Raw genomic sequence first — 56,595 nt, 5'->3', positions numbered from 1 at the left:
TTCTGGCTGGGGTTGTTGCTGGCGTTTCCGGTTCTGGTACTCGAAATGGGATCTCATCTGTTTCCCGACTTGAGGAATACATTACCGCCACAGTACAACACATGGCTGCAGTTGCTTCTGGCCTCCCCTGTCGTGTTGTGGTGTGGCTGGCCATTCTTCGCCCGGGCCGGAATGTCGTTACGTAACCGCTCCCTGAATATGTTTACCCTTGTTGCAATGGGGACCGGCGTAGCCTGGGTTTACAGCGTCATTGCAACCGTCTTCCCCTCCTGGTTTCCTGCATCGTTCAGAAACATGGATGGCCTGGTGGCCGTTTATTTTGAAGCCGCAGCAGTTATTACGGTGCTTGTTCTGCTGGGACAGGTTCTTGAGCTGCGGGCACGGGAACAAACCTCAGGCGCCATTACTGCGCTTCTGAACCTTGCCCCCAAAACCGCCAGACGGCTGGATCATGACGGTCATGAAACGGATATTAATGCGGAAGATGTCCTGCCTGGCGATAAGCTCCGCATCAGACCTGGAGAGAGTATTCCGGTCGACGGTATCGTGATCGAAGGCAAAACAACCGTTGATGAATCGATGGTGACCGGGGAGTCTATGCCGGTTACCAAAACGAAGGATGACCCTGTCATTGGGGGGACGATTAATCAGACAGGTAGTCTTATCATCCGTGCAGAGAAAGTCGGTGATGAAACGATGCTCTCACGAATTGTTCAGATGGTCGCTGATGCACAGCGTTCGCGTGCCCCCATCCAGAGAATGGCTGACAGCGTTTCAGGCTGGTTTGTTCCTCTGGTGATACTTATCGCGGTTGTTGCTTTCGTGATCTGGTCTGTCTGGGGGCCCGAGCCCAGGATGGCGCACGGTCTGATTGCGGCTGTGTCGGTCCTGATTATTGCCTGCCCCTGCGCACTGGGGCTGGCCACACCGATGTCGATAATGGTGGGGGTAGGCAAAGGAGCCCAGGCCGGGGTGTTAATCAGGAATGCCGAAGCCCTTGAGCGTCTTGAAAAAGTGGACACGCTGGTTGTCGACAAAACAGGCACGCTCACGGAAGGTTCGCCTACGGTGACAGGGATTATCAGTCTCAATCCGGGTGGGGAAGCATCTCTTTTACGTGTAGCGGCCGCAGTGGAAAAAGGCTCGCAGCATCCGCTGGGTATGGCTGTAGTCCGGGCAGCCCAGCACAGGGGGATCATGATACCCGCAGTCAGTGATTTCAATGCTCCGTCGGGGAAAGGTGTTTCAGGCGATGTTGAAGGTCAACGGGTTGTTATTGGTAATGAACTGGCTATGCAGGAAAACAGTATCGTTATTGATAATCAAAAGGCCGTTGCGGATAAGTTGCGGATGGAAGGCGCTACCGTTATCTATGTGGCCACAGATGGGTACCTTGCAGGCCTGATAGCTATCTCGGATCCCGTGAAAGCAACCACGCCGGATGCACTTAAAGCGTTGCGTCAGGCGGGGATCCGCATCGTTATGCTCACCGGGGATAACCAGCTTACCGCTGAAGCAGTCGCACGGAAACTGGGAATAGATGAGGTTGAAGCCGGGATTCTGCCGGATGGCAAAAAAGCAGTGATAACCCGACTGAAAGCGTCTGGCCATGTGGTTGCGATGGCCGGAGACGGTGTGAATGATGCCCCGGCGCTGGCAGCGGCTGACGTGGGAATAGCCATGGGAACGGGTACAGATGTGGCAATTGAAAGTGCCGGAGTCACCCTTCTCAAAGGCGACCTGATGATACTGAACAGGGCCCGTCATCTGTCAGAGATCACCATGAAAAATATCCGACAGAATCTGTTTTTTGCATTTATCTACAACGCACTTGGTGTGCCGGTGGCTGCAGGCCTGCTTTATCCTGTGTATGGAATACTGCTGTCGCCAGTTATTGCGGCGGCGGCCATGGCTCTTTCTTCCGTCAGCGTCATTGTGAATGCGTTGCGTCTGAAAAGTGTCAGGCTCGGGAAATAACACTGAGTGAAGGGTCTGTTATGAACAGAAGGAGTCCAGTATGAAAAGTACCACCTATGCGCTTGTTGCTGTCGCCGCGATCGCGGCATTTGCCCTCCTGCGAGAACACTGGTCACATGTGGCAGGTTACTGGCCATATCTGTTATTGCTGGTCTGCCCGCTAATGCATCTTTTCCACGGCCACGGAGGGCATGGGGATCACCAACATCACGGAAGTGAAAACAATAAAAAAAATTAATCCGGCAAACGGGGCCGCGTCGCGGTCCCGTTATCAGTCCAGGTATCGTTCGTAGTCTCTGGCATGCGCAAAGGCATGCTGTTCGAGTTTGTTATCAGCGGGTGCCGATGCCCGGAACGCCAGTGAATTAACAGGATTGTTATTGATGACCAGCTCATAATGTAAATGAGGACCGGATGAACGTCCGCTGTTACCGGATAACGCAATAGCACCTCCCCGGGTAACTCTGGCCCCTTTAGTAACGAGTATTTTATTGAGGTGGAGATAGCGAGTTTTAACACCGGCTTTTCCCGTTACTTCAACAAAATATCCCATGGTACTGTTGTATTCGGCCCGGGTAATTTTTCCGTCGATGACGCTGACTATTTTCGTGTTCATGGGCATGGAATAATCAATGCCATTATGGGGACTCACTTTTCCCGATACCGGGTTAAGTCTTGCAGGATTGAAAGGTGAACTGAGTCTTGCTGTGGCTGGTAACGGATAATCGAGACTGCCTTTCCCGGAAGTATCGGAAAGATTATAGAACTTTTTGTCTGATATACGATACGCCGTGTAATTAAATGAGCCGGACGTAAATTTATAAGCCACTACACGTGATTTTCCCGCTTTCTTTTGCAGTACGAGTTTTAATGATTCATTTTTTTTCAAATGCCGAAGATTAAAGCGGGAAGGCAAAGAGCGCTGAAGGATAGCGATCTCGTTCGATTCCAGCCCCGAGCGGGTGGCTGAAAGGTAAGCATTTTCTTTTACGACATCGGTAGAATACATTTACTGGAATTCGCCGTTAGCATGAACACTGCGGCGTATGCTAGGGGTTTTCAGGAGGCGTGTCATCTGCCAGTTAATCGGGAGCACCGTTGATGGTCGTCATTTTTGTAACATATCTTGTTTCCCGTTTGCTCCTGAAGATCTGGGAACTGTATGACCAGCCTGACGGTGATGATTAACGGGACTGAAACAGGTTACGGCAGAGCAATATGGGGCTCATGTCCTGCTACGTAACCCGTCAGTAAAGCCCTGCTAAGCACTAACCCGCCTGCAGTTACCTGGAGGAATACAGGCCGCGAAGCTTTCTTGCCTGTGTCTGATGAGCTTCCGCACCGGCATTATTGACCTGCTCATGCACGAGGGCGGCTTTCTCTCCGGCATTCAGTTCGTTAAAAGAAGAAGAGGAGGTCTTTGAATTTGCACCACTGTCGGACAGCATTTTTTTATGTTCCTCAATCATTTTCTGATGTGCATAGGACGCGCTGTTGTTCATAAATGAATGAGCAACAATGGCCCTTTCATGTTCATTCATTTCAGAGAATGAGGGCGTGTTGTTTTTATTAACCCTGTCCGGTAAGTTTTCATGCGTCGAGGAATTCACATGACTGACGGCTGAGGCATTATTAACAAATCGATGTGCTTCATGGGCAATATCACTGGACTGAGCAAAAGCTGCCCCACAAAATAAAGCTGTAAACGCAGTGGCCGTGATTAATATATTCATGTGTAATTACCTTCTGAGGTACATAAAAGATGTCCTTATGATCATATATAAAAATAATCAACCTGTGGGGAAGATAACGTAAATGTAATACAGCTATGTACATTACACGATTGTAATGAATTTGTTTCTTAAGGTGTGCTAGATTCATTTCATTGTAAGTGGATGAACCAGTAATTTAATTTAAATCGGTTCTCGAATTCTGTCAGTAACCATAATTTAAATAAGGGAATGCGCATGCTGTTGAAAACGTCTCGACGAACTTTCCTGAAGGGGTTAACCCTCTCTGGCGTAGCCGGAAGTCTTGGCGTATGGAGTTTCAATGCGCGTTCCAGTCTGAGCCTGCCAGTTGCCGCATCCCTGCAGGGTACTCAGTTTGACCTGACCATTGGTGAAACGGCCGTCAATATCACGGGCAGTGAGCGTCAGGCCAAAACAATCAATGGAGGCCTGCCGGGGCCCGTTCTTCGCTGGAAAGAAGGTGACACCATTACCCTGAAGGTCAAAAACCGTCTTAATGAACAGACGTCCATTCACTGGCACGGCATTATTCTTCCGGCCAATATGGATGGTGTTCCGGGGCTGAGTTTTATGGGCATAGAGCCTGATGATACCTACGTTTACACCTTTAAGGTTAAGCAGAACGGGACTTACTGGTACCACAGCCATTCCGGTCTGCAGGAACAGGAGGGGGTATACGGTGCCATTATCATCGATGCCAGGGAGCCAGAACCGTTTGCTTACGATCGTGAGCATGTGGTCATGTTGTCTGACTGGACCGATGAAAATCCTCACAGCCTGCTGAAAAAATTAAAAAAACAGTCGGATTACTACAATTTCAATAAACCAACCGTTGGCTCTTTTTTCCGCGACGTGAATACCAGGGGGCTGTCAGCCACCATTGCCGATCGGAAAATGTGGGCTGAAATGAAAATGAATCCGACTGATCTCGCGGATGTCAGTGGCTACACCTACACCTATCTCATGAACGGGCAGGCCCCGCTGAAAAACTGGACCGGACTGTTCCGTCCCGGTGAAAAGATACGCTTACGGTTTATCAACGGCTCGGCAATGACCTATTTCGATATCCGTATCCCCGGGCTGAAAATGACGGTCGTGGCTGCAGATGGCCAGTATGTAAACCCGGTTACCGTTGACGAATTCAGGATTGCCGTTGCCGAAACCTATGATGTCATTGTGGAGCCTCAGGGTGAGGCCTATACCATCTTCGCACAATCCATGGACAGGACCGGTTACGCTCGAGGGACACTGGCCACGAGAGAGGGGTTAAGTGCTGCCGTTCCCCCCCTCGATCCCCGTCCTCTGTTGACCATGGAAGATATGGGTATGGGGGGAATGGGACATGATATGGCAGGAATGGACCACAGCCAGATGGGAGGCATGGATAACAGCGGAGAGATGATGTCTATGGACGGTGCTGACCTTCCGGATAGCGGGACATCCTCCGCGCCCATGGATCACAGCAGCATGGCCGGTATGGATCATTCCCGGATGGCCGGAATGCCGGGTATGCAAAGTCATCCTGCGTCAGAAACGGATAACCCACTGGTTGATATGCAGGCGATGAGCGTCTCTCCGAAATTAAATGATCCGGGTATTGGTCTTCGAAATAACGGAAGAAAGGTTCTCACGTACGCGGATTTGAAAAGCCGCTTTGAGGATCCTGACGGACGTGAACCTGGCCGTACCATAGAACTGCATTTAACCGGCCACATGGAAAAGTTTGCCTGGTCATTTAACGGAATCAAGTTTTCAGATGCCGCACCGGTGCTGCTGAAATACGGTGAGCGGCTCAGGATCACGCTGATCAAGGGGTCTGACGCTCAGTGGAACGAAAACTCACGTTAAGGGATTTTGGTCATGAGATTATCAAAAAGGGGAGCCCGCAGAATTCGGAAAAAATCGTACGCTAAGGTTTTCCGGGCATCCGTAAGGGCCGAAACTTCCCGTCTTCCAGTCTGCGGCTCTGCCGCCAGACGTAATCGCCGGTTAGGTTGATGTGCTCCCAGCCCAGCGGCGACAGGAATTGCAGCAGCTCGCCGTCCACCGGCTTGCCGGCCTCGACCAACCCCTGGGTGGCGCGTTCCAGGTACACCGTGTTCCACAGCACGATAGCCGCCGTCACCAGGTTGAGGCCGCTGGCCCGGTAGCGCTGCTGCTCGAAGCTCCGATCCCTGATTTCCCCAAGGCGGTTGAAGAACACCGCCCTGGCCAGCGAGTTGCGCGCCTCACCTTTGTTCAGGCCGGCATGCACGCGGCGGCGCAGTTCAACACTTTGCAGCCAGTCCAGGATGAACAGCGTGCGCTCGATCCGGCCCAGCTCGCGCAGGGCCACGGCCAGTCCGTTCTGGCGCGGGTAGCTGCCGAGCTTGCGCAGCATCAGCGAGGCGGTGACGGTGCCCTGCTTGATCGAGCTGGCCAGGCGCAGGATGTCGTCCCAGTGGGCACGCACGTGCTTGATGTTCAGGGTGCCGCCGATCAGCGGGCGCAACGTCGGGTAGGCTTGCACGCCCTGCGGCACGTACAGCTTGGTTTCGCCGAGGTCGCGGATGCGCGGCGCGAAGCGGAAGCCTAGCAGGTGCATCAGGGCAAAGACGTGATCGGTGAAGCCGGCCGTGTCGGTGTAGTGCTCCTCGATCCGCAGGTCGGACTCGTGGTACAGCAGGCCGTCGAGCACATAGGTGGAATCGCGGACGCCGACATTCACCACGCGGGTGCTGAACGGCGCGTACTGGTCGGAGATATGGGTATAGAACAGCCGTCCCGGCTCGCTACCGTACTTCGGGTTGACGTGCCCGGTGCTCTCGCCCCGGCCACCCGCGCGGAAGCGCTGGCCATCGGAGGATGAGGTCGTGCCGTCGCCCCAGTGGGCGGCAAAGGCGTGGCGATACTGGTGGTTGACCAGCTCGGCCAAGGCCGCCGAATAGGTTTCGTCGCGGATGTGCCAGGCTTGCAGCCAGGACAGCTTGGCGTAGGTCAGGCCGGGGCTCGACTCGGCCATCTTGGTCAGCCCGAGGTTGATCGCATCACCGAGGATTGCGGACAGCAGCAACGTCCTGTCTTTGGCCTCGGCCCCGTCCTTCAAGTGGGTGAAGTGGCGGCTGAAGCCCGTCCAGTCGTCCACGTCCATCAGCAGTTCGGTGATCTTGATGCGCGGCAGTAACTGGCTGGTTTGGTCGATCAGCGCCTGCGCCCGATCCGGCACCGCCGCATCCAGCGGGGTGATTTTCAGCCCTGACTCGGTGAGGATGGCATCGGGCAGCTCGTTGTCCTTGGCCAGGCGGGTGACGGTGGCCAACTGCTCGTCCAGCAGCTGCAAACGCTCTTCCAGGTACTGGTCGCTGTTCGGGTTGATCGCCAGGGGCAGGGCCTGCTCGCGCTTGAGTGCGGCGAACTTCTCGGCCGGCAGCAGGTAGTCGTCGAAGTCGCGGAACTGCCGCGAGCCCTTGACCCAGATGTCGCCGGAGCGCAGGGCGTTCTTCAGCTCGGACAGGGCGCAGATTTCGTAGAATTTCCGGTCGAGGCCTTCCGGGGTGATCACCAGCGGCTTCCAGCGCGGCTTGATGAAGGCCGTGGGTGCATCGGCCGGCACCTTGCGCAGGTTGTCGGCGTTCATCTCACGCAGGGTCTGCACGGCTGCCAGCACGCCTTGCGCGGCCGGCCCGTGCTGTTCCCCAACTTTTCGCTCGGCGAAGAGTATGAACATGCGCCGCCGGCGACGAATCGCCAAATCTCACCGTATCTCCCGAGCGGACGATTTCGCACCGGTCTGCCCGTCGAAGGGCTTGCGATCGAACGGGGCGACCTTTTCTATGCATGTCCGCGAGCCAGCGTCTTTTATGGCACGGCGCTCGACGCCGACCTTCGGACGCGCGGCGTAAGCACGCTTGTCATGGCCGGGATAAGCACCACCGGCGTTGTTCTTTCAAGCGTCGCCTGGGCTAGTGATGCGGACTACGACGTGCGTTTGGTCCAGGACTGCTGCTACGACCCGGATCGGGATGCCCACGAAGCTCTGTTGCGTTCCGGGTTCGGCGGACGTGTACAGGTCGTGTAATTTTCGGGCCTCGCATGATCGCGGCCATAGCCGCAGGTGGATTGGTGCGAGGCAGGGCCAGTCCAAGTCAGGGTGCGGTCATCGCGGCGCCTGCAACTCTCAAAAACCCATCGCCGTAGCGGAGGTCTTGTAATCGCATGTCATTACGCACGCCCGATTTATTGTTCACAGCGATAGCACCTGCCATTTGGGGCAGCACCTACATTGTCACCACCCAATACCTGCCGAACTTCTCACCGATGACGGTCGCGATGCTGCGGGCGTTGCCGGCGGGTTTATTGCTCGTGATGATCGTCCGACAGATTCCAACGGGAATCTGGTGGATGCGCATCTTCATCCTCGGCGCACTTAATATTTCGCTATTCTGGAGCTTGTTGTTTATTTCGGTCTACCGCCTGCCGGGCGGGGTCGCGGCGACGGTAGGCGCTGTGCAGCCGCTGATGGTCGTGTTCATCTCTGCCGCTCTGCTAGGTAGCCCGATACGATTGATGGCGGTCCTGGGGGCTATTTGCGGAACTGCGGGCGTGGCGCTGTTGGTGTTGACACCAAACGCAGCGCTAGATCCTGTCGGCGTCGCAGCGGGCCTGGCGGGGGCGGTTTCCATGGCGTTCGGAACCGTGCTGACCCGCAAGTGGCAACCTCCCGTGCCTCTGCTCACCTTTACCGCCTGGCAACTGGCGGCCGGAGGACTTCTGCTCGTTCCAGTAGCTTTAGTGTTTGATCCGCCAATCCCGATGCCTACAGGAACCAATGTTCTCGGCCTGGCGTGGCTCGGCCTGATCGGAGCGGGTTTAACCTACTTCCTTTGGTTCCGGGGGATCTCGCGACTCGAACCTACAGTTGTTTCCTTACTGGGCTTTCTCAGCCCGGGGACCGCCGTGTTGCTAGGATGGTTGTTCTTGGATCAGACGCTGAGTGCGCTTCAAATCATCGGCGTCCTGCTCGTGATCGGGAGTATCTGGCTGGGCCAACGTTCCAACCGCACTCCTAGGGCGCGTATAGCTTGCCGGAAGTCGCCTTGACCCGCATGGCATAGGCCTATCGTTTCCACGATCAGCGATCGGCTCGTTGCCCTGCGCCGCTCCAAAGCCCGCGACGCAGCGCCGGCAGGCAGAGCAAGTAGAGGGCAGCGCCTGCAATCCATGCCCACCCGTTCCACGTTGTTATAGAAGCCGCATAGATCGCCGTGAAGAGGAGGGGTCCGACGATCGAGGTCAGGCTGGTGAGCGCCGCCAGTGAGCCTTGCAGCTGCCCCTGACGTTCCTCATCCACCTGCCTGGACAACATTGCTTGCAGCGCCGGCATTCCGATGCCACCCGAAGCAAGCAGGACCATGATCGGGAACGCCATCCATCCCCGTGTCGCGAAGGCAAGCAGGATGTAGCCTGTGCCGTCGGCAATCATTCCGAGCATGAGTGCCCGCCTTTCGCCGAGCCGGGCGGCTACAGGGCCGGTGATCATTGCCTGGGCGAGTGAATGCAGAATGCCAAATGCGGCAAGCGAAATGCCGATCGTGGTCGCGTCCCAGTGAAAGCGATCCTCGCCGAAAATGACCCAAAGCGCGGCCGGCACCTGTCCGACAAGTTGCATGATGAAGAAGACCGCCATCAGGGCGGCGACGACGGTCATGCCCCGGGCCCACCGGAACGAAGCGAGCGGGTTGAGAGCCTCCCGGCGTAACGGCCGGCGTTCGCCTTTGTGCGACTCCGGCAAAAGGAAACAGCCCGTCAGGAAATTGAGGCCGTTCAAGGCTGCCGCGGCGAAGAACGGAGCGTGGGGGGAGAAACCGCCCATCAGCCCACCGAGCACAGGTCCCGCGACCATCCCGAACCCGAAACAGGCGCTCATGAAGCCGAAGTGCCGCGCGCGCTCATCGCCATCAGTGATATCGGCAATATAAGCGCCGGCTACCGCCCCAGTCGCCCCGGTGATGCCGGCCACGATCCGCCCGATATAGAGAACCCAAAGGAAAGGCGTCGTCGCCATGATGGCGTAGTCGACAGCAGCGCCGGCCAGCGAGACGAGCAAGACCGGCCGCCGCCCGAAACGATCCGACAGCGCGCCCAGCACAGGTGCGCAGGCAAATTGCATCAACGCATACAGCGCCAGCAGAATGCCATAGTGGGCGGTGACGTCGTTCGAGTGAACCAGATCGCGCAGGAGGCCCGGCAGCACCGGCATAATCAGGCCGATGCCGACAGCGTCGAGCGCGACAGTGCTCAGAATTACGATCAGGGGTCTGTTGGGTTTCACGTCTGGCCTCCGGACCAGCCTCCGCTGGTCCGATTGAACGCGCGGATTCTTTATCACTGATAAGTTGGTGGACATATTATGTTTATCAGTGATAAAGTGTCAAGCATGACAAAGTTGCAGCCGAATACAGTGATCCGTGCCGCCCTGGACCTGTTGAACGAGGTCGGCGTAGACGGTCTGACGACACGCAAACTGGCGGAACGGTTGGGGGTTCAGCAGCCGGCGCTTTACTGGCACTTCAGGAACAAGCGGGCGCTGCTCGACGCACTGGCCGAAGCCATGCTGGCGGAGAATCATACGCATTCGGTGCCGAGAGCCGACGACGACTGGCGCTCATTTCTGATCGGGAATGCCCGCAGCTTCAGGCAGGCGCTGCTCGCCTACCGCGATGGCGCGCGCATCCATGCCGGCACGCGACCGGGCGCACCGCAGATGGAAACGGCCGACGCGCAGCTTCGCTTCCTCTGCGAGGCGGGTTTTTCGGCCGGGGACGCCGTCAATGCGCTGATGACAATCAGCTACTTCACTGTTGGGGCCGTGCTTGAGGAGCAGGCCGGCGACAGCGATGCCGGCGAGCGCAGCGGCACCGTTGAACAGGCTCCGCTCTCGCCGCTGTTGCGGGCCGCGATAGACGCCTTCGACGAAGCCGATCCGGACGCAGCGTTCGAGCAGGGACTCGCGGTGATTGTCGATGGATTGGCGAAAAGGAGGCTCGTTGTCAGGAACGTTGAAGGACCGAGAAAGGGTGACGATTGATCAGGACCGCTGCCGGAGCGCAACCCACTCACTACAGCAGAGCCATGTAGACAACATCCCCTCCCCCTTTCCACCGCGTCAGACGCCCGTAGCAGCCCGCTACGGGCTTTTTCATGCCCTGCCCTAGCGTCCAAGCCTCACGGCCGCGCTCGGCCTCTCTGGCGGCCTTCTGGCGCTCCTGCTGCGGCGTCCGCTCGTGGGCCGTGGCGCGGGTCCGCGCGCCGGCCTCGTGCGCCTGGCGCTCGCGGGCGAGGTCCAGGGCGGCCGTCTTCACGTTCTGCCTTGCGCAGATGAGATAGGGGAGCCCGCAGAATTCGGAAAAAATCGTACGCTAAGGTTTTCCGGGCATCCGTAAGGGCCGAAACTTCCCGTCTTCCAGTCTGCGGCTCTGCCGCCAGACGTAATCGCCGGTTAGGTTGATGTGCTCCCAGCCCAGCGGCGACAGGAATTGCAGCAGCTCGCCGTCCACCGGCTTGCCGGCCTCGACCAACCCCTGGGTGGCGCGTTCCAGGTACACCGTGTTCCACAGCACGATAGCCGCCGTCACCAGGTTGAGGCCGCTGGCCCGGTAGCGCTGCTGCTCGAAGCTCCGATCCCTGATTTCCCCAAGGCGGTTGAAGAACACCGCCCTGGCCAGCGAGTTGCGCGCCTCACCTTTGTTCAGGCCGGCATGCACGCGGCGGCGCAGTTCAACACTTTGCAGCCAGTCCAGGATGAACAGCGTGCGCTCGATCCGGCCCAGCTCGCGCAGGGCCACGGCCAGTCCGTTCTGGCGCGGGTAGCTGCCGAGCTTGCGCAGCATCAGCGAGGCGGTGACGGTGCCCTGCTTGATCGAGCTGGCCAGGCGCAGGATGTCGTCCCAGTGGGCACGCACGTGCTTGATGTTCAGGGTGCCGCCGATCAGCGGGCGCAACGTCGGGTAGGCTTGCACGCCCTGCGGCACGTACAGCTTGGTTTCGCCGAGGTCGCGGATGCGCGGCGCGAAGCGGAAGCCTAGCAGGTGCATCAGGGCAAAGACGTGATCGGTGAAGCCGGCCGTGTCGGTGTAGTGCTCCTCGATCCGCAGGTCGGACTCGTGGTACAGCAGGCCGTCGAGCACATAGGTGGAATCGCGGACGCCGACATTCACCACGCGGGTGCTGAACGGGGCACTGTTGCAAATAGTCGGTGGTGATAAACTTATCATCCCCTTTTGCTGATGGAGCTGCACATGAACCCATTCAAAGGCCGGCATTTTCAGCGTGACATCATTCTGTGGGCCGTACGCTGGTACTGCAAATACGGCATCAGTTACCGTGAGCTGCAGGAGATGCTGGCTGAACGCGGAGTGAATGTCGATCACTCCACGATTTACCGCTGGGTTCAGCGTTATGCGCCTGAAATGGAAAAACGGCTGCGCTGGTACTGGCGTAACCCTTCCGATCTTTGCCCGTGGCACATGGATGAAACCTACGTGAAGGTCAATGGCCGCTGGGCGTATCTGTACCGGGCCGTCGACAGCCGGGGCCGCACTGTCGATTTTTATCTCTCCTCCCGTCGTAACAGCAAAGCTGCATACCGGTTTCTGGGTAAAATCCTCAACAACGTGAAGAAGTGGCAGATCCCGCGATTCATCAACACGGATAAAGCGCCCGCCTATGGTCGCGCGCTTGCTCTGCTCAAACGCGAAGGCCGGTGCCCGTCTGACGTTGAACACCGACAGATTAAGTACCGGAACAACGTGATTGAATGCGATCATGGCAAACTGAAACGGATAATCGGCGCCACGCTGGGATTTAAATCCATGAAGACGGCTTACGCCACCATCAAAGGTATTGAGGTGATGCGTGCACTACGCAAAGGCCAGGCCTCAGCATTTTATTATGGTGATCCCCTGGGCGAAATGCGCCTGGTAAGCAGAGTTTTTGAAATGTAAGGCCTTTGAATAAGGAGAGCATGAAAAACCTCGGGGCAGCCATCGAATGATGCCATCTACAGGGGTTAAAATAACCACCATCATTTCATAACAATACCTGCTGACTATGAAGATCTACGTCATCAAAATAGCAGTTCATGGAGTCAGTCCGATGGTCTGGCGTCGGCTGAGAATTGCTGCCGACACGTCACTGGCCGCGCTTCACTTCATTTTCCAGATAGTGCAGGGCTGGGGGGACGACCATCTCCATCAATTTCACATTTATGGCAAAGATTACGGTATCTCCTACGAAGGAGGCATCGGTTTTGTCGATAATCCGTTCCGGGTCGTGATTGATGATTTTGCTTTTGATGCTGGCGATCGCTTTACCTATGAATACAATTTCTTTGAGCACTGGCTTCATGACATTCGTGTTGAGGCCATTTATGAAAACTCTACGCTGAAAGCGCCGTTTTGTATAAGCGGCCATGGTATGCCCGGAGCCACAGCTGCGGATGAGTTCGATAAAACCCTGGCGTTTCTTGAAGCTATCGTTAATGCGGATGATGAAACAACGGTCGGCGAGATCCGCCCTTTTGCTGACGACCTGGATGCTGTCAGGTTCAACCGCCACAAAATCAACCGGCAACTGAGCAGGCTCGACCTTGCATCTCCGGTACTGGAGCCTGAAGTTATCTGGCTGGGCCGTCGTCGCTGACTGATGTCTATAAAGGTATACGTTTTCAGCATGCCTCTCAGATCCCCGAAAAAATGTCTATAAACCTCCCTAAATCAGTGTTTATGGATTATTCTTTAAATCTCTATGATGTTTAAAGACCTTCCGGAGGTTTTGCGTGCAATATGCCTACATCAGGGTAAGCTCGGCCGATCAGAATACGGCCCGTCAGGAAGAGGCATTGTCAAAGGCGGGTTTTCAGCCTGATAAAATTTGTGTTGAGCATGCCAGCGCGAAGGACACAAACCGCCCGGGGTTACAGGAACTCCTGGGGCAATTACGCCCTGGTGATACGCTTCTGGTTCATTCCATCGATCGCCTTTGCCGGAATATGTCGGATATGTGCGCTGTCACCACCCGGCTTCGTGACCAGGGCGTTACCCTTATTTTTCTGAAAGAGCAGCTGACGTTCAGCGCCGGCACAAACAATCCGATGCAGGAACTGCAGCTGCACATGATGTCGGCATTCAGCCAGTTTGAACGAGCCTTACTGAAGGAAAGGCAGGCCGACGGCATCGCCGCGAAAAAAGCACGGGGTGAAAAAACAGGGCGCCCCGGCGCCGATATCAAAAAGATCCAGGAAATTGACGCACTCAGAAGCAGAGGGGTCAGGCTCAGGATCGCCTGCGACCATGCGGGCCTTGGCGTTTCCACATATTATAAGCTTCGTCACCAGATGAACAACCAGTAGCCGGGAGATAGTCATCCACCACAGCAGGAGGCAATGATGCAACTGACGCTCCAGATAGTCATCACCGATGAATCAGGCTCCAGTCGAACGGAGGAACTGATGACAATCCAGAAATCAGGGGAGACCCGGAACGACATCGGATTATCGGTGTCAGAATCCAAGCTGTTGCTGAATACGGTCCAGCAGTCGGTGGTCCAGCTGCAGGCAGACGAATATACTCAACACCATATCCGGTGCCCTCACTGCCTTGCTGCGCGCAGAATCAAAGGCAAACAGAAAATACGGTACCGGACGCTGTTTGGCGTTATTCCGGTATCCGGGCTTCGGGTGTACCGGTGCCGTTGTGAAGAGAGTGATACAAAGACAGTCAGTTTGCTCAGCGACTGGGCCGGCGATTATTCTCACCCGGCACTGAAATATATTGAAACCCGCTGGGCCTCGATGATCTCCTATGAAATGACGACTCGTCTGCTGAAAGATATTCTGCCGGTGGGCCACAGCCTGAATGCCTCAACGGTGAGGAATCATTTATGCCAGGTGGCGCAGCGTCTTGACGCTGAGGCTGAAGCTCATTCAGGTTTTCTTTCCGGCTGCCCCCGCGACTGGGGGAACCTGCCCAGGCCAGGAAAACCGCTTGTGGTGGGTATAGATGGTGGTTATGTTCGCGATCGGGATGACAAAAAGCGTAATTTTGAAATTATTGCCGGGAAGTCTTTTTCCGTTGGTGCGCCTGCTGACACCCGCCGCTTCGGTTTTGTTCAGAAGGATGACTGTCATCCGGAACGCAGGCTCATGACCCACCTTTCAGCGCAGGGAATGCAGGCCAACCAGCAGATATTTTTTCTGTCCGACGGCGCGGATAATCTCAGGGACCTCCAGTTCGGTATGTACCCTGAGTCAACGCATGTGCTGGACTGGTTTCATATCACCATGAGGCTGAAGGTGCTCATGCAATATGCCCGGGGACTGCTGGTATCAGATCCAGAGGCGGGGAGTAAAGTTCTGGCACTGCTGGAAAGCATTAAACGATATCTCTGGCATGGCAATGTTGTCGCTGCGCTGGAACATATTGATAATTGCGTTATGTATTGCGATGACCCTGAACTCAGCTATCCTAGCCTGAAATCCCTGCAAAAACATCTGGATGAAATGTATACCTACATCCGGAATAATAAGATGATGATCCCAAACTACGGCGAAATGCGTCGGTACGGAGAGCCGGTATCAACCGCGTTTGTGGAATCCACGATCAATGAAGTGATCGCCAGACGAATGGCCAAAAAGCAGCAGATGCAGTGGAGCAGAAAAGGGGCTCATTATTTGTTACAGACCCGGACCGCCGTTTTGAATAACGAACTGCAGGATAAATTTGTCTGCTGGTATCCGGGTTTTCAAAGTGACGGGAAGGGACCAGCGATGGCAGCATAGCTCACGCTGCCCCAATATTTTTTATGCTCTCGGTCGTATGGAAGCTGGACCGCCTCGGTCGTGATCTTCGTCATCTCATTAATACAGTGCACGACCTGACCGCGAGGGGGACCGGTCTGAAAGTGCTGACCGGTCACGGGGCGACTATCGACACAACAACGGCCGCTGGCAAGCTTGTCTTCGGTATCTTTGCCGCACTGGCGGAGTTTGAGCGCGAACTGATTGCTGAAAGAACGACTGCAGGTCTGGCATCAGCAAGAGCCCGTGGGCGGAACGGCGGCCGACCTTATAAAATGACGCCAGTCAAACTGCGACTGGCAATGGCATCAATGGGACAATCAGAAACAAAGGTCAGTACGCTATGCCAGGAACTTGGGATAACCCGGCAAACTTTGTACAGGCATATTTCCCCTGTTGGTCAACTGCGGGCGGACGGGATCAAGCTGCTCAACCGTGGATAATTTGAACGGACGGAAAAATCTGGGGTTCCGGCGTAGTACCCCTATCACCTCCACATTTTTGCAACAGTGCCTTATAAATGGCAGCCTTATGTTTACTTGCCAAGATGGGCTACCATATGATGTTTTATACTGAGCAATATTAATATTATCTTTAATGGAAAAATTAAGCCCACTAAGTGACCCACTGCTATATGGCTCTATTGTGAAGACGCCTGAGGGTAAAAATTTATACATGGTTGTCCCTATGTCTATTATTGCAAGGTTGACAATATTATTCGTTTTATAAATTTGAGCGTTTAAAATCACACATCAAAGCAATTAGTCAGGATAAACAACAATACCCAGTGCTTCGAGAATCAGTTCTTGCTGCCAGGCTGCAATTTTGATACCTGATGTATCGACTTTGCGGGGATCTAAACCGTCGAGTTCGGCGTGGCATAAATTGGCACCCTGTAGGCTAAATTGCCCCCAGACATCTTCGGAAAAAACACCTCGACTTAAGTCTGACTCTTTCAGTGATGCACCCGCTAGGTTCGTTCCTATCCAGCGATTTTCAAACAACTCACATTTTTCTAAACAAACCCTCTCCATATTGGCATAGGAAAGATTACATCCAGAAATAAATGCTGAGCAAAAGTACATACGATTACTCACTTGATGGGCAAAGTTTGTTCGGGAAAAGTTGGCACCTTTTAAATCACACGCACGGAACTCTATACCGTAGCAATTGGCATTACTGAAGTTTGCCATCGCAAGTTGGCATTGTTGGAAACTTGCATCACGAAGATCTGCGACATCAAAGTGGCAGCCTTCGATATCACCCTGTTCAATGAACTTGCAGTTGACGAATGTCGTATCACGCAAGTTAGCACGTCGAAAGTCGCTGCGAATGAATGTGCAAGCGGTGAAGGTGAGATCACTTAAGTCTTTATGTGAAAAGTTGTGGTGCCGATATGTATGATTGTAGGTTTCCATGAGTACTCCTTGTTGAAAGGAGGGCTAGACTACCATTATACATATGCCAAGACATTAAAATAAAAGCCTGTTACATCAACACATTACAACCCCTCAATTTACCTGTTTTAAGTGGTCAAATTGGCGCGTAGAGCGCCTATCGCTCTTGCATTGGCACGCGGCCCTGTTGAAAAAAGTTATTCGCTTTAGATAGGGTTAGGAGAGCCGTGCTTCGCCGGTAAAAAATCGGACTATCCGACGCAGGGCGGACTCATCGGCGGAGAAGCAAACTTTGACTATATCTCCCTACACTTGGAAGAGGGCTAGACTGGCCCCATAGATCACCAGACACTTCGACTCTCTTAAAATAAGAGGTAGTCTTGGAACTATGTTTAATACCAGTCAGAACGATAAGATGGTTGAAGTGTTATCAGGACCTGAGCGGCGTCGGCGTCGTACACCGCAGGAAAAAATTGCCATTATTCAGCAGACTATGGAGCCCGGTATGACCGTGTCTCATGTCGCGCGCCTGCATGGCATCAATGCAAACCAGATATTCAAATGGCGCAAGCAATATTAAGACGGTTCACTGACGGCTGTTGCATCGGGCGAGGAAGTGGTGCCGGCCTCCGAACTCGCTGCCGCCAATAAGCAAATTCGCGAACTCCAGCGCCTTCTGGGCAAAAAGACGATGGAAGCCGAGATACTCAAAGAGGCCGTGGAGTTCGGCCGGGCAAAAAAATGGATTGCGCATGCGCCCTCGTTGCCTGGGAACGACGAATAAGCGACGTTTGCAGAAGTCTTAGCGTGTCGCGTGCGCAGTTGAGCATTCGGGTTCACCGGCCATCTGACTGACAGGATCGCAGACGGCAGCCCCGTTCTGACGATACCACCGTATTGTCCCGGATAAACATGGCGGTGGCTGACCTGCCGACGTATGGTTATCGCCGTGTGTGGGCGCTGCTGCGACGGGAGTCGGAGCGGGACGGCCTGCCTGTGGTTAATGCAAAGCGGGTGTATCGCATTATGAGAACGCATAATCTGCTTCTTGAACGTAAACCCGCTGATCCTTGCCGTAAGCGGGCCCATAAGGGGCGCGTAGCAGTAGCGGAAAGTAACCGGCGCTGGTGCTCAGATGGCTTTGAGTTCCGCTGTGATAATGGCGAAAAGCTGCGGGTGACCTTCGCGCAGGACTGCTGCGACAGGGAGATCATTGACTGGGCAGCGAGCACCGGAGGCTATGACAAAGAAACGGTGCAGGATGTCATGCTGGGTGCGGTGGAAAAACGCTTCGGAAGGCAGTTGCCAACAGTGCCGGCGTTCGCCCGGTTGCTGGGACTGGAGCCTTGTACGACAGCAGTGCGAAGCCCGGAAAGCAATGGCATAGCAGAAAGCTTCGTGATGACGATAAAACGGGACTACATCAGCATCAGGATTTTAGGGGTCTGACGCTCAGTGGAACGAAAACTCACGTTAAGCAACGTTTTCTGCCTCTGACGCCTCTTTTAATGGTCTCAGATGTCCTTTGGTCACCAGTTCTGCCAGCGTGAAGGAATAATGGCCGAGCATATTGATATGTCCGTGGCAAAGCGGGGAGAGGCGTGCGATATCTTCATCATTCAGTGTTTCACCCTGCGCCCGGAGATGATCCAGGGCTGCCTGCATATAAATAGTGTTCCATAACACGACGGCGTTAGTGACCAGCCCCAGTGTGCCCAGTTGATCTTCCTGACCGTCGGTATATCGTTTTCTTATCTCACCTTTTTGACCGTGACAGATGGCTCTGGCAACGGCATGGCGACTTTCTCCCCGATTAAGCTGGGTCAGAATGCGCCGGCGGTAATCTTCATCATCAATATAATTAAGCAGATACAGCGTTTTGTTGATGCGCCCCACTTCAATGATTGCCTGAGTCAGTCCGGAAGGACGTTCACTTTTCAGCAATGAACGGACCAGCACTGAAACCTGTACTTTGCCCAGCTTCAGGGAGCCAGCGGTCCGGATCATTTCGTCCCACTGAAGGACTATTTTTCGGGGATCTGATTGCCCTCTGGCAATATCATTGGCACTGTTGCAAATAGTCGGTGGTGATAAACTTATCATCCCCTTTTGCTGATGGAGCTGCACATGAACCCATTCAAAGGCCGGCATTTTCAGCGTGACATCATTCTGTGGGCCGTACGCTGGTACTGCAAATACGGCATCAGTTACCGTGAGCTGCAGGAGATGCTGGCTGAACGCGGAGTGAATGTCGATCACTCCACGATTTACCGCTGGGTTCAGCGTTATGCGCCTGAAATGGAAAAACGGCTGCGCTGGTACTGGCGTAACCCTTCCGATCTTTGCCCGTGGCACATGGATGAAACCTACGTGAAGGTCAATGGCCGCTGGGCGTATCTGTACCGGGCCGTCGACAGCCGGGGCCGCACTGTCGATTTTTATCTCTCCTCCCGTCGTAACAGCAAAGCTGCATACCGGTTTCTGGGTAAAATCCTCAACAACGTGAAGAAGTGGCAGATCCCGCGATTCATCAACACGGATAAAGCGCCCGCCTATGGTCGCGCGCTTGCTCTGCTCAAACGCGAAGGCCGGTGCCCGTCTGACGTTGAACACCGACAGATTAAGTACCGGAACAACGTGATTGAATGCGATCATGGCAAACTGAAACGGATAATCGGCGCCACGCTGGGATTTAAATCCATGAAGACGGCTTACGCCACCATCAAAGGTATTGAGGTGATGCGTGCACTACGCAAAGGCCAGGCCTCAGCATTTTATTATGGTGATCCCCTGGGCGAAATGCGCCTGGTAAGCAGAGTTTTTGAAATGTAAGGCCTTTGAATAAGACAAAAGGCTGCCTCATCGCTAACTTTGCAACAGTGCCACTTTCAGCACATGCGTGTAAATCATCGTCGTAGAGACGTCGGAATGGCCGAGCAGATCCTGCACGGTTCGAATGTCGTAACCGCTGCGGAGCAAGGCCGTCGCGAACGAGTGGCGGAGGGTGTGCGGTGTGGCGGGCTTCGTGATGCCTGCTTGTTCTACGGCACGTTTGAAGGCGCGCTGAAAGGTCTGGTCATACATGTGATGGCGACGCACGACACCGCTCCGTGGATCGGTCGAATGCGTGTGCTGCGCAAAAACCCAGAACCACGGCCAGGAATGCCCGGCGCGCGGATACTTCCGCTCAAGGGCGTCGGGAAGCGCAACGCCGCTGCGGCCCTCGGCCTGGTCCTTCAGCCACCATGCCCGTGCACGCGACAGCTGCTCGCGCAGGCTGGGTGCCAAGCTCTCGGGTAACATCAAGGCCCGATCCTTGGAGCCCTTGCCCTCCCGCACGATGATCGTGCCGTGATCGAAATCCAGATCCTTGACCCGCAGTTGCAAACCCTCACTGATCCGCATGCCCGTTCCATACAGAAGCTGGGCGAACAAACGATGCTCGCCTTCCAGAAAACCGAGGATGCGAACCACTTCATCCGGGGTCAGCACCACCGGCAAGCGCCGCGACGGCCGAGGTCTTCCGATCTCCTGAAGCCAGGGCAGATCCGTGCACAGCACCTTGCCGTAGAAGAACAGCAAGGCCGCCAATGCCTGACGATGCGTGGAGACCGAAACCTTGCGCTCGTTCGCCAGCCAGGACAGAAATGCCTCGACTTCGCTGCTGCCCAAGGTTGCCGGGTGACGCACACCGTGGAAACGGATGAAGGCACGAACCCAGTGGACATAAGCCTGTTCGGTTGGTAAGCTGTAATGCAAGTAGCGTATGCGCTCACGCAACTGGTCCAGAACCTTGACCGAACGCAGCGGTGGTAACGGCGCAGTGGCGGTTTTCATGGCTTGTTATGACTGTTTTTTTGTACAGTCTATGCCTCGGGCATCCAAGCAGCAAGCGCGTTACGCCGTGGGTCGATGTTTGATGTTATGGAGCAGCAACGATGTTACGCAGCAGGGCAGTCGCCCTAAAACAAAGTTAGCCATATGAACTCGGAATCAGTACGCATTTATCTCGTTGCTGCGATGGGAGCCAATCGGGTTATTGGCAATGGTCCTAATATCCCCTGGAAAATTCCGGGTGAGCAGAAGATTTTTCGCAGACTCACTGAGGGAAAAGTCGTTGTCATGGGGCGAAAGACCTTTGAGTCTATCGGCAAGCCTCTACCGAACCGTCACACATTGGTAATCTCACGCCAAGCTAACTACCGCGCCACTGGCTGCGTAGTTGTTTCAACGCTGTCGCACGCTATCGCTTTGGCATCCGAACTCGGCAATGAACTCTACGTCGCGGGCGGAGCTGAGATATACACTCTGGCACTACCTCACGCCCACGGCGTGTTTCTATCTGAGGTACATCAAACCTTCGAGGGTGACGCCTTCTTCCCAATGCTCAACGAAACAGAATTCGAGCTTGTCTCAACCGAAACCATTCAAGCTGTAATTCCGTACACCCACTCCGTTTATGCGCGTCGAAACGGCTAACCATTCCGTCAACGGGACGCCAAAATGCTGCGCATTTTGGTTCCCTCCGCTGCGCTCCGGCTCTCGTTACGTCCAACGTTAGCACCACTGAAACCCAGCTTTATTTAGCTCATGTTTATTCAAACGGCATTTAGCTTTTCAGGCGTTATTCAGTGCCTGTTTTGCCTTTTTTCCGGGCTTCGCCTGCATGGGCTGCGCAGGTTTTCAGTCTTTTTGGCCTCTAGCCCTTGCGTAGCAAGCGCAAGCAGCTATCGTTTTTGCAGTGCTGTGCCGCCTCGGTGGCGCAGCGTTTTTTCACGGTTAGCGCCCGTCGCCAAATTCAAGTTATCCGTTTTGGCTTCTGGTTCTAACATTTCGGTCAAGCCGACCCGCATTCTGCGGTCGGCTTACCTCGCCCGTTAGACATCATGAGGGAAGCGGTGACCATCGAAATTTCGAACCAACTATCAGAGGTGCTAAGCGTCATTGAGCGCCATCTGGAATCAACGTTGCTGGCCGTGCATTTGTACGGCTCCGCAGTGGATGGCGGCCTGAAGCCATACAGCGATATTGATTTGTTGGTTACTGTGGCCGTAAAGCTTGATGAAACGACGCGGCGAGCATTGCTCAATGACCTTATGGAGGCTTCGGCTTTCCCTGGCGAGAGCGAGACGCTCCGCGCTATAGAAGTCACCCTTGTCGTGCATGACGACATCATCCCGTGGCGTTATCCGGCTAAGCGCGAGCTGCAATTTGGAGAATGGCAGCGCAATGACATTCTTGCGGGTATCTTCGAGCCAGCCATGATCGACATTGATCTAGCTATCCTGCTTACAAAAGCAAGAGAACATAGCGTTGCCTTGGTAGGTCCGGCAGCGGAGGAATTCTTTGACCCGGTTCCTGAACAGGATCTATTCGAGGCGCTGAGGGAAACCTTGAAGCTATGGAACTCGCAGCCCGACTGGGCCGGCGATGAGCGAAATGTAGTGCTTACGTTGTCCCGCATTTGGTACAGCGCAATAACCGGCAAAATCGCGCCGAAGGATGTCGCTGCCGACTGGGCAATAAAACGCCTACCTGCCCAGTATCAGCCCGTCTTACTTGAAGCTAAGCAAGCTTATCTGGGACAAAAAGAAGATCACTTGGCCTCACGCGCAGATCACTTGGAAGAATTTATTCGCTTTGTGAAAGGCGAGATCATCAAGTCAGTTGGTAAATGATGTCTAACAATTCGTTCAAGCCGACCGCGCTACGCGCGGCGGCTTAACTCCGGCGTTGGGCGCACAATAAGGCTCCTTGCAGAGTTGCTTGAAAGTTGTTACGATTCAAATTCAATCATGAGATAGTCAGCAGATGAGCACTTCCAAGAACGCAGACAAGTAAGCCGCAGCAACCTTCATTTTTCGGTTGTTGCGGCGTTCTCATGAATCCTTTTGCTCTACGGGAGCGCCGCCAAATCCTTTGTTCAAGGAGATGGTTTCGTGAGCTCAAAAAACTTTAGTTGGCGGTACTCCCTTGCCGCCACGGTGTTGTTGTTATCACCGTTCGATTTATTGGCATCACTCGGCATGGACATGTACTTGCCAGCAGTGCCGTTTATGCCAAACGCGCTTGGTACGACAGCGAGCACAATTCAGCTTACGCTGACAACGTACTTGGTCATGATTGGTGCCGGTCAGCTCTTGTTTGGACCGCTATCGGACCGACTGGGGCGCCGCCCCGTTCTACTGGGAGGTGGCCTCGCCTACGTTGTGGCGTCAATGGGCCTCGCTCTTACGTCATCGGCTGAAGTCTTTCTGGGGCTTCGGATTCTTCAGGCTTGTGGTGCCTCGGCGTGCCTTGTTTCCACATTTGCAACAGTACGTGACATTTACGCAGGTCGCGAGGAAAGTAATGTCATTTACGGCATACTCGGATCCATGCTGGCCATGGTCCCGGCGGTAGGTCCATTGCTCGGAGCGCTCGTCGACATGTGGCTTGGGTGGCGGGCTATCTTTGCGTTTCTAGGTTTGGGCATGATCGCTGCATCTGCAGCAGCGTGGCGATTCTGGCCTGAAACCCGGGTGCAACGAGTTGCGGGCTTGCAATGGTCGCAGCTGCTACTCCCCGTTAAGTGCCTGAACTTCTGGTTGTACACGTTGTGTTACGCCGCTGGAATGGGTAGCTTCTTCGTCTTTTTCTCCATTGCGCCCGGACTAATGATGGGCAGGCAAGGTGTGTCTCAGCTTGGCTTCAGCCTGCTGTTCGCCACAGTGGCAATTGCCATGGTGTTTACGGCTCGTTTTATGGGGCGTGTGATACCCAAGTGGGGCAGCCCAAGTGTCTTGCGAATGGGAATGGGATGCCTGATAGCTGGAGCAGTATTGCTTGCCATCACCGAAATATGGGCTTTGCAGTCCGTGTTAGGCTTTATTGCTCCAATGTGGCTAGTGGGTATTGGTGTCGCCACAGCGGTATCTGTGGCGCCCAATGGCGCTCTTCGAGGATTCGACCATGTTGCTGGAACGGTCACGGCAGTCTACTTCTGCTTGGGCGGTGTACTGCTAGGAAGCATCGGAACGTTGATCATTTCGCTGTTGCCGCGCAACACGGCTTGGCCGGTTGTCGTGTACTGTTTGACCCTTGCAACAGTCGTGCTCGGTCTGTCTTGTGTTTCCCGAGTGAAGGGCTCTCGCGGCCAGGGGGAGCATGATGTGGTCGCGCTACAAAGTGCGGAAAGTACATCAAATCCCAATCGTTGAGAGAATGTGGCAAGCTATCGCCCAACAAATCGCTGCAGCCGACCCAAAACCGCTACGCGGTTTCGGTCGGCTGAGCTCAGGCGTTAAACATCATGAGGGAAGCGGTGATCGCCGAAGTATCGACTCAACTATCAGAGGTAGTTGGCGTCATCGAGCGCCATCTCGAACCGACGTTGCTGGCCGTACATTTGTACGGCTCCGCAGTGGATGGCGGCCTGAAGCCACACAGTGATATTGATTTGCTGGTTACGGTGACCGTAAGGCTTGATGAAACAACGCGGCGAGCTTTGATCAACGACCTTTTGGAAACTTCGGCTTCCCCTGGAGAGAGCGAGATTCTCCGCGCTGTAGAAGTCACCATTGTTGTGCACGACGACATCATTCCGTGGCGTTATCCAGCTAAGCGCGAACTGCAATTTGGAGAATGGCAGCGCAATGACATTCTTGCAGGTATCTTCGAGCCAGCCACGATCGACATTGATCTGGCTATCTTGCTGACAAAAGCAAGAGAACATAGCGTTGCCTTGGTAGGTCCAGCGGCGGAGGAACTCTTTGATCCGGTTCCTGAACAGGATCTATTTGAGGCGCTAAATGAAACCTTAACGCTATGGAACTCGCCGCCCGACTGGGCTGGCGATGAGCGAAATGTAGTGCTTACGTTGTCCCGCATTTGGTACAGCGCAGTAACCGGCAAAATCGCGCCGAAGGATGTCGCTGCCGACTGGGCAATGGAGCGCCTGCCGGCCCAGTATCAGCCCGTCATACTTGAAGCTAGACAGGCTTATCTTGGACAAGAAGAAGATCGCTTGGCCTCCCGCGCAGATCAGTTGGAAGAATTTGTTCACTACGTGAAAGGCGAGATCACCAAGGTAGTCGGCAAATAATGTCTAACAATTCGTTCAAGCCGACGCCGCTTCGCGGCGCGGCTTAACTCAAGCGTTAGATGCCAGATTTGGCGTTGCGTATGCTCACAGAAAATCGACAGCCGCAAGACTGTTTTTGGCAACTCATAGCCACCACTATTTATCCTTCATACCGTAGAGGAGATTGCACGTGAAGAACTGGCTCTTTCTGGCTATTGCAATATTTGGTGAGGTCGTCGCAACTTCCGCACTGAAGTCCAGCCATGGATTCACCAAGTTAGTTCCTTCTGTTGTAGTTGTGGCTGGCTACGGGCTTGCGTTCTATTTCCTCTCTCTCGCACTCAAGTCCATCCCGGTCGGCATTGCTTATGCTGTTTGGGCTGGCCTCGGCATCGTACTTGTGGCAGCTATCGCTTGGATCTTCCATGGCCAGAAACTAGACTTGTGGGCGTTCGTTGGCATGGGACTTATCGTTAGTGGCGTCGCCGTTCTAAATCTGCTATCCAAGGTCAGCGCACATTGATCGGGCTGGCATCTAACAGTTCATTCAAGCCGACGCCGCTTCGCGGCGCGGCTTAATTCAGGTGTTAGTCGGACGCCTACGGCGCCGAGGAAAAAAGAAACCAAACCATTCTTGCTGCCAAAGAGAAAAACCCCTTACGGTGGCGTACTGGGAAAGTGCGTATCTACGACGCCTTGCCGGTCTCAATGTCATGCCGTCCTCTTTCGAAGGCTGCTTGATGCAAACCTCTCAAAAATCTGGCATAAACTATCTTGACATATTCCGATTGAACACCTTCCGAATATCAGCGGCTATCAGCGGGATCTCATCTTTTTTCGTGACGTAGGAGTGGGCATTCTGCTGCAGATGAAACTGGCAGCGTTGCCACAGAATTCCAGGGAAGACAGCATCGATTGCCGCGCGCAGTCCTGAGTGGTCATCACTGGTGATCATTCGCAGGCCGTGCATCCCTCGTCGTACGAGACCCTCGAGAAAGGAACGCCAGTTTACCTCTGCCTCACTGTTCGCGACTTCGGCGTCAAGAATATGCCGATTCCCGCTGTAATCAACGCCAATAGCCACTAGAAGCGCCTGCTTGACCACATGGGAACCGACGCGAACCGATTCATAGGTCGCATCAAGTACCAAGTATTGAATCTGTCCGACAGGCTGCGCCTTCCAAGACGTAATCTCTTCATCGAGCTCCTTTGCCAGCCTGCTGACCTGGGACGAGCTGACTTCGGTGCCACAAAGAATTTCGACGATATCCGAGACCCTGCGGGTACTTACTCCTTTGACATACATTTCGGCGATGGCGAGCTTGAGAGCACGCTCACTGCGCATGCCTTTCTCGATGCAGCTGGGATAAAACTCCATCCCGCGAACTTGTGGTACTTTCAAGAGGACTTTCCCGGTCGCAAGATTGAATATTGGATTATTTGGATTTACCAACAAACACTACTATTTAGCTACGAAAACTCAAGAGAAGTACACAAAACCTTTTGGAAGTGATGGAAGTTTAAGTCCTCTTGATTATAGTGTAGGTATTGGAACAGGTTTAGAATTAGGACATTTCCAGTTTATGTTTGGCTATGATTACCCTCTTAGTAACAGTTCGAAAGATCCAGACCTAAGTCAAGTACGCCAACACAACTTCAGAGCAAGTATAGCATATTCATTTAGAAAGCTAAAAAAATAAAACTAACCTAGGGCTTTGGATATTTTCAAGGCATCTGATAAAGACTTAACATCATGGGTGCGGAGATAATCTGCACCTTTTTTGTATGCATACATTTCTGCTGCAAGAGTTGGTGCTAAACGAGATTTCACATCGGTTCCAGTTATTTTACCTAAGAATGATTTCCGTGACACTGCAATCATTACTTGCAAATTAAAAGCTTCTTGAATTTCAGGGAAACGCTTCAAAACAAGAATAGATGTTTCTGGATTAGAGCCTAAAAAGAAGCCCATACCCGGATCAAGAATAATTCGTTCACGCTTTACACCAGCCTCAACTAAAGCAGCAATTCTTTCTTTAAAAAATTCCATCATGGAAGTAAAAACCTCTTCCGGATTCGTTTCAACTTTAGTAGCTGCACCAATTCGCTGAACGGAGTGCATCAACACAAGTTTGCAATCTGACTTTGCCAAGCCTGAATAAATCTCAGGATAAGGAAAACCTTGAATATCATTAATAAAATCAACCTTTTGTTCTATGCAAAAACTCTGAACCTCAGGTTTAAATGTATCAACAGAAATAGAAATGCCTTTTTCTTTTAAAGCCTTAATGACAGGTTTGAGTCTTTTGATTTCTTCCACAACGCCCACTTCAGTTGTATCAGGATTACTGGAAGCGGCTCCCAAATCAATCACATCTGCTCCATCTTCAACCAAATGCAGAGCATGCTCAATTGCCTTATCTGTATCTAAATAAAGTCCTCCATCGGAAAAACTATCGGTGGTTATATTTACGATTCCAAAAATCTTGCTCATATCATTTTGCTTTGATTACAAAAGTAGCATTTATCTTAATTGACTAATTATCACTTACGCAAATTGACACATTTTCCCTATCTTTGCAGCCTAATTTTTTTGTTTTAATTCATTATGAAAACTGATAGGAACTGTCATTTCGAGTTTTTCGCGGTTTTGGGTCAAAATTCGGTTTTTTCCCCGAACTACGACTGTTTTCGCACCCCGAACAACTAATCCAATCAGAATTTTCCGGCAACGCCGACTCCAAGAAGTGTAATTCCAGTCTATTTCTGCCGTCAACCCCTGATTCGCGTTAATGCGACAAAGCTCAAACACATAACTCCCCCACGAAGCCATATAAACTCCGATTTCGAGGTGTTATCCTGTTCCGCATAAACTTCGTTTTTGGGTATTATACCTACACCAAAGCAAGAAGATTATGGGTCCAAACTTCATTTGTATATTTTGCAAACAAATATCTGCCTGTCATATCTGTCGGAGTGTGGTGATACTCCTTTGCATTAAAAATGCGCTGATAAAAGGTAGTTCAGCAAAAGGCGAAACGCCAATAAATATATCTATAACCGGTTTCGCCCGTTGATTGGGTATCGCCGTGCTTCCGATATGTTCAATGGCTACGGCATGAGAACCGAAAAAATGGAGCAATTTTATTTTCTCTTCTTCAAAATTCTTTGTCCAATCCGGGTTATATTCCATAATTTCAATTTTCATGATAGTTTCGTCCTTGCCTCAAAAACCATGTTTGGTATTATACTCCATATCTCTCCGGTGCAGGAATAGCCTTTTCTGATGCACGGCTAACAGCTTCCCATTCTTCCCAGGTAGCCATCCGTGCTTTTAAGGTATCCATCGCCAAATCGTATACCATGCTGCCAAGGATAAGCCTCAAAGGCGGATTATTGCTGGCTACTAATTTCATAAGGGCTTCCGCTGCCAAGGAAGGATCACTATCGACCGAATCTTCGGAATACTGTTTCGCCAGCTCATCGCGCAGTGTACCGTATGAATCTAATGGATTGCTGTAACTCATCGAAGTGTATAAATCTGTCCAATATCCTCCTGGTTCCACCATAGTGAGTTTCACTCCGAAATGTTCCGCTTCTTTTGCTAAGGCTTCACTCATTCCTTCCAGCGCAAATTTACTTGCACTGTAAATACCAGACATCGGACCCGAGATAATAGCGCCAATGCTTGTAATCTGTATGATATGTCCAGAACGCTGCGACCTCAAATAGGGCATCACTGCCTGACAAACCCAAAGAGCTCCAAAAAAGTTTGTGTCCATTAGTTTCCGAGCATCGGATTCGTTTAGTTCTTCAATCATACCCATAGTCATGATACCCGCATTATTAACAACAATATCAAGCCTACCGAAATGTTTAACTGCTGTTTCAACCGTAGAAAAAACAGCCTCCCTATCTGTAACATCGAGGTTTAATGGCAGTAAGCTCTCTTGATATGTTTCTTCTAGCTTCGCCAAATTATCGATAGTCCTTGCAACTGCAACAACTTTATCCCCGGCTTTCAAGGCGGCGCATGTAAAAGCATAGCCAAGCCCCTTGCTTGCTCCGGTAATAAACCATACTCTTTTATTTTCGCTATTAGGTATCATAGATATTCTCCTTTAGGCTATTATAGAAAGATTATTATAAGCGAAATTAATACCGTTAAACGCCATGAGCCCGACAATTTTGAGCACTTTGTTTTGTACTCCCAGAAGCTCACCACTACAAATTATCATCAACCCGGTCCTTTTTTCAGTCCACTTGCGGTTTCATTGTTACTTTGTCATAGCGTCGTGTCAGAATGCGGCAGAGAACAGCGTTTACTATCAACGCAACACCAGACCAGAAAAACCATGTATTAACACCTATAACCTCAACAACCGGACCTGCAACAAGTAAGCCTATCGGCATAGAAAGAGTCATGGCGGTCATCAAAAGGGAAAACACCTTGCCCATCATTTCAGGGGCAATGCTTTCTTGAACATAAGCCATAACAGGAACATTCATAAATGTGCCAGAGGCGCCCAAGAAGAAGCAGCATATAACAAATATCCAAAAACCGCTTGTCGGTAGCGCTCCGCTAATCAGTGTAGCCAGACCCATTAAGCCAATAGCTAAGGATGCCATGAAAAACCTTCTTTTCATGCCGCCCCATACACCGATAACCAAAGATGAAAGAAGCAATCCACCTGCAAAGACAAATTCCACAATGCTATTGTGCCAGGCTTCACCCATAAAGTGGCTGCGTGCCAGTAGAGGGAACAGAGAACCTAATGGCATATAAAGTATGGTCATCAGCAGCATGGGGGAAAACACAGCCATTAAAGGTTTATTTGCTTTCATTGCGATAAAGCCCTGCTTCATGTCAGACAATACACTCATCTTCTCATTGGTTTGCGTAATGTCTGGAATTATAACAAATAGGAGGCAAACTATCGCAAAAGCGGCTCCCAGTATATCCACAATCATAATGGAGGAAATAGGTAGAAATGACATAAGCGCAGCACCCAGCACAGGCCCCATCATGTTGGATATTGATTGGATCATATTTCCCCAGCCCCCTGCTTTGGTCAACATATCTGCTGGCACAAACATGGGTATCGCCGCTTGCATAGCTGGACCGTGAAAGGTATTCCCCAATCCACGCAAAAATAAAACAATGTAGATAAACCAAATAGGGGGTGTTTCCACAAGTAAAAATGCTGCCCCAAGGATGATGCTGGATACAGCTACCAGACCGTCAGCTAAAATCATTACTGTTCGGCGGTTGTATCGGTCGATCCACACACCGGCAAAGGGTCCGATTAACATATTGGGGAGAAAGGCAACTAAGGATGCAATCGTCAAGGTGATTGCGGATTCAGTCTGGATGGTCAGCCACCAGATAACAGCGAACTGCACTGCGGCAGAACCCAAGATTGAAAAAGCCTGCCCTGTGTATATTACAGCAAATTGTTTCTTCCAATTTTTTATTCTGTTCATTATAGAAATCTCCTTATATAAAATTAAAAACGAACAACTGCCTAAGCGTTGTTCGTGCAGAAAGACATAATTTTACAAGGAGGTCTTCAAAAGCGAGGATATACTCATGTAAATATGTCTTTAAGCACAACAAATAAACCCTTAAAAGGGCAGTGCTTAAAAACTAAATTACATGAATATCAAATACATATTTCTACCCCGCTTCAATTTTTTTATTGTAGCACGTTTTTAGTGTAATTTCAAGAACGACAGCGTACTACGAATGCCGACCCTCTTTTCCTGAATATTTTGCATTACACTTCAACTGATAGGAACTGTCATTTCGAGTTTTTCGCGGTTTTGGGTCAAAATTCGGTTTTTTCCCCGAACTACGACTGTTTTCGCACCCCGAACAACTGGCACTGTTGCAAAGTTAGCGATGAGGCAGCCTTTTGTCTTATTCAAAGGCCTTACATTTCAAAAACTCTGCTTACCAGGCGCATTTCGCCCAGGGGATCACCATAATAAAATGCTGAGGCCTGGCCTTTGCGTAGTGCACGCATCACCTCAATACCTTTGATGGTGGCGTAAGCCGTCTTCATGGATTTAAATCCCAGCGTGGCGCCGATTATCCGTTTCAGTTTGCCATGATCGCATTCAATCACGTTGTTCCGGTACTTAATCTGTCGGTGTTCAACGTCAGACGGGCACCGGCCTTCGCGTTTGAGCAGAGCAAGCGCGCGACCATAGGCGGGCGCTTTATCCGTGTTGATGAATCGCGGGATCTGCCACTTCTTCACGTTGTTGAGGATTTTACCCAGAAACCGGTATGCAGCTTTGCTGTTACGACGGGAGGAGAGATAAAAATCGACAGTGCGGCCCCGGCTGTCGACGGCCCGGTACAGATACGCCCAGCGGCCATTGACCTTCACGTAGGTTTCATCCATGTGCCACGGGCAAAGATCGGAAGGGTTACGCCAGTACCAGCGCAGCCGTTTTTCCATTTCAGGCGCATAACGCTGAACCCAGCGGTAAATCGTGGAGTGATCGACATTCACTCCGCGTTCAGCCAGCATCTCCTGCAGCTCACGGTAACTGATGCCGTATTTGCAGTACCAGCGTACGGCCCACAGAATGATGTCACGCTGAAAATGCCGGCCTTTGAATGGGTTCATGTGCAGCTCCATCAGCAAAAGGGGATGATAAGTTTATCACCACCGACTATTTGCAACAGTGCCCATCGGCGTAGTAGTGGATGTGGTCGATGACAAAGCCGGTGCGGGTCAGCGTGCGCCGGAGGATCGGCAGAAAATCGACCAGGAACGAAGTAGCGCGTGTGACGACGGCCGGTACGCCGACACGCGCCACGGCCTCGGCCCAGCGCGCGGCCGGCGGTTGGAGCAGGCCGTTGTGCACCGAACCGTGGTAGGTGCCGACCGCCAATGTGAGCCAGCGCTCTAGCTCGCGCAGCGTCAGGGCGGCCTTGTTTTCGGAATCGTAGTCGCCGCGCTGGTCAGGGTTGGAGAAGGTCGTTCCCGGCAGTTCGTCGTGAATCATCTGCATCGCCGTGCCGATGATCCGTTCCACGATGCCGCCATAGTGCGGCTGTCCCAGCGGGCGATAGTCCAGCCGGATGCCATGCTGCTCGCAACCCCGGCGCAGGGCCTCGCTCTTGAACTCGGCCGCGTTGTCTAGGTAGAGCAGCAAGGGCTTGCCGCTCATCTGCCAATCCATTTCCACGTTCAGTCCTTCCAGCCAAGGGCGCTTGTCGCAGGCGACATGCACGAGGCACAGGCCAACCGAAACGGCAGACGGCGCTTCCAGCGTGACGACCATGCCGAGCACGCAGCGGGTGAACACGTCGATGGCGAGGGTCAGGTACGGGCGGCCAATAGGTTGCCGGTCGCGGTCATCGACCACGATCAGGTCGATGACCGTATGGTCTATCTGCACCTGCTCCAGCGGCGCGGTCACGGCAGGAGGCTCGCCGCCCACACCTTGTAGGTCACGAGCGGCATCCTGGCCTTCCCGCCGGCGGATGACCTTGCGCGGGTCAAGGCTAGCGATCCGTAAGGCCACGGTATTGCGCGCCGGCACTCGCAGTTTTTGAGCCTTGCACACCTGAGTGACTTCGCGGTGAAAGGCCGCTAGGCTGCGCTTCTGCTTGGTCAGGAACCGCTTTTGCAGTAGCTCGTGGATGACGCGCTCGACCGGTTCCGGCAAGCGCCCCTTACCTTTACCTCCACCGGACTGGCCGGGCACCAGATCCGTCACGAGGCCGCTGCCTTGCCGGGCACGCCGGATCAGAACGTATACCTGGCGCCGAGACAAGCCCAGCGCCTGAGCCGCCATATCGGCCGCTTCGTGCCCGACCGTCTCCGACTGCGCCAACGGACTGATGATCTCCGCACGACGGCGCGCACGCTCCCAAGCCTCATCAGGCAGAGTGGCCACGCCTTGTTCTGGAATCCGTGGGGTGTCCGTCGCCATGCTCACCTCGCTTTGGTGCACACGAGTATTGAGCATAGTCGAGATTGGTGCAGATCACTTCTGATATTGAACTGTCAGGAGCTGGCTGCACAACAGCCATTACGCCCAATCAACTGGTGCAGTCGTCTTCTGAAAATGACATCCATGCCCAGCCCGTGCGCGAGCTGGATCACCGCCCGCACGATAGTTTGGTCACGGGCATCATCCGGGAGCCTGGCGACAAAGGATTGGTCGATTTTCAATGTGGTGATGGGGCAGCATTTCAGATGTTGCAGGCAGGAATAGCCGGTGCCGAAGTCGTCGGCGGCGAAGCGCACGCCGATGGCGCGCAAGGCGTCGAAACTGGCGAACAGGGCTGGATTGCCGAATGCGACCGATTCGGTCAGTTCGATCTCCAGAAGCTCGGCGGGCAGGGCCATATCGGCCAGCACCCGCTTTACCTCGTCGTCGAACGTTGGCCCAACCTGGCTGGCGGACACATTGATGGCAAGACGGAACGGTTGCCATGCCGGTCCTTGCCACTTGTGCATCTGGCGACAGGCCTCGCCCAGCACCCACGCGCCTATTTCCGGCATCAGGCCGAACGACTCGGCCAGCGGCAGGAACTGGCCGGGCGGCAACAGGCCAAGCCTCGGATGCCGCCAGCGCATCAACGCTTCCGCGCCAGCGATCCGGTGATCGCGCAGATCGACCAGCGGCTGGTAATGCAGGTCAAGCTGTCCGCGCGCCGCCGCCTGCGCCAACTCGGCCGCCGTCCATCCGGCGGGCTGCGAACTCGTCATGATCCGCCCCGGAAGGCGCGCAGCAGCCGCGTTACGGCCAGAACGAACAAGCCGGTCAGCGCGAGCGCGGCAACACCCCAATGCTCGCCAAGGAAGGCACCGGCGGTCGTCCCGGCCAGCACGGCGGCGAGAATCGGCAGATGGCAGGGGCAGGTCAACACGGCCAGCGCACCCCACAGGTAGCCGGAAACGGGTTGGCGCGTCTCGGGCGGCAGTTTGTCAGGGGCGTTCACGGCAATGCCTCCTCGTGCGCCCGCTCGGCTGGCATGGAGGCCAGTTGCGCGTCCAGATGGGCCAACGCCGCGCGCCGCCGCTCGACCAACTGGCGCAGCACGGCAAGCTGCGCTGCGGCTTGTGCGCCGTCCGCTGCGTCGAGCGCACGGCACAGCCGCGCCAGGGCATCCAGGCCGATACCCGCCTCGAAGGCCGCGCGCACGAAGCACAGCCGTTGCAAGGCCGCATCGTCGAACACGCCGTAGCCGCCCGTGGTGCAGGCCACCGGCCGTAACAAGCCGCGCACCAGGTAGTCGCGCACGATATGTACGCTCACCCCAGCGTTATGGGCCAGTTGCGATACCGTGTAGGCGCTCATCGCACACCTCCTTGTCCTCACCCGGCGCAGCAGGAAAGCTGCTTCACATCCTTGTTGAAGGTCTGCGCCGCGAGCTTCAACCCTTCGACCATCGTCAGGTAGGGGAACAACTGGTCGGCCAGTTCCTGCACCGTCATCCGGTTGCGAATCGCCAGTGCGGCCGTCTGGATCAGTTCGCCCGCTTCCGGGGCCACTGCCTGCACGCCGATCAGTCGTCCGCTGCCTTCTTCAACCACCAGTTTGATGAAGCCGCGCGTGTCGAAGTTGGCGAGCGCGCGCGGCACGTTGTCCAGCGTTAGCGTGCGACTATCAGTTTTGATGCCGTCATGGTGCGCTTCCGCCTCGCTGTAGCCTACGGTCGCCACTTGCGGGTCGGTGAACACCACGGCCGGCATCGCGGTCAGGTTCAGGGCCGCGTCACCGCCGGTCATGTTGATCGCGGCGCGAGTGCCGGCCGCTGCCGCCACATAGACGAACTGCGGCTGGTCGGTGCAGTCGCCTGCGGCGTAGATGTGTTCCACGCTTGTACGCATGCCGGGGTCGATGACGATAGCGCCTTGCGGGGTGAGCGTGACGCCCGTCGCATCCAGTGCCAGCTTGCGTGTGTTGGGCGCGCGGCCGGTGGCGACCAGCAGCTTGTCGGCGCGCAGTTCGCCGTGCGCCGTGGTGAGCACGAATTCGCCGTCCCCTTCACCATTGATATACGCGACCTGGCTGGCCTGGGTGTGTTCCCTCACCTCGATGCCCTCCATGCGGAATGCGGCCGTGACGGCTTCGCCTATAGCTGGGTCTTCGCGGAAGAACAGCGTGCTGCGAGCCAGGATCGTCACCTTCGCTCCGAGTCGGGCGAACGCCTGCGCCAGCTCCAGCGCCACCACTGATGAGCCAATCACGGCCAGGCGCTTAGGAATCGTCTCGCTGACCAGCGCTTCAGTGGAAGTCCAGTACGGAGTGTCTTTCAGGCCGGGAATCGGCGGCACGGCCGGGCTCGCGCCGGTGGCGATCAGGCAGCGGTCGAATGCCACCACGCGCTCGCCGCCGTCGTTGAGTTGCACGATCAGGTTGCGATTGTCCTTAAAGCGGGCGGAGCCGTGCAGCACAGTGATCGCCGGATTGCCCTCCAAGATGCCTTCGTACTTGGCGTGGCGCAGTTCATCGACGCGGGCCTGCTGCTGGGCCAGCAGCGCCGTGCGCTGGATGGTCGGCGTGGTAGCGGCGATGCCGCCATCGAACGGGCTTTCCCGGCGCAGATGGGCGATATGGGCGGCGCGGATCATGATCTTGGACGGCACACAACCGACATTGACGCAGGTGCCGCCGATGGTGCCGCGCTCGATCAGCGTGACACGTGCGCCTTGCTCGACGGCCTTCAGCGCCGCTGCCATCGCGGCCCCGCCGCTGCCGATGACGGCGATATGCAATGCGCCGCTGCTACCCGTCTTGTCGTTTCTGCCCAGCAGATCGCGCATCTTGTCGAGCAATCCGCCCGGCGTCGAAACTGAGGGGGCATCGGCCAGCGTGGCCCGATAACCGAGTCCAGCTACAGCGGCCGTCAGCGCGTCGGGTGACGTGCCGACCTCAATGGCGAGCTTGGCGCTGCCCTTGGCGTAGGAGACATCCGCTGATTGCACGCCGGGCACTTTCTCCAGGGCGTCCTTGACATGCACTGCGCACGAGTCGCAAGTCATGCCGGTGATTTTGAGAGTGCTCATACCATCGTTCCTTATTCGTGTGGGCCGCCGTGTCGCACGGTCAGCCGTCTTTCACAAGCGCTTGGCGGGGAGTTCGCAGCCGTCCGGTCCGCAACGGCGATGCGCCGGCGACACGAAGTCCCAGATCGACACCCCAATCATCAAGGCCAGGCCGACGTACATCAGGTTCGCCGTCCACCAGTTGCCGAGCAGCCAGACCGTGGCCGCAAACACGATGGCCGGGCCGATCATGCCGAGCAGACTGCGCAGCCATTGCCGATGACTGAACCAACCCAGCGCGTTCGCCAGGAAGGCCAGCGCGGCAAACAGCGGCAGCAGGCGGCTGATGAACAGTCCCTCGTACTGGCTCAAGAAGCCCAGCCCGATGGCCGCGCCGAAGCTGGCGAGGGCTGGAAAGCAGGCGGCGCAGCCCATCGCGGAAACGACGCTGCCGAGCGCGCCGGTTTTATCGGCAATGCGTGTCATCAGTCCCATGAAGCGGCTCTCGCTGTTGTCGTTGGCTTGCTGGCTCACTGCTTGACGCTGGACGGATAGCCGGCGTCTGCGGTGGCCTTGGTCAGCTTCTGTACGCTGGCCTTGGTGTCGTCAAAAGTGACGACGGCCTCGCGCTTCTCGAAGCCCACATCGACCTTGCTCACGCCTTCGACCTTGGAGAGCGCTTTCTTGACTGTGATCGGGCAGGCGGCGCAAGTCATGCCGGGAACCGCTAGCGTGACGGTCTGGGTAGCGGCCCACACCGGGGCAACAGCGGCGGCGAGGGCAAGGGAGGCAAACAGTTTCTTCATGATGAACTCCTGGTTAATAGAAAAATGGAACGACATAGGGAAATCCAAGCGCGACCAGGACCAGCACGGCCACGATCCAGAAAATCAGCTTGTAGGTGGCGCGCACCTGCGGAATCGCGCAGACCTCACCTGGCTTGCATGCCTGCACGGGCCGGTAAATCCGCTTCCAGGCGAAGAACAGCGCCACTAGCGCCGCGCCGATGAACAACGGTCGATAGGGTTCCAGCACCGTCAGGTTGCCGATCCAAGCACCGGAGAAGCCCAGGGCGACCAGTACTAGCGGCCCCAGGCAGCAGGTCGATGCAAGAATGGCGGCCAGCCCGCCGGCGAAGAGCGCACCGCGCCCGTTTTGTGGTTCAGACATACGTTGGCCCTTTTGAATTTGGATTGGATAGCGTAACCTTACTTCCGTACTCATGTACGGAGTCAAGCGATATGGAAAATAATTTGGAAAACCTGACCATTGGCGTTTTTGCCAAGGCGGCCGGGGTCAACGTGGAGACAATCCGCTTCTATCAGCGCAAGGGCCTGTTGCGGGAACCGGACAAGCCTTACGGCAGCATCCGCCGCTATGGGGAGGCGGACGTGGTTCGGGTGAAATTCGTGAAATCGGCACAGCGGCTGGGGTTCAGTCTGGACGAGATTGCCGAGCTGTTGCGGCTCGACGATGGCACCCACTGCGAGGAGGCCAGCAGCCTGGCCGAACACAAGCTCAAGGACGTGCGCGAGAAGATGGCCGACTTGGCGCGCATGGAAACCGTGCTGTCTGAACTCGTGTGCGCCTGCCATGCACGAAAGGGGAATGTTTCCTGCCCGTTGATCGCGTCACTACAGGGCGAAGCAGGCCTGGCAAGGTCAGCTATGCCTTAGCGTGCTTTATTTTCCGTTTTCTGAGGTGCCCCCTTATTCAAAGGCCTTACATTTCAAAAACTCTGCTTACCAGGCGCATTTCGCCCAGGGGATCACCATAATAAAATGCTGAGGCCTGGCCTTTGCGTAGTGCACGCATCACCTCAATACCTTTGATGGTGGCGTAAGCCGTCTTCATGGATTTAAATCCCAGCGTGGCGTTGATTATCCGTTTCAGTTTGCCATGATCGCATTCAATCACGTTGTTCCGGTACTTAATCTGTCGGTGTTCAACGTCAGACGGGCACCGGCCTTCGCGTTTGAGCAGAGCAAGCGCGCGACCATAGGCGGGCGCTTTATCCGTGTTGATGAATCGCGGGATCTGCCACTTCTTCACGTTGTTGAGGATTTTACCCAGAAACCGGTATGCAGCTTTGCTGTTACGACGGGAGGAGAGATAAAAATCGACAGTGCGGCCCCGGCTGTCGACGGCCCGGTACAGATACGCCCAGCGGCCATTGACCTTCACGTAGGTTTCATCCATGTGCCACGGGCAAAGATCGGAAGGGTTACGCCAGTACCAGCGCAGCCGTTTTTCCATTTCAGGCGCATAACGCTGAACCCAGCGGTAAATCGTGGAGTGATCGACATTCACTCCGCGTTCAGCCAGCATCTCCTGCAGCTCACGGTAACTGATGCCGTATTTGCAGTACCAGCGTACGGCCCACAGAATGATGTCACGCTGAAAATGCCGGCCTTTGAATGGGTTCATGTGCAGCTCCATCAGCAAAAGGGGATGATAAGTTTATCACCACCGACTATTTGCAACAGTGCCGTTCTGCTCTGTCCAGAATCTGTTGGCGCAGATTTTCTTTCATGTGTTCGATTAATGGGCTGACCATCGGATTAGTGGCATAACCAGAAGCGCGTTCGTACACCATGGAATAGGCTTCCTGAATCGCGTTCTCAATGCTGACAGGATCGTTAGCATCGAAGTGGACATCATAACTTCCGTTTAATGCCTCTGTTGCTCTCTCAACCTCTTTTAGCTGTTTCTGCATTTTGTCTAAACCTGTGATTTTGACGCTCATAACAACCTCCGGACTAAGTGAGATGTATCAACCTTTATAGATAGCACGTTGGAGATGTGGGGTAAGGGATATCACTCAAATTCCATGTAATTTCATTAAGATCAGACTTAACCTTTTTTCGGATCTCCGATAAAAAAGAAAGAAATAGAGATATGCTAAACATATGCCTGGCATCTACATATGCTACCGCTATACATATGCCACACATCTGCCTATACTAAACATATGCACACACCCGGTGCTTTGAATATTCCGGATATGTTTCACATATCCATATGCTCGGGAGAGAAAAAACATGAGAACCGTATCGATATTCAAAAATGGCAACAACCGCGCCATCCGTCTGCCTCGTGATCTGGATTTTGAGGGGGTGAGCGAGCTCGAGATCGTCCGGGAAGGGGACAGCATCATCCTGCGCCCCGTCCGGCCAACCTGGGGATCATTCCTAGAGTACGAAAAAGCCGATCCAGATTTTATGGCGGAGCGCGAGGATGTTGTCAGCGACGAAGGGCGATTTAACCTGTGAACAAGACTTATATGCTTGATACCTGTATCTGCTCGTTCATCATGCGTGAACAGCCAGAAGCCGTCCTGAAGCGTCTGGAGCAGGCGGTGCTACGCGGCCACCGTATAGTGGTCTCGGCCATCACCTACTCTGAAATGCGCTTCGGGGCTACCGGCCCAAAGGCCTCACCACGTCACGTCCAACTGGTCGATGAATTCTGCGCCCGCCTCGATGCCATCCTGCCCTGGGATCGCGCCGCAGTAGACGCCACCACGAAGATTAAAGTGGCACTGCGGCTGGCCGGGACGCCGATCGGCCCGAACGACACGGCGATTGCCGGGCACGCCATCGCCGCCGGGGCGATACTGGTAACGAATAATACAAGAGAATTTGAGCGAGTGCCTGACCTGGTGCTGGAAGACTGGGTGAAGTAAGACACTCTTTTCAAAGTCAGGAGATAAGGGCACCAAGAAACAGCCCGTATACGGGCTGTTTTAACAGATATCTACAGTAAGCGGTCCTAAACTGTAGGGTATCTTCGAAGATCAGACTATCAGGGAGCTAAAGCCTATCTTCCGGCGGCAAAAACAGTGGCTCAAGCGATACGGGCAACCGAGCTCTGGTTTGCTGCCGGTGGCAGGGCGATGAGCTTGTCACATTCCATAATCACGTACTCCGGGATGAGATCGAATCTGGACGGATCTAGTTGACAGATGAACTCATTTTCAATGTGGTACGTTTCGTTAACGAATTTTCGTATTACCGGATGGTCCTGATCCAGTTCCAGTAAACGGAATACCTGCAGTTTTTCATAGCCGTTACGACAGCGACGGTACAGGTTTTTTATTTCATCTGGGCTGCTGACGAGAGCCTGAAGTCGCGGGTAATCAAAACTGTCCACATACTCCCGGATATCCCGCAAGGCCTGCTGAATTTTCTCAGGAGCCATTTTGGGATAGCCCGAGCCCGCAGCGGCAGGCTCGCGATAATCCAGCGGGACGACGCGTCGATGGAATAGATTGGATAGAAGCTGATAAGCATCACCACGTTCGTCAACGATTTCAAAGTAGCGACGAAGATAGATGAGCTTAATGATCTCCTCACAGTCTGCTGACGCGGTGATGGATTTGCAGATCTGCATGAATGTCATGATATCGCCGTCGTTAACAGGTAATTCTTCTATGACTCCAGCAGACAGGCGCAGGCAGGAGGCGGTCACCTGATTACTGAACAACCTTCTGACTGACTTCAGCGTGTCAATCACAGGCTCCACGTCATGCGTCAGCATAAGTACAGTCCGGTTCTTCAGGCATTCACCACTTGCACGTCTGAACAGCATTTCAAGAATGGCAAACTTCTTGTTTTTATCAAAAGAAGATATGGGATCATCAAGGATAATCAGTCCCGGGTTTTTTGACAGGCATTCATACATGAATAACACAATCGCAAAGGCGTTCCGTTCTCCATAGCTGAGATGCTGGCTACCGCCGCTGACGTACCCGTCAAAATCTATGTGTCGTAGCCTGAGTTTTCTCTGCTCTCCCTCGCCGGCTATATCCACCCTGTATTTATAGCCTGCATAAGTGAGGAAATTATTGATGTTTGTTTTGTGCTGTGCGATCAGCCGGATCATGCTGTCCCGGTGCCGGTTAATTTTTCCCTGCAGCGGTCCGGCAAGGTTTATCAGGTCCATAAGGGCCGCGTTCAGTCTGTCGGTGATCCCCTGCATGAGTTCGGATTGCAGATCAGGGAAGAACTGCAGGTCAATCAACCTGGCAGTGAGCACCTCCCGAACGTTCTGCTGTTCCTGCAGGCTGAAAACATTCAGGCCTCTCAGCGCAGTGAGTTTCTCTGTCAGCGTATCGGTCTGGCGTTTCAACGCCACTAGGTACTCGATATGTTCGGCTTCCGGACCGTTCTGAAGCATAGTAATGGCCAGAAGGCGTTCTCTGGCGCTCTCCGTCAGGTAATTACCGAGGTTTTCCACCAGTCTGATGATAGCGGTCAGGTTTTTAATGGTGGATTTATCGTATTCCTCTCTGACTTGGCGAATTTGTGCTTCCTTTCCCGTGATATCACCGGTACAGAACGGACAGCAGCCATCCGAAAGGGGCGAAAACTCGAGTCCCTTTGTCTGCCAGTCAATCCATTCCACGCGGCGTTCACTGCGGATGTAGGGTTGATAGTTCTCAAGACCAGCCGGAATGTGGTGTATTTTATTTCCGCCTGACAGACCTCTCATGCCGGTTGAAGAACGTGAAATCCCGGAACTGGTTGATCTGAAAGCATTACTGAGTTCCTGTAGATGGTCTATCAGAGAGTTCAGCTCAGTGTGATCCGTGAAAACAGCCCGGATCTTTTGCGTCATTTCTTCTATTTCACGCTCTCTTTCCGCATGGGCTTGATTGCGGATAAGAATATTAAAGCTATCACTGATGAGCTCGTCCGGTTGGAACGTAAACTGACTGACGTACTCCTCGTTGAAGCACATCACGTCCCCAATCCCGTCAGCACCGATGACAATGGGCCCGGTGCTATCGGGGTTTTCTCCGCGCAGCCGGAAGGGCATCAGTGCCTGTAGTCCCTGAATGTCGTCCCGCGCCGCACAGCTTATGGCCCGTGACAGCGTACTTTTTCCAGTACCATTTGGCGCAAACTTAATGTTCAGTTTATCGGCAGTGAGGGTGATATGTGCTCGTACGATGTTATTGCAGTGGCGTATTTCAATGTCCATTTATCTGTCCTTTGCCAGTTATTCCGGGGGGATTCATATCCTTCCGCAAAATGTGCCCGCATGCTGTGATGCAGATACATAATACATTTCGTTTATACCATTGCTTACACCTCTCCGAGGTGTTCATATCAGAAACAAAGATTAGGTCGATCCGACTTAGCCGGAAACTGGATCTGCGCGGCAGAAAAGACGCAAATGATATGATAATTAAGAAATATATATAAAATCATATCAGATATGGTTTTCATCATTGATGATAAAACAATATCTGATATTATCAGAAATCATGAGCACACAAATCATGCAGGATATTATTTTTACCTGTCAGTACATTATCAGATGGAGCGTGCAGGATGGATGAAGAAAGGGTGTTTTCACTCAGCTATGAACAACTGACCCGGTTTGCGGAAAAACGCATCCGGGAATGCAATCTGGACAGCCAGGGCGCGATTTATCTCTGCGAGTCAGCCAAAGCCGGAGCCGTGCTGATCTTCTGGCATGAACTGGCCATAAATGGCTATGCCTCAATGAATGCCATAAAGAGACAGGAGCTCATTGACGCCGACTTTCAGCGCCTCAGAAACCTCATCTGGCCGGAGGATGACAGGTAATGACCCAGAGCCGCCGACCGTCGCCACTGCAGCGGAGAGTGCTGATTGTGCTGGCTGCGCTTGATGAAAAACGGCCGGGCCCCGTGCTGACGCGGGACCTGGAACGGGTGCTGGAGCGAAGCGGGGAAGCCCCGGTCTACGGGCCAAACCTGCGCGCCTCCTGCCGTCGTCTGGAGGATGCCGGCTGGCTGCGTACCCTGCGCGCCCCGAATCTGCAGCTGGCTGTCGAGCTGACGGACGCCGGCCGGGCCGTGGCACAGCCTCTGCTGCTGGCAGAACAGGACCGCCTCCGGGCAGAACAGCGTGCGGCAGAAGTCGTCGTACTGCCGCTGGTCCCGGCAGCAGGTCTGCCCGCAGACGGCACTTCTGCCACTGATCTGGCGGTGCAGCTGAACGGCATAACGTATCAGGCCTGCCGTGGGGATTTTGTGGTACGTCTCGACGGCAGCACCTGTCTGCAGTTATGGAATAAAGAAGGCAGGGTGGTACGCCTGGAGGGCGATCCGCTGGAAGTGGCGCAGTGGCTGCAGGCCTGTCACGATGCCGGAATGGAGGTTCGTGTACAGGTTAATGAAAGCGTCACCCCGTAAAAACATACCAGCACGGTTTACACATCATCCCATGGTGGCAGCTGGTTAACTTTCCTGCGCCACCAGTGGATAGGAGATATGATCAGTCATAACATTAAGTCTAAAATTACAGACATCTCAAAAAGTCTGTAGCATAAAAGAGGCCTGATGTAGAATACTGTGCCAAATAGAATATTAAAAGGATTTGATATATCCCCTGTTCACAGTTATATGTTTCTGAATTACATGGTGAATCCCCCCAACATAATGCTAGGATTTGAAAATGGCAGAAAAAAATAAAAAAACCATTACTGGTCAAGTCTTGAACTCCATTAAAATTAACAAACTAAAATGTATAAATGGATTAAACGAGATTATTTTTAAACCTCATGCGTTAACCGCAATTTTAGGTCCAAATGGAAGCGGAAAATCAACAATACTCCATGCTATAGCAAGCATATACATGCCTGAAGAAGGTTTCCCCGGTGAAGACCATCGGTTAATGCATTTTTTTCCACGCAGCCCACATGCTGAATGGAACGGCAGTGACTTCATTGTAAATTTAACTTATCGTAAAGATGGGGTAATGATTGAAAATGAATTGAAAAATTATGGAAAAGCAGATATTCGAGGCTCACGATGGATTCAGATTTATGCTCGTCGTCCTTTAAGAGAAGTTTACTATCTTGGCATTGATAAATGTGTTCCTATAATAGAATCAGAAAAAAAGAATAATATTCAGTATGAAACCAGCAGTGTCAGTAATGATTTAATAACAAACATTCTTCATTACGCCTCCTATATACTTAATAAACCATACACAAGTTTCAATCAGCATCAACAACCCAATGGAAAAATATTGATTGGAGTTGAGTCAGGGGGACTGGCCTACTCATCATTGAGTATGAGCGCAGGAGAGCAAAAGATATTTTTAATTCTGGAAACAATATTGAAAGCGGACAAGAACGCCTTAATATTAATTGATGAATTAGATTTATTGTTGCATGACGAAGCATTGAAAAAGTTAATAGAAGTCATATCATCTCATGCCAAAGATAAAAACAAACAAATCATCTTTACTACCCATAGAGAAATGATAACCACTTTATCAGACAAGATAAATATAAGACACGTCGTAAACATTCAAGGCCGTAGTTATTCATTTGAAGAAACAAAACCTGATGCTATAAACAGATTAACAGGTGAATCAACGACGCCTATTGAAATATATGTAGAAGATGACTTAGCTGTTGCCATAATAAATAAAATATGTTCTTCACTTAAGGCCAGCAAATATGTAAAAATATTTAAATTTGGCGCAGCTTCAAACGCATTCACTCTACTTGCCAGTACCCTTATTCGTGGTGACAATCTATCTGGTAAACTTTATATTCTTGATGGCGATAAATATTCCACAGAAAATGAAAAGAAAACTGCTCTTGATAAAGTTTTCACCGGCACAGAATCACGAACTTATGAGTTAAAAGCGGCAGCGGAAGGAAAAGTAAAACAATTTAATCTCCCAAATGGGGTTAAGCCTGAACAATACATTCATTATCTTATTACAAATGTCCCACTGGACGGATTGGGTGGCGAATATTTAGAAATAATCGAAGCAGCAAGGGATATCAGAGTTGAACTTGATGCTCATAATTATATCTCGAATATTTTAACTAAATTGGGCATTGATCGTCCGTCCGGGTTAACACGAGTGATGGATCTGGCCTCCAGGCATCCCGAATGGCATCAGTATGTGAGTGAAGTCACTGACTGGTTACAGCCCGTAGTTTCTGATTTAATGGAACGATTACCTGAGAATGATACAGTAGATATAACTTAAAATATCCAACCATCCCGAATGAGCAAATACAAAAACTCATTTGGGATAATAATTAATATAATTATGCTGGCTCATTTCATGCCTGTCAAAAAAAAACAAATTTTGCTCTGTTGTTTTCTTAACGAAGATATTATGTTAATCGTGAAAATATGATATATATTATTATATAAGAACACATCGTAGAGGTTTTTATGGGGAAATATCAGGAAGAAAAGAAAACACCCATCATTATGGTGAAAAAACGTCGCACTCTTTTACCCCCTTCCTTATCTGAAAAAACAGGTGTTATCGCACGTTCAGAGACAGAAAAGATGGAAGAATCAGTCTCTGAGGGGATCAGTTCGCCTGCCGTCGATACTCATACCCCTGATGCTCCTGCCTGTAAGAAAAAAAAGAAAAGACGCCGTTTTCCACGCCAGCCTCATTGGACTCATGAATTTACTCACGATTGCGTGGAAAAAGTGAAGTCTCTGTTTCCCCATCTTCGCGCAGAAGGCGGAGGATTTCTTCCACTGAAAATTGGCATAACCAATGATTTTGCCGCATTCCTGACAGAACACCCTGAGACAGAACTGACACTGGATGAATGGTCCTGTGCAATATCCTGCATCACCACCCGACAGGTATATCTGCAGCGTACTGCTGTCGCAGGTATCCCTCGTTATGGACTGGATGGACTACCAGCAGGTCAGGTATCAGAATGCGATGCGCTGAATGCCAGACGCTGGCTGGCAGTAAGGGAACAACAGAAGCTAAAGATGAAAACCATGCAGGAACAGTCCGCGTCAACCGAAAAAACTGAACGGTAATTTCATCGCGATAACAGCAGGTTACAAACACAATAATATTCATTGTGAAGTATTCCTTTCAGATCAGCTTATATGTTTTTTGCAGGCTGCTGGTAGAACAGTTGCTTTTACTTGTGGTCAGTAAGCAGAGATATTCCGACATGGGCATTCTTCAGGCTATAGCCTTACAGGATCAATCACCACCTCCCTAGGAGGTGGTTTAGGGATAACAATAAAAGGGCTACACCGTTAGAACCGCGCCGTAAGACTGAAGGGATTTTCATATTGACGCAAAAATCCCTTCTCATAAGGATTAAAACAAAAATTGCGTTAAATATCCCATAAGGATTGCCATACCTAAGATAACCGTCAGAAATGCGATTATCATGGGCATTCTGAACATTGATTTAAGCAATATTACTTCTGTCAGACTCGCTCCAGCACTACCGATTATCAAGGCCATTAATGCCCCCAGGCCCATTCCTTTAGTCATCAGCACTGATGCAAGTGGTATCACTGCCTCTGCGCGGATATACAACGGAATACCAACAACTGCACTCAGCGGTATGGCTAAGGGATTATCTGCTCCGGCATGAGCTGCAATCCACTCTGAAGGGATAAAGCCATAAATAAATGAACCTATTAATACACTTAACAAAAGATAAGGCAGAACATCCTTAAACTGCTGTAAGGCATCTTTCATAGCTAACTTTATTGGGCCAGAGGTGGTATTCGTTGTGAGATTCACATTGCCCAGATTCTCGCTGCTGCAACAGCTAACAGCTGGTTGTTCAGATGATATTGATGAACAACACGCTGATACGTTCTGCTCGTTCTTTACCGTCCTTAAGTTAATTATGGGGTTCGCTGATGAAGTACAGCAACTCGTTTTTAAAGGCAATTGAGTCGAGCTAGTGCTGCAACAACTGGAACCCGCCGACGTTTTTACCGAAGCTTCGGAATCATCGCATTTCGTGGTGCAACCACTTGATGCTGAGTTTTTGTGATCAACAATATGACGTTCAAATCCTAGTAAATCCAATACGATACTGGCAAGGACTGAGACACCGGCAGCGATGATCGCGTACAACAAAGTTACTTTCCAGCCAAAGGTAACCCACATTAACCCCACGATAATGGGATTAAGCAACGGTGAAACAAACAAAAAAGTGAGTGTCGGACCAAACCCTGCTTTCGCCGACAACAACCCTCGTAGCATTGGAATTGTTGAGCAACTACAGAAAGGGGTAACGGCTCCCAACAACGAGGCCAGCAGGTAGCCTTTTCCTTTTTTCGCCCCCATCAATTGCTGGATTTTATGGTCCGGGACCTTTTGCCTTATCAGGCTCACACCGGCACTGATGACAATAAACAGCAAAGATAGCTCGACGGCCAAAAACAAAAACATCTCTGCGGCATCTTGCAGCATAGAAATCCAACTATTCATACTAAACCCTCTTGACAAAATCTACGTTTCTAGAATAATCGAAATATAATTCTGGTCAAGATATTTCTGGTATTATCGAAATATCATTAGACAGAGGGTTGTCACATGCAACTGGAAGAAGTAGCTAAAGCACTAAAAGAGCTGGGTCACCCGACCCGTTTGTTCATATTCAAACATCTTGTAAAAGCTGGAGAACAAGGTTTGCCTGTAGGTGAATTGCAAAAGCAGCTTGGCATTCCCTCATCAACGTTAAGTCATCATATTTCAGCCCTGGTATCAGTAGGGCTCGTCACACAAAACCGGGAGAGTCGAACGCTCATGTGTGTCTCTCAATACGAAATACTGGAAGCTATCATCGAATTCTTACGTGAAGAGTGCTGTGTAAACAGTAAAACAGATGTTGCGGAACACGCTGGCAAAAATGGATAAGTAACCGGAAAACTCATAACTGTCATGATTGACGAAAGCTGCATCGAACCGTCTGAATTCAATCCTACTAAAGTCCCGAATCTATAGGGAAAATAAAAAAATGAATAAGCTAAATAATATAGTTCCTGATTTATTTGATGCTGCAATAACTGAGCAAAAAATGGGGATACCGACAATATCTCACCCCCCTCGTATACTAATGCTTTATGGCTCAGTTCGCGAGCGCTCATACAGTCGACTGGCTACAGAGGAAGCAGGTCGTTTGTTAACTGCAATGGGCGCAGAAGTCCGCATTTTTAATCCATCTGGCCTTCCACTTCCTGATGATGCACCGGAGTCTCATCCAAAAGTTATGGAGTTGCGTGAACTGGTTCGCTGGTCTGAAGGAATGGTGTGGTGCTCTCCGGAACGACACGGAGCGATGACTGGTATTATGAAGGCACAAATTGACTGGATACCATTATCTGAAGGTGCTGTTCGTCCTTCTCAGGGAAAAACTCTGGCTGTTATGCAAGTGTGTGGAGGTTCCCAGTCATTCAACACAGTCAACCAGATGCGCGTGCTTGGTCGTTGGATGAGAATGATCACTATTCCGAACCAGTCCTCGGTGGCAAAAGCCTGGCAGGAGTTTGATGACGATGGACGTATGAAACCGTCATCATATTACGACCGCATCGTAGATGTGATGGAAGAATTGATGAAGTTTACATTGTTGACCCGGGCAAATGCTGCCTATCTTGTCGATCGCTACAGTGAACGAAAAGAGTCTGCAGAAGAACTTTCCCGACGGGTTAATCAGAGCAAAATTTGAAGGTTAGTATGAGTGACATACCAGCATTCAACCGCTGTATGAGGGGTCGTTTGCGGGAGGGGGCGGAATCCTACGCTAAGGCTTTGGCCAGCGATATTCTCCGGTGAGATTGATGTGTTCCCATCCGAGCGGCGAAACATGGGCCAAGAGATCGGGCGATAGCAGCTTTCCATCGCGTTTCTGGTTTGCAACGACCTCGCCGAGCTTCATGGTGTTCCAGAAGATGATGATGGCGGCGAGCAGATTCATGCCGGCGATGCGGTAATGCTGGCCTTCGGCGGAACGGTCGCGGATTTCACCGCGGCGGTGGAAGCTGATTGCCCGCTTCAGCGCATGATGAGCTTCGCCTTTGTTGAGCCCGATCTGGGCACGCCGTTGGAGTTCGGCATCCAGAATCCAGTCGATCATGAACAGGGTGCGCTCGACGCGACCGACTTCCCGCAGGGCTGTCGCGAGCTCGTTCTGCCGCGGATAGGAGGCGAGTTTCCGCAGAATCTGGCTTGGCGCGACGGTCCCGGCAGCAATGGTGGCGGCGATGCGCAGGATGTCGGGCCAATTGCGCTCGATCATGGCTTGGTTGACCTTTCCGCCGATCAACGCTCGCAGGTGCGCCGGGGCGGCCGACGGATTGAACGCGTAGAGCCGTTTGGATGGCAGGTCGCGGATGCGCGGAGCGAACCGGTAGCCGAGAATGGCACATGCGGCAAAGACGTGATCGGTGAAGCCGCCCGTGTCGGTGAACTGCTCGCGGATATGGCGTCCAGCATCGTTCATCAGCAGGCCATCGAGGATGTAAGGCGCTTCGCTTGCCGTTGCAGGAATCACCTGGGTTGCGAACGGCGCATATTGGTCGGAGACGTGGCTATAGGCTTTCAGGCCCGGGGTATTGCCATATTTCGCGTTGACCAGGTTCATGGCCTCACCTTGCTCTGTAGCGACGAAGAACTGTCCGTCGCTCGAAGCCGACGTGCCCATGCCCCAGAACCGGGCCATGGGTAACGCTGCCTGTGCCTCGACCACCATGGCCAGCGCCCGGTCATAGGCTTCGCCCTCGACATGCCACCGTCCAATGCGGATCAATTCCCAGAAGGTGTGGGTGTTTGTCGCATCCGCCATTTTGCGCAAGCCGAGGTTGATCCCTTCCGCCAAGATAACGTTCATTAGCCCGATCCGGTCAGCGCAGGGTGCTCCTGTGCGCAGATGGGTGAACGCTTCGGTGAAGCCGGTCGCCGCATCCACCTCCAGCAGGAGATCGGTGATGCGCGTGGGCGGGATCTGCTTGTAGAGATCGAGCACCAGATCTTCGGCGCCTGTCGGCGCGGCGGCTTCGAGTTTCTCGATATGCAGAACGCCGTTTTCAATCGACCCGCCCGGGATCGTGCCTGCGCGAGCGGCACGGCCAAGCTCGCGCAACCGCATGTCGAGGCGAGCTTGCCGGTCTGCCAGCCATTCCTCCGGCCGCAATGGCACAGCGAGACGACCGCCTTCCGCGATGGATTGTGCCGGAACGAGTGCGTGTTTCAGATCGCCATAGCGCCGGGACCTAGTAAGCCAGACATCTCCGGAGCGGAACGCATGGCCTTGTCGCAAATTCTTCAGGTTAACTCGATGTTGACCATGGGGAGAGAAGTTGCCGCTCCTGATATTGCGGAGCGAGCCGATGATTTTGAATACCATTGCCGAAAAGCTGAAGCGCCAGTCGAAGGATGATTTCAAGGGCAGGCATTTCGAGGCCTGGCTGATTGTACAGGCGGTTGCCTGGTACTTGCGCTACCCGCTCAGCTATCGTGACTTGGAAGAGATGTTTCGCGAGCGGGGCTTCGAGGTCGATCATAGCACGATCAACCGCTGGGTATTGGCTTATGCACCTGTCATCGAGAAACGGCTGCGGCAGTTTCGTCGACCCCATTGCGGCTCGGTCCGGATTGATGAGACCTATGTCAAGATCCGCGGCAAATGGCGCTATCTGTACCGAGCCATCGATAAGCATGGCAATCCGGTGGATTTCCTGCTGACCGCTAAGCGCGATCTCGACGCTGCCAAGCGGTTCTTCCGAAAGATGCTTAAAGATGAACCCTTGTTGTCGCCGAACAGGATTGGGACGGACGGGGCCAACACCTTCCCGTCAACGATCAAAACGTCGGTTGATGATGGGCTTCTCCATCCCGATCCCGTGCATTATGTGACCAAACATCTCCAGCAGGGGATTGAGAGCGACCATTTCCGGGTGAAGAAGAACATGCCGAAGATCGGCGGTTTCCAATCCTTTAACACGGCGCGGCGAACCATCGCGGGTTTCGAGGCGATGCTGTGGCTGCGGAAGGGCTTTGGCTTTTCAGGCGGCTGGACCGTCAATGACCAGAATGATTTGCTTGCGCGCCTCTTCGGACTGCAAAAGGTTAACAAAGCATGAAAATACCGGCCTTGGCTGGGTGATAGCTGCCTCCAAAAGTGTTTGCGACACGCCCGGAACAATTCAGCCACTGCACCCATGTTCCGAGTTGGTGTGGTTTGCGGATCGTATGCCGGCATCTCGTTGCGCAAGATCTGCACCCAATCGGCAGGCACGGGCGGCGATCTCCAATCTGCGGGATCAGTCAGATCACCCGAGTGCGTGGGCATGACAATCGTGCCCTGGGGACCAACACAATCCAGAAGGGCCTGAATCACTGCGACCGGCCCTCCCGCGACCCAGCCGAGCGAGCTTAGCGAACTGTGGACGAGAACTGTGCCACCAAGCGTAAGGCCGTTCTCTCGCATTTGCCTTGCTAGGCTCGCGCGAGTTGCTGGCTGAGGCGTTCTCGAAATCAGCTCTTGTTCGGTCGGCATCTACTCTATTCCTTTGCCCTCGGACGAGTGCTGGGGCGTCGGTTTCCACTATCGGCGAGTACTTCTACACAGCCATCGGTCCAGACGGCCGCGCTTCTGCGGGCGATTTGTGTACGCCCGGAGCCGCGGCGATCCTGCAAGCTCCGGATGCCTCCGCTCGAAGTAGCGCGTCTGCTGCTCCATACAAGCCAACCACGGCCTCCAGAAGAAGATGTTGGCGACCTCGTATTGGGAATCCCCGAACATCGCCTCGCTCCAGTCAATGACCGCTGTTATGCGGCCATTGTCCGTCAGGACATTGTTGGAGCCGAAATCCGCGTGCACGAGGTGCCGGACTTCGGGGCAGTCCTCGGCCCAAAGCATCAGCTCATCGAGAGCCTGCGCGACGGACGCACTGACGGTGTCGTCCATCACAGTTTGCCAGTGATACACATGGGGATCAGCAATCGCGCATATGAAATCACGCCATGTAGTGTATTGACCGATTCCTTGCGGTCCGAATGGGCCGAACCCGCTCGTCTGGCTAAGATCGGCCGCAGCGATCGCATCCATGGCCTCCGCGACCGGCTGCAGAACAGCGGGCAGTTCGGTTTCAGGCAGGTCTTGCAACGTGACACCCTGTGCACGGCGGGAGATGCAATAGGTCAGGCTCTCGCTGAATTCCCCAATGTCAAGCACTTCCGGAATCGGGAGCGCGGCCGATGCAAAGTGCCGATAAACATAACGATCTTTGTAGAAACCATCGGCGCAGCTATTTACCCGCAGGACATATCCACGCCCTCCTACATCGAAGCTGAAAGCACGAGATTCTTCGCCCTCCGAGAGCTGCATCAGGTCGGAGACGCTGTCGAACTTTTCGATCAGAAACTTCTCGACAGACGTCGCGGTGAGTTCAGGCTTTTTCATATCTCATTGCCCCCGGACGAGCGTCTGCTCCGCCATTCGCCGTCCGCCGTGCCAATCGGATCAGCCGTCCAAATGCGGGATTTTCGTTAGTCGGAGGCCAAACGGCATTGAGCGTCAGCATATCATCAGCGAGCTGAAGAAAGACAATCCCCGATCCGCTCCACGTGTTGCCCCAGCAATCAGCGCGACCTTGCCCCTCCAACGTCATCTCGTTCTCCGCTCATGAGCTCAGCCAATCGACTGGCGAGCGGCATCGCATTCTTCGCATCCCGCCTCTGGCGGATGCAGGAAGATCAACGGATCTCGGCCCAGTTGACCCAGGGCTGTCGCCACAATGTCGCGGGAGCGAATCAACCGAGCAAAGGCATGACCGACTGGACCTTCCTTCTGAAGGCTCTTCTCCTTGAGCCACCTGTCCGCCAAGGCAAAGCGCTCACAGCAGTGGTCATTCTCGAGATAATCGACGCGTACCAACTTGCCATCCTGAAGAATGGTGCAGTGTCTCGGCACCCCATAGGGAACCTTTGCCATCAACTCGGCAAGATGCAGCGTCGTGTTGGCATCGTGTCCCACGCCGAGGAGAAGTACCTGCCCATCGAGTTCATGGACACGGGCGACCGGGCTTGCAGGCGAGTGAGGTGGCAGGGGCAATGGATCAGAGATGATCTGCTCTGCCTGTGGCCCCGCTGCCGCAAAGGCAAATGGATGGGCGCTGCGCTTTACATTTGGCAGGCGCCAGAATGTGTCAGAGACAACTCCAAGGTCCGGTGTAACGGGCGACGTGGCAGGATCGAACGGCTCGTCGTCCAGACCTGACCACGAGGGCATGACGAGCGTCCCTCCCGGACCCAGCGCAGCACGCAGGGCCTCGATCAGTCCAAGTGGCCCATCTTCGAGGGGCCGGACGCTACGGAAGGAGCTGTGGACCAGCAGCACACCGCCGGGGGTAACCCCAAGGTTGAGAAGCTGACCGATGAGCTCGGCTTTTCGCCATTCGTATTGCACGACATTGCACTCCACCGCTGATGACATCAGTCGATCATAGCACGATCAACGGCACTGTTGCAAATAGTCGGTGGTGATAAACTTATCATCCCCTTTTGCTGATGGAGCTGCACATGAACCCATTCAAAGGCCGGCATTTTCAGCGTGACATCATTCTGTGGGCCGTACGCTGGTACTGCAAATACGGCATCAGTTACCGTGAGCTGCAGGAGATGCTGGCTGAACGCGGAGTGAATGTCGATCACTCCACGATTTACCGCTGGGTTCAGCGTTATGCGCCTGAAATGGAAAAACGGCTGCGCTGGTACTGGCGTAACCCTTCCGATCTTTGCCCGTGGCACATGGATGAAACCTACGTGAAGGTCAATGGCCGCTGGGCGTATCTGTACCGGGCCGTCGACAGCCGGGGCCGCACTGTCGATTTTTATCTCTCCTCCCGTCGTAACAGCAAAGCTGCATACCGGTTTCTGGGTAAAATCCTCAACAACGTGAAGAAGTGGCAGATCCCGCGATTCATCAACACGGATAAAGCGCCCGCCTATGGTCGCGCGCTTGCTCTGCTCAAACGCGAAGGCCGGTGCCCGTCTGACGTTGAACACCGACAGATTAAGTACCGGAACAACGTGATTGAATGCGATCATGGCAAACTGAAACGGATAATCGGCGCCACGCTGGGATTTAAATCCATGAAGACGGCTTACGCCACCATCAAAGGTATTGAGGTGATGCGTGCACTACGCAAAGGCCAGGCCTCAGCATTTTATTATGGTGATCCCCTGGGCGAAATGCGCCTGGTAAGCAGAGTTTTTGAAATGTAAGGCCTTTGAATAAGACAAAAGGCTGCCTCATCGCTAACTTTGCAACAGTGCCATCCCTCACCGCCAGCGCCCTGTTTAACTATTTTCTGCGCCATACCGAGATTGTCAGCCGGGAAGATGTTCTGAAAAAAGTCTGGGATGACAATGGATTAACCTCATCCAACAGCAATCTGAATCAGTATCTCAGCATGCTGCGGAAGACCTTTCGCCATTACGGCGTCGATAACATCATCGTCACCGTCTCGCGCGGCTATTTGCAGCTTAATCCCGAGGTCATTATCGAAGCGCTGGACGACGCGCCGCCGGTTTCACCACAACAGACGCCTGCCGAACCGCCGCCCGTTACGACAACGCCAGACGCACCGCGCTCCGCACATGCTCGCGGGATGTGCTGGTACATGGCCGGAGCCTGCTTGCTCACCATTGCCCTGCTTCTGGTTGCCTTCAGTCTGGTCGGCATCAGTGAATCCCAGCCTATCGCGCTGACCCGCCTCAGCCATAGCCAGTGCGAACTGCTGGCCAGCGATGAAATGCGACGTTCGGTCAGTGAAGAGTCCTACGGCAAAAACTTCGATGAGGTACGCCAGCGGCTGAATATTGCCTGTAAACCCGGTGAACGTTTTCTTTTCTTCTACGGCGATCGGCTCGAAACCAACGGGCTGGGGCGCGTGTTCCTTGCCCACTGCGCCATGCATGAAGATAACCCGTTCAGCTATTGCGATAACTACTTTTACTACTCCTGGAAGCCGTAATGAGACTCGCGCCGCGTCCGTTCTTTGCCCTCTGCGTTCTGGTATTTATTGCCGCCGCCGCGTTTAGCGCCTGGCGGCTGCTGCCTGCCGACAACGCGGGTGTCATGAGCTGTTCCACTAAGGGCATCATGCGCTTTGAGAACATGGACAAAGAGAACGTTAACGGCAATATTCACTTCAATTTTGGCGCGCAGGGTAAAGGCTCGATGGTGGTCGAAGGTTACACCGACTCCGCCGCCGGCTGGCTCTACCTGCAACGCTACGTGAAGTTTACCTACAGCAGCAAACGCATCTCGGCCACCGAGCGTCATTACCGCATCAATCAGTGGGAATCGAGCGCCTCCTCGATTGATGAATCGCCGAACGTGATTTTCGACTACTTTATGCGCGAGATGTCCGACAGCCACGACGGGCTGTTTCTCAACGCTCAGAAGCTCAACGAAAAGGCTATCTTGCTCAGCTCTATCAATTCACCGCTGTGGATCTGCACGTTGAAATCCGGCAGTAAGCTGAACTAACCCGTCAATCAAAAAAGACCATCCCCTTGTAGGGGCGTTCGCGACAGGCGGCCAGCCGCTGCGCCAGATTCCCCACATGCAGCTCCAGCTTATGGCCGTCAGGGTCGAGAAAATAGTAAGACGCCCCTTCACTGCGGTTATCTTTCCATACCTCAGCCCCCGCCTGCGCCAGCAGAGCCACCACCCCGGCAAACTCTTCTTCCGCCACGCTGAAGGCGTAGTGGGTATAGTCGCTTTCCTGAGGGGGCGTTTTACGCCGCTGCTCATCCAGCGACAAGCACAGCCACAGCGCCCCACAGGAGAGATAGGCTCCGCTATCCCAGCTGGCGTGCAGGCGCATTCCAGGTAACTGCTGATAAAATGCCAGGCTTGACGCCAGATCGCTGACCGCCAGCGTCAGATGATTCAATCCCTGCAGCATGACTTTTCCTCCCGTTATCAAACCCTGTTGTAAACTGTGATCGGCGACGCATCCCCTCCCGGCCTCACCTCATCACCGGCTAAAAAGCGCATTTTTTGCGTTTAGCCTGCCATCGGAAACCTGCGCCTCGCCACACTAATCCCCGCTCTATGTTACCCCTTTTTTGAAATCATTTAGCAATCCAATAACATTTCATCCCCCCGGAAAAAGCGGGCTAAAAATCGCCTTATTGAAGACCAAATCAGCACCGACATTACACCGGGCAGCGTAGCGGAACGTTCATCAGAGAAAAAATGGAATCAATAAAGCCCTGCGCAGCGCGCAGGGTCAGCCTGAATACGCGTTTAATGACCAGCACAGTCGTGATGGCAAGGTCAGAATAGCGCTGAGGTCTGCCTCGTGAAGAAGGTGTTGCTGACTCATACCAGGCCTGAATAGCTTCATCATCCAGCCAGAAAGTTATGGAGCCACGGTTGATGAGGGCTTTATTGTAGGTGGGCCAGTTGGTGATTTTGAACTTTTGCTTTGCCACGGAACGGTCTGCGTTGTCGGGAAGATACGTGATCTGATCCTTCAACTCAGCAAAAGTTCGATTTATTCAACAAAACCAGTTACAGCCCTTCGGCGATGATTCTCGCCGCTGAAGCCAGCACATCGCGGCGGCTCTCTGCGTTCTGTTGCGGCTGGGTAAAATAGGTCACCAGAACCAGCGGCGCACGACCCTGCGGCCAGATCACCGCAATATCATTGGTGGTGCCGTAGTCGCCGCTGCCGGTCTTATCACCCACAGTCCACGACGTCGGTAAGCCGGCCCGAATGCTGGCTGCG

The 56,595-nt window shown here is 53.2% G+C and carries 54 protein-coding genes and 13 pseudogenes (2 of these 67 running past the window's edge); 33 read left to right on the top strand and 34 right to left on the bottom strand.

Annotated elements, in window-relative coordinates:
• Together silP and HGD79_RS25230 are read left to right on the top strand one after the other, a co-directional pair.
• Window positions 1-1,977, top strand: the 3' portion of a protein-coding gene (gene silP / locus HGD79_RS25235; protein WP_011251358.1) for an Ag(+)-translocating P-type ATPase SilP. It extends 501 nt beyond the left edge of the window; only the last 1,977 of its 2,478 coding nucleotides appear in the window; its start codon lies beyond the left edge, outside the window; its stop codon occupies window positions 1,975-1,977.
• A 40-nt stretch (window positions 1,978-2,017) separates the two neighbouring features.
• Window positions 2,018-2,215 (top strand): DUF2933 domain-containing protein, encoded by a 198-nt coding sequence (locus HGD79_RS25230; protein ID WP_000843501.1) that lies wholly within the window; start codon window positions 2,018-2,020, stop codon window positions 2,213-2,215.
• Window positions 2,216-2,248: 33 nt separating this feature from the next.
• Here HGD79_RS25230 and HGD79_RS25225 read toward each other — a convergent pair whose 3' ends face one another.
• Together HGD79_RS25225 and HGD79_RS25220 are read right to left on the bottom strand one after the other, a co-directional pair.
• Entirely contained in the window at window positions 2,249-2,986 is a 738-nt protein-coding gene (locus HGD79_RS25225; protein ID WP_000287499.1) for a peptidoglycan DD-metalloendopeptidase family protein, read from the bottom strand.
• Window positions 2,987-3,260: 274 nt separating this feature from the next.
• Window positions 3,261-3,710 carry a hypothetical protein gene (locus HGD79_RS25220; RefSeq protein ID WP_001023231.1) on the bottom strand — a complete coding sequence of 150 codons (450 nt, stop codon included), beginning with the start codon at window positions 3,708-3,710 and terminating at the stop codon, window positions 3,261-3,263.
• A gap of 234 nt (window positions 3,711-3,944) precedes the next feature.
• Here HGD79_RS25220 and pcoA point away from each other — a divergent pair.
• Window positions 3,945-5,537, top strand: a pseudogene (pcoA, locus tag HGD79_RS25215) (multicopper oxidase PcoA); the annotation flags it as partial.
• A gap of 100 nt (window positions 5,538-5,637) precedes the next feature.
• On the opposite strand, the pseudogene HGD79_RS25210 reads toward pcoA, so the two are convergent.
• Window positions 5,638-7,389, bottom strand: a pseudogene (locus tag HGD79_RS25210) (Tn3-like element TnAs1 family transposase); the annotation flags it as partial.
• A gap of 3 nt (window positions 7,390-7,392) precedes the next feature.
• Here HGD79_RS25210 and HGD79_RS25205 point away from each other — a divergent pair.
• Window positions 7,393-7,785 carry an isochorismatase family cysteine hydrolase gene (locus HGD79_RS25205; RefSeq protein WP_001351729.1) on the top strand — a complete coding sequence of 131 codons (393 nt, stop codon included), beginning with the start codon at window positions 7,393-7,395 and terminating at the stop codon, window positions 7,783-7,785.
• 137 nt (window positions 7,786-7,922) lie between these two features.
• A complete protein-coding gene (locus HGD79_RS25200) occupies window positions 7,923-8,807 on the top strand; it encodes an EamA family transporter (protein ID WP_000058717.1) in 885 nt (294 codons plus the stop codon).
• A 31-nt stretch (window positions 8,808-8,838) separates the two neighbouring features.
• Here the strand turns inward: HGD79_RS25200 and tet(A) are convergent, their stop codons facing one another.
• A complete protein-coding gene (gene tet(A) / locus HGD79_RS25195) occupies window positions 8,839-10,038 on the bottom strand; it encodes a tetracycline efflux MFS transporter Tet(A) (protein WP_001493765.1) in 1,200 nt (399 codons plus the stop codon).
• A 105-nt stretch (window positions 10,039-10,143) separates the two neighbouring features.
• On the opposite strand from tet(A), the gene tetR(A) reads away from it, so the two are divergent.
• A complete protein-coding gene (gene tetR(A) / locus HGD79_RS25190) occupies window positions 10,144-10,794 on the top strand; it encodes a tetracycline resistance transcriptional repressor TetR(A) (protein ID WP_063120597.1) in 651 nt (216 codons plus the stop codon).
• A gap of 31 nt (window positions 10,795-10,825) precedes the next feature.
• Here tetR(A) and HGD79_RS25185 read toward each other — a convergent pair whose 3' ends face one another.
• Together HGD79_RS25185 and HGD79_RS25180 are read right to left on the bottom strand one after the other, a co-directional pair.
• The gene (locus HGD79_RS25185) at window positions 10,826-11,068 is read right to left on the bottom strand and encodes a transposase (RefSeq protein WP_000844627.1); all 243 of its coding nucleotides are present in this window, start codon (window positions 11,066-11,068) and stop codon (window positions 10,826-10,828) included.
• Between the two features lie 57 nt (window positions 11,069-11,125).
• Window positions 11,126-11,944: pseudogene (locus HGD79_RS25180) on the bottom strand (Tn3 family transposase); the annotation flags it as partial.
• Between the two features lie 60 nt (window positions 11,945-12,004).
• Between HGD79_RS25180 and HGD79_RS25175 the strand changes: the two are divergent.
• The 5 genes and pseudogenes from HGD79_RS25175 to HGD79_RS25155 all read left to right on the top strand — a co-directional run.
• Window positions 12,005-12,709 (top strand): IS6-like element IS26 family transposase, encoded by a 705-nt coding sequence (locus HGD79_RS25175; protein WP_001067855.1) that lies wholly within the window; start codon window positions 12,005-12,007, stop codon window positions 12,707-12,709.
• A 151-nt stretch (window positions 12,710-12,860) separates the two neighbouring features.
• A complete protein-coding gene (locus HGD79_RS25170; protein ID WP_001493763.1) occupies window positions 12,861-13,406 on the top strand; it encodes a plasmid pRiA4b ORF-3 family protein in 546 nt (181 codons plus the stop codon).
• A gap of 136 nt (window positions 13,407-13,542) precedes the next feature.
• The gene (locus tag HGD79_RS25165) at window positions 13,543-14,115 is read left to right on the top strand and encodes a recombinase family protein (RefSeq protein ID WP_001493762.1); all 573 of its coding nucleotides are present in this window, start codon (window positions 13,543-13,545) and stop codon (window positions 14,113-14,115) included.
• 36 nt (window positions 14,116-14,151) lie between these two features.
• Complete coding sequence (locus tag HGD79_RS25160; protein ID WP_001493761.1) at window positions 14,152-15,543, top strand: ISKra4-like element ISKpn19 family transposase; 1,392 nt, start codon at window positions 14,152-14,154, stop codon at window positions 15,541-15,543.
• 32 nt (window positions 15,544-15,575) lie between these two features.
• Window positions 15,576-16,004, top strand: a pseudogene (locus HGD79_RS25155) (recombinase family protein); the annotation flags it as partial.
• Window positions 16,005-16,322: 318 nt separating this feature from the next.
• On the opposite strand, the gene HGD79_RS25150 reads toward HGD79_RS25155, so the two are convergent.
• Window positions 16,323-16,979: a quinolone resistance pentapeptide repeat protein QnrS1 gene (locus HGD79_RS25150; RefSeq protein WP_001516695.1), complete on the bottom strand. Its 657-nt coding sequence runs from the start codon at window positions 16,977-16,979 to the stop codon at window positions 16,323-16,325.
• 394 nt (window positions 16,980-17,373) lie between these two features.
• On the opposite strand from HGD79_RS25150, the pseudogene HGD79_RS25145 reads away from it, so the two are divergent.
• Window positions 17,374-18,389, top strand: a pseudogene (locus HGD79_RS25145) (IS3 family transposase); the annotation flags it as partial.
• A 75-nt stretch (window positions 18,390-18,464) separates the two neighbouring features.
• On the opposite strand, the pseudogene HGD79_RS25140 reads toward HGD79_RS25145, so the two are convergent.
• Window positions 18,465-19,022 (bottom strand): annotated as a pseudogene (locus HGD79_RS25140) (Tn3 family transposase); the annotation flags it as partial.
• Window positions 19,023-19,085: 63 nt separating this feature from the next.
• On the opposite strand from HGD79_RS25140, the gene HGD79_RS25135 reads away from it, so the two are divergent.
• Window positions 19,086-19,790 (top strand): IS6-like element IS26 family transposase, encoded by a 705-nt coding sequence (locus tag HGD79_RS25135; RefSeq protein ID WP_001067855.1) that lies wholly within the window; start codon window positions 19,086-19,088, stop codon window positions 19,788-19,790.
• A gap of 33 nt (window positions 19,791-19,823) precedes the next feature.
• On the opposite strand, the gene intI1 is transcribed toward HGD79_RS25135, so the two are convergent.
• Complete coding sequence (gene intI1, locus HGD79_RS25130; protein WP_119015029.1) at window positions 19,824-20,795, bottom strand: class 1 integron integrase IntI1; 972 nt, start codon at window positions 20,793-20,795, stop codon at window positions 19,824-19,826.
• A 144-nt stretch (window positions 20,796-20,939) separates the two neighbouring features.
• Between intI1 and dfrA12 the strand changes: the two genes are divergently transcribed.
• From dfrA12 to qac, 6 genes and pseudogenes are all read left to right on the top strand, one after another.
• Window positions 20,940-21,437: a trimethoprim-resistant dihydrofolate reductase DfrA12 gene (gene dfrA12 / locus HGD79_RS25125; protein ID WP_001083725.1), complete on the top strand. Its 498-nt coding sequence runs from the start codon at window positions 20,940-20,942 to the stop codon at window positions 21,435-21,437.
• 111 nt (window positions 21,438-21,548) lie between these two features.
• Window positions 21,549-21,839, top strand: coding sequence for a DUF1010 domain-containing protein (locus HGD79_RS25120; RefSeq protein ID WP_001336345.1), 291 nt, complete (start codon window positions 21,549-21,551; stop codon window positions 21,837-21,839).
• Window positions 21,840-21,844: 5 nt separating this feature from the next.
• A pseudogene (locus tag HGD79_RS25115) lies at window positions 21,845-22,683 on the top strand (AadA family aminoglycoside 3''-O-nucleotidyltransferase).
• A 214-nt stretch (window positions 22,684-22,897) separates the two neighbouring features.
• Window positions 22,898-24,157, top strand: a complete 1,260-nt coding sequence (locus HGD79_RS25110; protein ID WP_000095725.1) for a chloramphenicol efflux MFS transporter CmlA1 — start codon at window positions 22,898-22,900, stop codon at window positions 24,155-24,157.
• A 92-nt stretch (window positions 24,158-24,249) separates the two neighbouring features.
• A pseudogene (aadA1, locus tag HGD79_RS25105) lies at window positions 24,250-25,088 on the top strand (ANT(3'')-Ia family aminoglycoside nucleotidyltransferase AadA1).
• 122 nt (window positions 25,089-25,210) lie between these two features.
• Window positions 25,211-25,543 (top strand): quaternary ammonium compound efflux SMR transporter QacL, encoded by a 333-nt coding sequence (gene qac / locus HGD79_RS25100; protein WP_000800531.1) that lies wholly within the window; start codon window positions 25,211-25,213, stop codon window positions 25,541-25,543.
• Between the two features lie 246 nt (window positions 25,544-25,789).
• Here the strand turns inward: qac and HGD79_RS25095 are convergent, their stop codons facing one another.
• Complete coding sequence (locus HGD79_RS25095; protein ID WP_020802982.1) at window positions 25,790-26,422, bottom strand: IS256 family transposase; 633 nt, start codon at window positions 26,420-26,422, stop codon at window positions 25,790-25,792.
• Window positions 26,423-26,444: 22 nt separating this feature from the next.
• Here HGD79_RS25095 and HGD79_RS25090 point away from each other — a divergent pair, with 22 nt between their 5' ends.
• Window positions 26,445-26,720: a hypothetical protein gene (locus tag HGD79_RS25090; protein ID WP_109023896.1), complete on the top strand. Its 276-nt coding sequence runs from the start codon at window positions 26,445-26,447 to the stop codon at window positions 26,718-26,720.
• Window positions 26,721-26,722: 2 nt separating this feature from the next.
• Here HGD79_RS25090 and sul3 read toward each other — a convergent pair whose 3' ends face one another.
• The 13 genes and pseudogenes from sul3 to HGD79_RS25025 all read right to left on the bottom strand — a co-directional run bounded on the left by sul3 (window position 26,723) and on the right by HGD79_RS25025 (window position 37,208).
• Entirely contained in the window at window positions 26,723-27,514 is a 792-nt protein-coding gene (gene sul3, locus HGD79_RS25085) for a sulfonamide-resistant dihydropteroate synthase Sul3 (protein ID WP_000034420.1), read from the bottom strand.
• 468 nt (window positions 27,515-27,982) lie between these two features.
• On the bottom strand, window positions 27,983-28,228 hold the full coding sequence (locus HGD79_RS25080; RefSeq protein ID WP_001354008.1) for a GrpB family protein: 246 nt from the start codon (window positions 28,226-28,228) through the stop codon (window positions 27,983-27,985).
• Window positions 28,229-28,265: 37 nt separating this feature from the next.
• Window positions 28,266-29,129, bottom strand: a complete 864-nt coding sequence (locus HGD79_RS25075) for an SDR family oxidoreductase (protein WP_000612791.1) — start codon at window positions 29,127-29,129, stop codon at window positions 28,266-28,268.
• A gap of 145 nt (window positions 29,130-29,274) precedes the next feature.
• A complete protein-coding gene (gene mef(B), locus HGD79_RS25070; RefSeq protein ID WP_032492336.1) occupies window positions 29,275-30,504 on the bottom strand; it encodes a macrolide efflux MFS transporter Mef(B) in 1,230 nt (409 codons plus the stop codon).
• A gap of 449 nt (window positions 30,505-30,953) precedes the next feature.
• Complete coding sequence (locus tag HGD79_RS25065) at window positions 30,954-31,658, bottom strand: IS6-like element IS26 family transposase (protein ID WP_001067855.1); 705 nt, start codon at window positions 31,656-31,658, stop codon at window positions 30,954-30,956.
• 64 nt (window positions 31,659-31,722) lie between these two features.
• Window positions 31,723-32,973, bottom strand: a pseudogene (locus HGD79_RS25060) (transposase); the annotation flags it as partial.
• A 74-nt stretch (window positions 32,974-33,047) separates the two neighbouring features.
• On the bottom strand, window positions 33,048-33,716 hold the full coding sequence (locus HGD79_RS25055; RefSeq protein ID WP_001300294.1) for an EAL domain-containing protein: 669 nt from the start codon (window positions 33,714-33,716) through the stop codon (window positions 33,048-33,050).
• Window positions 33,717-33,751: 35 nt separating this feature from the next.
• Window positions 33,752-33,988 carry a broad-spectrum mercury transporter MerE gene (gene merE, locus HGD79_RS25050; protein ID WP_000993386.1) on the bottom strand — a complete coding sequence of 79 codons (237 nt, stop codon included), beginning with the start codon at window positions 33,986-33,988 and terminating at the stop codon, window positions 33,752-33,754.
• Window positions 33,985-34,347: a mercury resistance co-regulator MerD gene (gene merD / locus HGD79_RS25045; protein ID WP_001277456.1), complete on the bottom strand. Its 363-nt coding sequence runs from the start codon at window positions 34,345-34,347 to the stop codon at window positions 33,985-33,987. Before merD ends, merE begins: the two co-directional genes overlap by 4 nt.
• Before the next feature lie 17 nt (window positions 34,348-34,364).
• Complete coding sequence (merA, locus tag HGD79_RS25040) at window positions 34,365-36,059, bottom strand: mercury(II) reductase (RefSeq protein ID WP_000105636.1); 1,695 nt, start codon at window positions 36,057-36,059, stop codon at window positions 34,365-34,367.
• A gap of 51 nt (window positions 36,060-36,110) precedes the next feature.
• Complete coding sequence (merC, locus tag HGD79_RS25035; RefSeq protein ID WP_001340589.1) at window positions 36,111-36,533, bottom strand: organomercurial transporter MerC; 423 nt, start codon at window positions 36,531-36,533, stop codon at window positions 36,111-36,113.
• A 35-nt stretch (window positions 36,534-36,568) separates the two neighbouring features.
• The gene (merP, locus tag HGD79_RS25030; RefSeq protein ID WP_000732292.1) at window positions 36,569-36,844 is read right to left on the bottom strand and encodes a mercury resistance system periplasmic binding protein MerP; all 276 of its coding nucleotides are present in this window, start codon (window positions 36,842-36,844) and stop codon (window positions 36,569-36,571) included.
• A gap of 13 nt (window positions 36,845-36,857) precedes the next feature.
• The gene (locus HGD79_RS25025; protein WP_001294663.1) at window positions 36,858-37,208 is read right to left on the bottom strand and encodes a mercuric transport protein MerT; all 351 of its coding nucleotides are present in this window, start codon (window positions 37,206-37,208) and stop codon (window positions 36,858-36,860) included.
• A 71-nt stretch (window positions 37,209-37,279) separates the two neighbouring features.
• Here HGD79_RS25025 and merR point away from each other — a divergent pair, with 71 nt between their 5' ends.
• Window positions 37,280-37,714, top strand: a complete 435-nt coding sequence (gene merR / locus HGD79_RS25020; protein WP_000429836.1) for an Hg(II)-responsive transcriptional regulator — start codon at window positions 37,280-37,282, stop codon at window positions 37,712-37,714.
• Between the two features lie 46 nt (window positions 37,715-37,760).
• On the opposite strand, the gene HGD79_RS25015 is transcribed toward merR, so the two are convergent.
• Window positions 37,761-38,465 (bottom strand): IS6-like element IS26 family transposase, encoded by a 705-nt coding sequence (locus tag HGD79_RS25015; RefSeq protein WP_001067858.1) that lies wholly within the window; start codon window positions 38,463-38,465, stop codon window positions 37,761-37,763.
• A gap of 46 nt (window positions 38,466-38,511) precedes the next feature.
• Complete coding sequence (locus HGD79_RS25010) at window positions 38,512-38,784, bottom strand: hypothetical protein (RefSeq protein WP_061602529.1); 273 nt, start codon at window positions 38,782-38,784, stop codon at window positions 38,512-38,514.
• Window positions 38,785-39,079: 295 nt separating this feature from the next.
• Between HGD79_RS25010 and vapB the strand changes: the two genes are divergently transcribed.
• Together vapB and HGD79_RS25000 are read left to right on the top strand one after the other, a co-directional pair.
• Window positions 39,080-39,310 carry a type II toxin-antitoxin system VapB family antitoxin gene (gene vapB / locus HGD79_RS25005; RefSeq protein WP_001261287.1) on the top strand — a complete coding sequence of 77 codons (231 nt, stop codon included), beginning with the start codon at window positions 39,080-39,082 and terminating at the stop codon, window positions 39,308-39,310.
• Window positions 39,307-39,723, top strand: a complete 417-nt coding sequence (locus HGD79_RS25000) for a type II toxin-antitoxin system VapC family toxin (RefSeq protein ID WP_001044768.1) — start codon at window positions 39,307-39,309, stop codon at window positions 39,721-39,723. Before vapB ends, HGD79_RS25000 begins: the two co-directional genes overlap by 4 nt.
• A 161-nt stretch (window positions 39,724-39,884) precedes the next feature.
• On the opposite strand, the gene HGD79_RS24995 is transcribed toward HGD79_RS25000, so the two are convergent.
• On the bottom strand, window positions 39,885-42,023 hold the full coding sequence (locus tag HGD79_RS24995) for an AAA family ATPase (RefSeq protein ID WP_000350638.1): 2,139 nt from the start codon (window positions 42,021-42,023) through the stop codon (window positions 39,885-39,887).
• A 353-nt stretch (window positions 42,024-42,376) separates the two neighbouring features.
• On the opposite strand from HGD79_RS24995, the gene HGD79_RS24990 reads away from it, so the two are divergent.
• The 4 genes from HGD79_RS24990 (at window position 42,377) to HGD79_RS24975 (ending at window position 45,852) form a co-directional block, all read left to right on the top strand.
• Window positions 42,377-42,634 (top strand): hypothetical protein, encoded by a 258-nt coding sequence (locus HGD79_RS24990; protein WP_000343085.1) that lies wholly within the window; start codon window positions 42,377-42,379, stop codon window positions 42,632-42,634.
• The gene (locus HGD79_RS24985) at window positions 42,634-43,224 is read left to right on the top strand and encodes a hypothetical protein (RefSeq protein WP_000194575.1); all 591 of its coding nucleotides are present in this window, start codon (window positions 42,634-42,636) and stop codon (window positions 43,222-43,224) included. The genes HGD79_RS24990 and HGD79_RS24985 overlap by 1 nt, the downstream gene beginning before the upstream one ends.
• A gap of 262 nt (window positions 43,225-43,486) precedes the next feature.
• Window positions 43,487-45,043: an AAA family ATPase gene (locus tag HGD79_RS24980; protein ID WP_000818556.1), complete on the top strand. Its 1,557-nt coding sequence runs from the start codon at window positions 43,487-43,489 to the stop codon at window positions 45,041-45,043.
• Between the two features lie 191 nt (window positions 45,044-45,234).
• Window positions 45,235-45,852 (top strand): ProQ/FINO family protein, encoded by a 618-nt coding sequence (locus tag HGD79_RS24975; protein ID WP_000521603.1) that lies wholly within the window; start codon window positions 45,235-45,237, stop codon window positions 45,850-45,852.
• 292 nt (window positions 45,853-46,144) lie between these two features.
• On the opposite strand, the gene HGD79_RS24970 is transcribed toward HGD79_RS24975, so the two are convergent.
• A complete protein-coding gene (locus HGD79_RS24970; RefSeq protein WP_058650130.1) occupies window positions 46,145-47,278 on the bottom strand; it encodes a permease in 1,134 nt (377 codons plus the stop codon).
• 105 nt (window positions 47,279-47,383) lie between these two features.
• On the opposite strand from HGD79_RS24970, the gene HGD79_RS24965 reads away from it, so the two are divergent.
• Both HGD79_RS24965 and arsH read left to right on the top strand, forming a co-directional pair.
• A complete protein-coding gene (locus HGD79_RS24965; RefSeq protein ID WP_001175593.1) occupies window positions 47,384-47,707 on the top strand; it encodes a metalloregulator ArsR/SmtB family transcription factor in 324 nt (107 codons plus the stop codon).
• Window positions 47,708-47,807: 100 nt separating this feature from the next.
• A complete protein-coding gene (gene arsH, locus HGD79_RS24960; protein ID WP_057102336.1) occupies window positions 47,808-48,518 on the top strand; it encodes an arsenical resistance protein ArsH in 711 nt (236 codons plus the stop codon).
• A gap of 75 nt (window positions 48,519-48,593) precedes the next feature.
• Here the strand turns inward: arsH and HGD79_RS24955 are convergent.
• Window positions 48,594-50,117, bottom strand: a pseudogene (locus HGD79_RS24955) (Tn3 family transposase); the annotation flags it as partial.
• 61 nt (window positions 50,118-50,178) lie between these two features.
• Here HGD79_RS24955 and HGD79_RS24950 point away from each other — a divergent pair.
• Window positions 50,179-50,931: an IS6 family transposase gene (locus HGD79_RS24950; RefSeq protein ID WP_000602738.1), complete on the top strand. Its 753-nt coding sequence runs from the start codon at window positions 50,179-50,181 to the stop codon at window positions 50,929-50,931.
• Between the two features lie 62 nt (window positions 50,932-50,993).
• On the opposite strand, the pseudogene HGD79_RS24945 reads toward HGD79_RS24950, so the two are convergent.
• From HGD79_RS24945 to aac(3)-IVa, 3 genes and pseudogenes are all read right to left on the bottom strand, one after another.
• Window positions 50,994-51,278, bottom strand: a pseudogene (locus HGD79_RS24945) (AAC(3) family N-acetyltransferase); the annotation flags it as partial.
• Between the two features lie 74 nt (window positions 51,279-51,352).
• Window positions 51,353-52,253 (bottom strand): annotated as a pseudogene (locus HGD79_RS24940) (phosphotransferase).
• 228 nt (window positions 52,254-52,481) lie between these two features.
• Window positions 52,482-53,258, bottom strand: a complete 777-nt coding sequence (gene aac(3)-IVa / locus HGD79_RS24935; protein ID WP_001199192.1) for an aminoglycoside N-acetyltransferase AAC(3)-IVa — start codon at window positions 53,256-53,258, stop codon at window positions 52,482-52,484.
• 113 nt (window positions 53,259-53,371) lie between these two features.
• Between aac(3)-IVa and HGD79_RS24930 the strand changes: the two genes are divergently transcribed.
• From HGD79_RS24930 to HGD79_RS24920, 3 genes are read left to right on the top strand one after another with little or no spacing between them, the layout of a single operon-like run.
• Window positions 53,372-54,076, top strand: a complete 705-nt coding sequence (locus tag HGD79_RS24930; protein WP_001067855.1) for an IS6-like element IS26 family transposase — start codon at window positions 53,372-53,374, stop codon at window positions 54,074-54,076.
• Window positions 54,077-54,081: 5 nt separating this feature from the next.
• The gene (locus tag HGD79_RS24925; protein WP_071448054.1) at window positions 54,082-54,828 is read left to right on the top strand and encodes a winged helix-turn-helix domain-containing protein; all 747 of its coding nucleotides are present in this window, start codon (window positions 54,082-54,084) and stop codon (window positions 54,826-54,828) included.
• Window positions 54,828-55,346: a FidL-like protein gene (locus tag HGD79_RS24920; RefSeq protein WP_014839979.1), complete on the top strand. Its 519-nt coding sequence runs from the start codon at window positions 54,828-54,830 to the stop codon at window positions 55,344-55,346. Before HGD79_RS24925 ends, HGD79_RS24920 begins: the two co-directional genes overlap by 1 nt.
• A 4-nt stretch (window positions 55,347-55,350) precedes the next feature.
• Here the strand turns inward: HGD79_RS24920 and HGD79_RS24915 are convergent, their stop codons facing one another.
• From HGD79_RS24915 to HGD79_RS24905, 3 genes and pseudogenes are all read right to left on the bottom strand, one after another.
• Window positions 55,351-55,767: a fosfomycin resistance glutathione transferase FosA3 gene (locus HGD79_RS24915; RefSeq protein WP_014839980.1), complete on the bottom strand. Its 417-nt coding sequence runs from the start codon at window positions 55,765-55,767 to the stop codon at window positions 55,351-55,353.
• A 259-nt stretch (window positions 55,768-56,026) separates the two neighbouring features.
• A pseudogene (locus HGD79_RS24910) lies at window positions 56,027-56,344 on the bottom strand (IS5/IS1182 family transposase); the annotation flags it as partial.
• Window positions 56,345-56,378: 34 nt separating this feature from the next.
• Window positions 56,379-56,595: the end of an extended-spectrum class A beta-lactamase CTX-M-14 gene (locus tag HGD79_RS24905; protein WP_001617865.1), read on the bottom strand. It continues 659 nt past the right edge of the window; 217 of the gene's 876 nt are visible here — the last part of the coding sequence; the start codon falls outside the window, past its right edge; the stop codon is at window positions 56,379-56,381.

Source organism: Escherichia sp. SCLE84, assembly GCF_012584495.1.
In the GTDB taxonomy this organism is placed as follows: Bacteria; Pseudomonadota; Gammaproteobacteria; order Enterobacterales; family Enterobacteriaceae; genus ECMA0423.
This window is presented reverse-complemented; position numbering and strand designations above follow the sequence as displayed.

Bases quoted from the DNA above. Each gene is read 5' to 3' on its own strand.
- HGD79_RS25230 (WP_000843501.1), top strand. From the start codon at position 2,018: ATGAAAAGTACCACCTATGCGCTTGTTGCTGTCGCCGCGATCGCGGCA.
- HGD79_RS25225 (WP_000287499.1), bottom strand. From the start codon at position 2,986: ATGTATTCTACCGATGTCGTAAAAGAAAATGCTTACCTTTCAGCCACC.
- HGD79_RS25220 (WP_001023231.1), bottom strand. From the start codon at position 3,710: ATGAATATATTAATCACGGCCACTGCGTTTACAGCTTTATTTTGTGGG.
- HGD79_RS25200 (WP_000058717.1), top strand. From the start codon at position 7,923: ATGTCATTACGCACGCCCGATTTATTGTTCACAGCGATAGCACCTGCC.
- HGD79_RS25175 (WP_001067855.1), top strand. From the start codon at position 12,005: ATGAACCCATTCAAAGGCCGGCATTTTCAGCGTGACATCATTCTGTGG.
- HGD79_RS25170 (WP_001493763.1), top strand. From the start codon at position 12,861: ATGGTCTGGCGTCGGCTGAGAATTGCTGCCGACACGTCACTGGCCGCG.
- HGD79_RS25160 (WP_001493761.1), top strand. From the start codon at position 14,152: ATGCAACTGACGCTCCAGATAGTCATCACCGATGAATCAGGCTCCAGT.
- HGD79_RS25150 (WP_001516695.1), bottom strand. From the start codon at position 16,979: ATGGAAACCTACAATCATACATATCGGCACCACAACTTTTCACATAAA.
- HGD79_RS25135 (WP_001067855.1), top strand. From the start codon at position 19,086: ATGAACCCATTCAAAGGCCGGCATTTTCAGCGTGACATCATTCTGTGG.
- intI1 (WP_119015029.1), bottom strand. From the start codon at position 20,795: ATGAAAACCGCCACTGCGCCGTTACCACCGCTGCGTTCGGTCAAGGTT.
- dfrA12 (WP_001083725.1), top strand. From the start codon at position 20,940: ATGAACTCGGAATCAGTACGCATTTATCTCGTTGCTGCGATGGGAGCC.
- HGD79_RS25120 (WP_001336345.1), top strand. From the start codon at position 21,549: ATGTTTATTCAAACGGCATTTAGCTTTTCAGGCGTTATTCAGTGCCTG.
- sul3 (WP_000034420.1), bottom strand. From the start codon at position 27,514: ATGAGCAAGATTTTTGGAATCGTAAATATAACCACCGATAGTTTTTCC.
- HGD79_RS25080 (WP_001354008.1), bottom strand. From the start codon at position 28,228: ATGAAAATTGAAATTATGGAATATAACCCGGATTGGACAAAGAATTTT.
- HGD79_RS25075 (WP_000612791.1), bottom strand. From the start codon at position 29,129: ATGATACCTAATAGCGAAAATAAAAGAGTATGGTTTATTACCGGAGCA.
- HGD79_RS25065 (WP_001067855.1), bottom strand. From the start codon at position 31,658: ATGAACCCATTCAAAGGCCGGCATTTTCAGCGTGACATCATTCTGTGG.
- merD (WP_001277456.1), bottom strand. From the start codon at position 34,347: ATGAGCGCCTACACGGTATCGCAACTGGCCCATAACGCTGGGGTGAGC.
- merA (WP_000105636.1), bottom strand. From the start codon at position 36,059: ATGAGCACTCTCAAAATCACCGGCATGACTTGCGACTCGTGCGCAGTG.
- merC (WP_001340589.1), bottom strand. From the start codon at position 36,533: ATGGGACTGATGACACGCATTGCCGATAAAACCGGCGCGCTCGGCAGC.
- merP (WP_000732292.1), bottom strand. From the start codon at position 36,844: ATGAAGAAACTGTTTGCCTCCCTTGCCCTCGCCGCCGCTGTTGCCCCG.
- HGD79_RS25025 (WP_001294663.1), bottom strand. From the start codon at position 37,208: ATGTCTGAACCACAAAACGGGCGCGGTGCGCTCTTCGCCGGCGGGCTG.
- merR (WP_000429836.1), top strand. From the start codon at position 37,280: ATGGAAAATAATTTGGAAAACCTGACCATTGGCGTTTTTGCCAAGGCG.
- HGD79_RS25015 (WP_001067858.1), bottom strand. From the start codon at position 38,465: ATGAACCCATTCAAAGGCCGGCATTTTCAGCGTGACATCATTCTGTGG.
- HGD79_RS25010 (WP_061602529.1), bottom strand. From the start codon at position 38,784: ATGAGCGTCAAAATCACAGGTTTAGACAAAATGCAGAAACAGCTAAAA.
- vapB (WP_001261287.1), top strand. From the start codon at position 39,080: ATGAGAACCGTATCGATATTCAAAAATGGCAACAACCGCGCCATCCGT.
- HGD79_RS24995 (WP_000350638.1), bottom strand. From the start codon at position 42,023: ATGGACATTGAAATACGCCACTGCAATAACATCGTACGAGCACATATC.
- HGD79_RS24990 (WP_000343085.1), top strand. From the start codon at position 42,377: ATGGATGAAGAAAGGGTGTTTTCACTCAGCTATGAACAACTGACCCGG.
- HGD79_RS24985 (WP_000194575.1), top strand. From the start codon at position 42,634: ATGACCCAGAGCCGCCGACCGTCGCCACTGCAGCGGAGAGTGCTGATT.
- HGD79_RS24980 (WP_000818556.1), top strand. From the start codon at position 43,487: ATGGCAGAAAAAAATAAAAAAACCATTACTGGTCAAGTCTTGAACTCC.
- HGD79_RS24975 (WP_000521603.1), top strand. From the start codon at position 45,235: ATGGGGAAATATCAGGAAGAAAAGAAAACACCCATCATTATGGTGAAA.
- HGD79_RS24970 (WP_058650130.1), bottom strand. From the start codon at position 47,278: ATGAATAGTTGGATTTCTATGCTGCAAGATGCCGCAGAGATGTTTTTG.
- HGD79_RS24965 (WP_001175593.1), top strand. From the start codon at position 47,384: ATGCAACTGGAAGAAGTAGCTAAAGCACTAAAAGAGCTGGGTCACCCG.
- arsH (WP_057102336.1), top strand. From the start codon at position 47,808: ATGAATAAGCTAAATAATATAGTTCCTGATTTATTTGATGCTGCAATA.
- HGD79_RS24950 (WP_000602738.1), top strand. From the start codon at position 50,179: ATGATTTTGAATACCATTGCCGAAAAGCTGAAGCGCCAGTCGAAGGAT.
- HGD79_RS24930 (WP_001067855.1), top strand. From the start codon at position 53,372: ATGAACCCATTCAAAGGCCGGCATTTTCAGCGTGACATCATTCTGTGG.
- HGD79_RS24920 (WP_014839979.1), top strand. From the start codon at position 54,828: ATGAGACTCGCGCCGCGTCCGTTCTTTGCCCTCTGCGTTCTGGTATTT.
- HGD79_RS24915 (WP_014839980.1), bottom strand. From the start codon at position 55,767: ATGCTGCAGGGATTGAATCATCTGACGCTGGCGGTCAGCGATCTGGCG.